The following is a 41652-nucleotide window of genomic DNA, read 5'->3' as shown; positions in this document are numbered from 1 at the left end:
GTCCTACCGCGTCCGCCATGCCCTCATGCAGGAGGGCTAGCCGCTCAGAAAGCGTGCGCACTTCCGATGCTCAGGCTGCTCAATTTCCGATGCTCTTTTTGCTCAAATCCTCTTGACGAAACACATTAGATTTTGGCTCGGATTGGACCGGGCCGATGCGGGCTGCTGTGGGTCGGTATTCGTGCCTTCGCCTCGAGTGACGCACGCTTCTTGGTGGCTTGCTGCTTTGCGGTTTGTTACCTGGCCCCTGTTGTTTGTGACTTGGATTTTGTCGCTTGTCGCGCTTCGTCTGCGTCTTGTGCTGCGCGCTGCGTGCTGTCTGCGGGCACACAGCGCGTCTCTTCCCCGCTGTACTTTCCCGATCGCCTTCTTCTTTGCGTCTTCGTCGAAATCGTGTCCCGATTTCGACTTTTCTGGCAGAGAATTGCGGTTGTGAACGATTTAAAAGAGGTTTGAAGGGCCTTTAACAAGAGCCTATTGTATTGATTTACTTCTGAGCTGGTGTTTTACGAATCGCTTCTTTTAAGGAGGCAATCCATATCGTTCACAACCGCAATTTTCTGCCAAAATCTGCGGAAATCGGACATGCTTGGAATGCTGCGCCGTTTTTAACGGGCATCACAAGTCGGATCGGCTTTGAGTTCGGCATGTTTAGAAAAGCGATAGGCATTCGAGGCCGTGATCGAAAGGAACCCTGCCCTATGTTGGAAATCGACATCCCCGGACGTGGCACGTTCGGGATTCGCCACGTGGTGTGCGACTACAACGGAACCATTGCCGCCGACGGACATCTTATTGAAGGGGTTGCGAGCCGCATTCGAGAAATCACGGAGTTCGCCCAGGTCAGCGTACTTACTGCCGACACATTTGGCACGGTGCGTGCGGAATGCGATGGCCTTCCGGTTGACGTGCGCGTGTTCGCCCGCGACGATGCGAGCGCCTGTAAGGCCTCGATTGTGCGCGAGCTTGGCGCCGAAGGTTGCGTGTGTATCGGCAATGGCTTCAACGACATTACTATGTTTAGTGAAGCCGCGCTTTCGATTGCGATTATGGGAAAAGAAGGCGCATGCGGAAAGCTTTTGACGTGCGCCGATGTCGTGATAACAAACGTGCTTGATGCGTTTGACCTGCTGCTTCGCACCGATCGCCTGCGCGCCACGCTGCGCGGGTGATGCTGCGTGGCGCGCGGCTTAAACCTAATCGCGCGCCGGGGCGTTGCTGCTTCAGATGGACTTCCCTTCTACAGGCATTGCTCGCTTTCTACAAACATGCTCACCTTCTATAAACACTGTTTCAAAACGTTGCGCACGTCTTCCTTGGTGAGTGTTTTGTAACCGCCGTTCATAATGAATGTGGCGGCAACGATGTCGTCCAGGTCGGCCTCAGTCACGCCCAGCTCCGCGAGATTCATCGCAACACCCAGTTCACGCATCCATGCTTCCATTGCCGAAAGGCCCGCTTCGGCGAGCTCGCGTTCGCTTTTGCCCGTAGGGTTGATTCCCCACACGTGCGTCGCGAAACGTGCGAATTTCGGCAACCCGGCATCCATGATGAAGTGATAGTACGGAAGGCTCACGGCGGAAAGCGTCATGCCGTGGGTCGCGTCGGTCACGGCCCCACGCCCTGTCCGAGCATGTGGACCATCCAATCGGTGGGTTTTCCTTTGGCGATGAGCGTGTTTAGCGCCCAGGTCGCCGCCCACATGATGTTGCTGCGCGCTTCGTAATTCTGGTCGTCGTTCGCGGCGATGCGGCCGTTCTCGACTACACTGCGCATAAGGCCCTCGGCGATGCTGTCGCTCACGTTGTCGTCGCTGCCGCTGAAATACTGCTCGCAAATATGGTTGAATGCGTCGTAGATACCGGCCACGACCTGCCTATGCGGCAGGCTCAAAGTGAATTCGGGGTTGAGGATTGAAAACTTAGGCATCACGTCGCTGTTCGCGAAAACGTGGCCCACCTTAAGCTTGGCGGCATGGTCGGTGATCACGGCGCCCGCGTTCATTTCCGAACCCGTGCCGGCCATGGTGAGCACGCATCCCACGGGAACAACGGGGCAGCTCGGCTCCTCGAAGCGAACGAAGTATTTCTCCCAGGGGTCCTCGTCGCAGTTCGCTGAAACCGACACCGCTTTGGAATAGTCGCACACCGAGCCGCCGCCTACTGCCAAAATCAGATCGGCGCTGGCCGCCTTCGCCACGGCAACGCCCTCGCGAAGCTTCTCGACGGTAGGGTTCGGCATAACGCCGGCAATCTCGGTCACGTTTTTACCAGTGGCGTTCAAAACGGCGGCTACCTGGTCATATACGCCGTTTTTCTTGATGGAACCGCCACCGTAGACAAGCACGACGTTCGGGCCGTATTTTGTGAGCTCGTTCGCGAGCCCCTCAAGCGCATTGGGGCCGAAGTAAATCTTGGTTGGATTGTGGTACGTGAAGGTTCCAAGCATATGGTTGTCCCTCTCATCCTATGGGCTTGTTTGTAGAGTGAACCAACCGTAAAACCTAAACCTGGCTTTAGGTCAAGGACTTTTTGAAGGGAATCGACATATTTACGACCGGACAAGTGTCTGAAATGTTCGCCATTCCGGTTTCCACGCTTCGTTACTACAACAAAGAAGGGCTCTTTCCTAATCTGAAGCGCGCGGGAAATTCGTTCTTCCCTGCCAGCGGCCTCGCTGCTTGGGCAGCGCCGTTGGGTTGTGCCTGTTAAACGCTACGAGCATTTAACAGGTTTCGATTGTCGCTACGCCGGGTCGTTCGGGAGTGACGGCTGGGGAAACAGCTTGGCATATGCCTCTACGGCGAACGGTTTGAGCCATGGCGCACGCCGGTGGCCCATACTATAGACCTATGTCGGTGAGCGCCATGCGCGCAACGTGCGAAAGGCGTGCGCGCTGCGCATGAAGCAGGAAAACAAAGCCGCTCGAACGAATCTCTCTACCCTTGATTTGACGAATCAACCCTAAAGCGTCAAACCAACGAAAAATCCCCTTGTTACACTGCGGCCAAGAAAGCGAACTGCAGCAATTGGGGCCATCGGGGAAATGGGCCATTCGAACAGGTTCGCAAGTACGCAAGAGGGAAAGGGGAACCGTCATGTTCTTTTACGAGCCACTCTCGGCGACGGCGATTGTGAGCGTTCTGCTCTATTTGGTATTTCTGATTGGCATGAACGAGCTTTCTCGCCTCAACAAATGGGTCGGCGCCGCAATCTTCATCGCTTTGCCGCTCGCCTTGACCATTTTCGTTTGGCCCCACACCGCTGTCGAAGGCACGGGCGCGGGCACGTGGTTTCAATGGGTGAAAACGTATTCGTGCCTCGCGGGTGCGATTCTCGGATGGCTCATCGTGTACTTCCCCGCCTTCCAGAAGAAATATATCGTGTGCATTCCACCGATTATTTTCGCTATCAATATTCTTGAGGCGTGCATTCGTGACTTCCAGCTCACGGGCGTCAACGGCATCGTGGATGGTTACATGGTGGTTGGCGGCCCGTGGAATGTGATGAACGGCGTCGCCGGCATTCTGAATGCGCTGTGCATCTGCGGTTTCTTTGGCATCATCGTTGGCCGCGGCAAGAAGAAAGACTACGTCTGGCCTGATCAGCTGTGGTTCTGGATCATTGGCTATGACCTGTGGAACTTCGCTTACACCTACAACAGCGTTTCCGACCGCTCTATGTACTGCGGCCTGGTGCTTCTGGCGGCGTGCACGATTCCTGCGTTCTTCATTAAGCGCGGCGCCTATGCTCAGCACCGCGTTCGTACGCTTGCCGTGAACATGATTGTGACCATGACGGTGCCGTGGTTCTTCTTGCACCCGGCGTGCGTGGTACATTCCACGAACGATCCCGCGGCTCATATGACGATTTCGGCTATTGCGCTCATTTTCAACGTGTGCGTGTTCGTCTACCAGGCTTACACGATTTTCGGCAAGAAGCGCAACCCCTTCAAGCAGGAGCTTTATATCGACAACCCGGGCTTCCGCAAGGTGTACCTCGAAAGCATCGACCTTCCCGAAGACCAGCGCGAGGCCGCTTTGGCAAACCTGGAGGAGTTCGGCTACGCCGCCGCGTGGGATGAAAAGGGCCGCGTGAAAACGATGGTGGAGCGTTCCTAGCGCAGATGGCCGACGCGCCGCCGTGCGTCCCAAAAGGCTGCGGCGGCGCGCGCTCGATTCAAGGAGGAAGACCATGGGTATTCTGTATCAAGCATCCGATCCTATGGTGTGGGCGATTTGGCTGTTCGTCGTGTTCGCCCTTATGGCATTCAACGAATTTGGACGCACGAGCGTATGGGGTGGCGTTGCGCTGTTCGTGGTCGCCCCCGTCGTGTTCACGATTTTCGTATGGCCCCACACTGCTGCGCCCGGCAACGAGTATGGCACGGGCAACTGGTTCAATTGGGCGAAAACGTATTCTGCGCTGGCGGGCTGCGTTGGATTTATGGCGTTGCGATTCGTGAAATGGCGCGGTGCCGATGGCCGCGAGCATCATTTGTATGAGAAGCGATGGGCGCTGTGCTTTCCGCCGCTTATTTTGGCGATCAATATTTGCGAAGCCGTGGTGCGCGACATCCAGATGTATACCTACGGCCTGTGGGACGGCGCCGTCGTCGACCACGTGTGGATGATTTCCGGCCCGTGGAACATCATGAACGCGATTGCTGGCATCTTGAACATCATCACCATTTGCGGCTGGTTCGGCATCTTTATCTCGAAAGACAAATCGCGCGACATGATTTGGCCCGATATGCTCTGGATGTGAATTATCGCCTACGATCTGTGGAATTTCGCGTACACGTATAACTGCATGTCCGACCATTCCACGTACACGGGCCTGGCTCTGCTCATTGCCTGCACCGTCCCCACGTTCTTCACGAAGCGTGGTGCATGGTTGCAGCATCGCGCGCAAACCCTGGCGCTCTATGCGATGTTCGCCATGGCGCTCCCGCAGTTCTATACGTTTGCGGAAATTCCCACGACGCATAACCCCACTGCGTTCTTTGTCGTAAGTCTGATTGCGTTGATTTCCAACGTGGCGCTTGCCGCCTACCAGCTCCATCGAATTCGCGCGCGTAAGCTCAACCCGCTGAAAGATGAGCTCTATAATGACACCAAGAATTATCGAGAGGTCGTTGAAGAGAATCGCTAACCGGCGCATTTCGTTTTCGTGCATCGCGTTTGGCACGACGGCCCCATGCTAGACGAAGGAGCCGTCGTGCCGGCACGAAAGAGTGCTTCCATTTCCGAATTCGCTTCCGACCTGCCGCATCATGTGACTCGCCAGCTGAGGCAGAGCGTGCGGTTGAATGGCGTGGCCGGGGATATCATGCAGGCGGCGCGCGAGCTGTTCGAGACTGAAGGCGTGGCCGCCACGAGCATGGCGGCCATTGCGCGCAAGGCTGGTGTGGCACGCAGCCTTGTGTATTACTACTTCCCCGATAAACAGGCCGTGATCGATGCTGTGCTCGACGATTTCCTTGAAGATATCGTCGAAAGTGTGTCGACATGGAACGAGCTGCGTGCGTTCGGCGACACGCCTTCAGAGCTAAAGAACTGCGTTGCCGCGTTCAGGCGCACTTTGTATACGAGTTCGGGGCAGCCGCGCCCCATGTTCGCTGTGCTTGAAGAGCTGGGGGTGCGCGACCGATTCGCTACGCGGGCCGTTCGTGAAAGCGTCGCCTGCATTCAGAACTACATCGTGTCGGAATATATGGCGTATCGAACCATTGACATTCAGCTGATTCCCGAGACGTTCGGCCTGGTGCTTTTCGGTATCGTGGGTATGATGAAGGCGAAGCCCGACATCACCGACGAAGAGCTTGCGACGCTCATTGCACAAACGCTTCGTCTTGATATGACGGTGATGGCTCCCCCGCCGTGGCCCGAGCATCCCGATGCACCCACCCTTCAAACGGAAACTCAGATGCGGTAATACCTTGGGCCCGATTGGGTCGTCAAACCTGCTAAATGCTCGTAGCGTTTAGCAGGTTTCTGCGATTGGCTTGCGACTATTCGGGGGTTTAACGACCTGCTAAACGCTACGAGCATTTAGCAGATTCATTTTCCTCATCCATTTTGGCGAAGTGTTCCATGAGCAGCGTGCGCACGGTGGAAATCACGGGCACGCCCAAAAGCACGCCTAGAAGGCCGAACAGCGAGCCGCCGGCGATAACCGCGACAAATACCCAGATGCTCGGCAGGCCCACCGACTGCCCCACGACGTTCGGGTAAATCAAGTGGCCCTCGATTTGCTGCAGAATAATCAGGAAGATGATGAACTGTACCGCTTGCAAGGGGTCTTGCGACAGAATCATCGCAGCGCCCATGATGCCGCCGATCCATGCGCCGGCGAACGGAATGAGTGAGGTCACACCCACAATAAGGCCAATTGAGGCTGCGTAGGGAAAATGCAGGATGGTGCCGCCGATAGCGCACAGCGTACCCAAGATGACTGCCTCGATGCATTGGCCGCGAATAAAGCGTGAGAAGCAATCGTTGGTAATGGCGCATGCGTGGAGCACGCGCTCGCGCACTTCGTCGCTGGGAATGAGAGTCGCAAGGCGCATGGCGCCGGCATGCACGCGGTCTTTGTCGAGCAGCAGGTACAGCGCGAAAATCATGCCCAGCAGAATGGACAGCGTCACGTGTGCGACCTCGCCGCTCGTTTGGGCCACGATGCGCAGCGCTTGGTCGGTTCCGCCTATGGCTGCCAGGGCTTTCTCGCCCAGGGAGCTCCATGTGGCATCGTTGAGGATCATGCTCTTTTCGGCGCCGGGAAGGTTCGCGATTGCTTGCGAAGCCATGGTCGCGCCTTCGGAAACGCCATTGATGATAGCCGAGCCGACCGATTTGAACTCGCTGCCCACGAATGTGGTGAGCGCAACGAGCGCGAGTGTGACAGCGGCAATTGCCAAAATGACGCAAATCGGGCGGCGGCTCTTAGTGACAAAGACGTTGGTCGAGCGGGGGAACCATCGCGATTCCAGGCTCGCGGCGATGAAGTTGAGCAGGTATGCCATAACGGCGCCCACCGCCAGCGGTTGCAATGCTTGGCATACGCTTGAGAGGATTTCGCACACGCCGTCGAAGCGAACGACGATGAGTGCTGCCGCTGCGATGGCCGCTACAAGAATAAGAACGTATCGAATGCTGTGCTTGTTCATGGGGTCCTGTCGGTTGGTGGGACGAGGCGCCGTGCGCCGCTGCTTGCTTTTCGCACCAGTATAAACGCGCGTGGCAAGGAAGCGGCGCGATTGCCTACTTGTCGGCCTTTCGTGAAGAGGTCTTCACGTGGTCGACATGTGGAGCTCACGGTCGATGGATCGGCATAAAGGAATGAACCTTCAAAATATGGAATATGCCAAAGATTGAGCCGAGCGCCACGCCGTAAATTCAGCGCTCTTCCAGCGCCTCCACTTTGCGCTTTTCGTCTACAAGAAACGCATCGAGTCGAGCGTCTCCTGTTTCGTTGACCCAGAAGGGCCATTTCACGCGTGTTGGATATGTCACGCCATCGAATCGTGCGTGCAGCTGCGCCAGGCTTACGGGGCGATATTCGTTCGCATCGACGCCCGCATCAAAACGCAAAAGCCCCTGTGCAAGGTTTGCATCGTTATAGGCGGACCCTTGGCTGTGAATATGCCCGTGAATGTGCCAGCTGCCGTGTCCCATCGATTGCCAATCGGCCATGGGGTAATGGCTCATCACGATTTTCACGCCGTCGACTTTCAATACCTTGATTGGCGGTTCTACGATAAACGCGTCGGCGACTTCGGGCTGGCGCCAATCTTTGTCGTGATTGCCGTGCACGAGGTGGATTTTCTTGCAGCGAATGAGTTTCCGCAGCTCATAAGCTTGCTGCACGGTGAGCTTGAATGAAAAGTCACCCAGGATGTAAAGCTCGTCGCTCGGTTCGACGCATGCATTGATATTCTCGATGAGCGCATAGTTCATATCATCGATATCATCCCATGGCCGCTCGCTGAATTTCAGCACGTTGGCGTGTCCGAAATGGGTGTCGGAAGTAAACCATATCATTGCGATTCGCCTGTCCCCCTCCGCATTTCCGCGCGGCGCATGATGCACTCCGCCGCGACGCTCACGGCGATTTCCTCGGGCGTTTCTGCGGCGATGTCAAGGCCGATGGGCATATGTACGGCGTCAATCGCCTCTTGCGGTATTCCCGCATTCAGCATGAGTTCTCGCCCGGTTGCGATTTTTCGCCGTGACCCCATGAGTCCGACGTATGCCAAAGGCCGGCGAAGCACCTGTTCAAGAAGGGCGTAATCGCTGCGATGGGTGTGTGTCATGATGATGACGAAATCGTGCTTGTCCAAGGTCAGCGACGCTGCGATGTTGTCGTAATCGCCCAAGATGACATCATGCGCTTCGGGCACGCGCGAGTGCTGGGCGAATTCGGGGCGGCAATCGAACAGTGTGCAGCAGAACCCGACGCGCGAGAGGGCCGATACGGTCGCGCGGCCCACGTGCCCGCCGCCGAAAACGATGGCTCGCGTGGGCAGCGAGACGGGCATCACGAAACGGCCGTCAATGACGGCTCTGTGCTCAAGGCCTGCGATGAGGCTCGCCTGCATGCCGTGCTCTCCTGCCAAAGGCGCACCGTTGGCATCGAGCAGGGCGACAGTGCTTTCGTTCGATTGTCCGCCTTCGGAACATTTCACGACGAGATAGGAAGGAATGCGCTGGTCAATGCAGCGAAGCATTTCGCGTGCGGCATCGCGCCAATGCGTATCGCTGGCATTCACGGGTGTGTACAGAAGGGTCGCATCCCCGCCGCAGGCCATATCGAGGCCTTTTTTGGAGGCGAACTTCAGCTCCATGTTTTCGACGAGGCTCAGATTGCCGCCCAGCATGCCATGCGCTTTCTTGATGGCGTGGGCCTCGACGGCGCCGCCGCCAATGGTGCCGCACACAAGCCCTTTTTCGTCGACGAGCATTTGCGAGCCCGCGTGGCGTGGCGTGGAGCCTTTACTTTCCATTATGGTAACCAGCACCAAATCGCGTGCCTCGCGCGAGGCACGCGCGATATGTTCTGCAATCGTTCGCATGTTTTATTCCGCCTATGCTTTCGTGAGCGTGTCGCTCAAATGAAGAATGGCTTCCAGCACGCCGCCTGCGACTGCCAGGCCTTTGTCCGATACCGTTTCGCAGTGGCTCACTTCGTCGCGCGGATCGATATCGCCGCACTTCAAGCCCTTGGTAACATGCGTTCCGCCAGCAAGCAGGCCTCGTAGCGTGCCGGTGAGGGTGGCAATAACAGGGGCGTCGTCCACGTATGCGACGGCCTGTCCCGCCTCGACGTGGTCGCGAATTGAAGCGACTTCGCGGAAAGTTCCATCGCTTGGCGCGCGCAGCACGCGCTCGCCTGCGAAGCCGCCTACAAGCCCCGGCACTGCGGTGTTTGGAAGTGCCGAACCCTCGTAATACACGCGACCGAGCGTGTGGCCGCGCATGGTTTCGACCACGGCGTGGCAGTCGTCGCCCGCCGTGAATCCAGGGCCAATGCCAATTACGATAGGTGCCATGCCGATGGTGGTTCCCACGTTGCGCTTGGCCAAAATGGCGTCGACCAGCACGTCAGGTTCAAGCCAAATGCATGAGCATTTCGGGTCGACGAGCACGGGAACGACCCCTTCGAGCGTTCGTCGCAGCGCATCATCGACGCTTTCAGCACGCATGCCAACGACGCCTTCCACCTGGGTTTTCCCTGAATGAATAGCTTCGCTGAAGGCGACTGTGCGACGGACCGTCAAGGGATGTTCGACCTCCGTCATAATGACGGAGGCGCCGCATTTGTGCAGGCGCAATGCAATCGCGCTGGCAATATCGCCAGCTCCGCGAATTATCGCAAGCATCGAAATTCTTTCCTCCAAAGGCTTCCCGCAACCACGGGGGTTGTGCAGAGCGCCGCTATGCGCTCGGCGACTCGCCAGTCGTTGTCGGATTCAACCTTGTTGATCAAAACCATATCGTGCAGGCCTTCTGCTTCAAGCACGTGCGCTACCATTTCGGTCGTTACGGCATCGGTGCTCGAGGCATCTGCCAGCTGCGCAAAGCGTTCCGCTCGATGGCAGGCCTGCGAAATAGGGCTGCCCACGCCATCGATCCCCACGACCCAGACCGTTCGCTTCGCGCATTCGGGAATCACGGGCTCGTGCTCCGCATGCGCTTTCAGGGGCAGCATTTTTGCTCCGTCGGCTTCAACGAGCAGGTAGTCGGCCGCGGCTTCCAGTTCCGAAAACGCCATGCTCGGCGCGTCGATCTTGCCCGTTGGCCCATGGATGCGTCCCACGCAGACGATAGGGTGCGTCGATAGCGCTAATCTCACTTCGTCTATTGTGGGGTCGAGCAGAACCGGACACCAATCGGGTACGAACATTTTGGTGCTCGTGGCCACGATTACGTGTGCGCGGCGGGGCGCTTTGACGATGGCGTTCTCTTTTGCGGCGGGGCGCCTGGTTGACGGCTCGCCGCCATCAACCGACGGCTTATCGCCTGCGGCCTCCTCGGTCGGGCAGTCTTCGTTCGGCGATGTTCCGACCTGGGGTTTGCCGGTTGCGGTTTCAGCGGCTACGAACTCCGCGCTCGCGGCCCGTCCGGTTGCCAGTTCTTCAGCCAGGGCGCGCAAAAGCGTCGATTTCCCGCCGCTTCCGATGATGGCCGTGGTTTTCCGCGGTATGTGCAAAAACTCGCTTAGAATGCCTACTCCTCGGGTTTCGCGAGCACGATATGCTCGGGCAGAATGGGCAGCTCGCGATGCCACACGCCTGTCGCGCGGTAAATTGCCTGCGTAATCGCGGGGGCCGGTGTATTAATGACGATTTCGCCGATCGACTTCGCGCCGAACGGACCCGTGGGTTCGTAGGAATTCTCAAACTCGACGTGAATGTGGCCCGTGTCAAGACGAGTGGGCAAACGGTACGTGAACAGGTTTGATTCGCGAATGCGACCCTTGGGCGTGCGCGTCACGTCTTCCATGAGCGTGTGGCCGATGCCCTGCACGATGCCGCCTTCGGCCTGAATGCGCGCAAGTGCCGGATTGATGGGAATACCGCAGTCGACGACGCTCGCGTAATTGAGCACTTCAACTACGCCGGTTTCGCGGTCAAGTTCAATCTCGGCCATGCCTACCATGAACGGCGGCGGTGAGACAGGGGAAGAATGCATGGCGGTGGCTTCGGGTGCCAGGCAATTGCTTACCTGGCTTTTCGTGGCCACATCGACGAGTGACATTTCCTCGCCCGTCGCTTCGCGCACCACGCGCCCGTCTTCGAAGCTCAGCTCGTTCGCGTCGCACTCCAGCGCTTCGGCGGCGATGGCACATAAGCGTTCTTTCAGCTGTGTACACGCCTTTTGCACGGCCATGCCGGTGACATACGTGGTGGAAGAGGCGTATGAGCCCGAATCGTAGGGCGACGCATCGGTGTCGGCGCCAAACACGGAAACGTCGTCGACCGAGCAATCCATATGCTCGGCGACCATCTGCGCCAAAATGGTGTCGCAGCCTGTGCCCATGTCCGCCGCGCCGATGATCAGCATGTACGTGCCGTCGTCGTTGAGCTTGATGGTGACCGAGCCCACGTCAATGCCGGAAATGCCTGAGCCTTGCATCGACATGCCCACGCCTGCCGCGCGAACCTTGCCGTTGCCCATGTCGCGCACGGGGTATTTCGCTTTCCAGTCGAACATGTCGGCGCAATGCTTCAAGCAGCGGTCGAGCGCGCACGCATTGGCGATTTCGCCGAAGTATGCGGGCATCTCCATGCCTTCGCGCACCATGTTCTGTTCGCGCAGCTCAACGGGGTCGCGGCCGAGCTTTTCGGCCAGCTCGTTCACGGTGGTTTCAACGGCGAATTGGCCCTGCGTGGCGCCGAAGCCTCGGTAGGCACCCGAAGGCTGCATGTTCGTGTACACCACGTTTGCGGTAAATTTGAATGCTTCGAGCGACCCAGTATACAGCGGAATGGACTTATGGCCAGTAAGGCCGACCGTCGCCCAACCGTGCTCGCCATAGGCGCCCGAATTCGACAGCGTGGTCACGCCGAGCGCGCGAATGCGGCCGTCGTTGTTCGCGCCCAAGCGCACGGTGATTTCCATCTCGTGGCGCGGAGAGCCGCAGGTCTGCGATTCTTCGCGCGTGTATACGCACATGGCGGCACGGCCCGTCTTCATCGTGACGAATGCGGGGTACACCTCGCACACTGCGGTCTGCTTTGCGCCGAAGCCTCCGCCAATGCGGGGCTTTTCGACGCGAATGCGGCCTTTCGGAATGCCGAGCGCGTTCGATAAGATGCGGCGCACATGAAAGACGACCTGCGTGGATGAAATCACGTGCAAGCGCCCGTAGCGGTCGAGCTCGGTGTAGGTGCGGAAGGTCTCCATCATTGCCTGGTTGTAGGCCTTGGTGTGGTAGGTGCGTTCCAAAACCACATCGCAATCGGCCAGCACGGCCTCGATGTCGCCGCCTTCGTCGGCCGTGGTGCCCACGAGGTTGCGCGTGTTGTCGCCGCCCAAATCGCACAGCATGCGCCAGTTGTCTTCGGGATGCACGAGCACCGGGTTGTCTTTGGCGGTGCGGAAATCCAAAACGGGTTCGAGTACGTCGTAGGTAACCTTGATGCGCTCGAGCGCCTTATTGGCGGCTGCTTCATTTTCGGCAGCGACGATTGCCACCACGTCGCCTACGAAGCGAACGTGGCGATCGATGATGAGGCGGTCGTAGGGGCTCGTTTCGGGGTAGGTTTGGCCCGCGTTCGAAAAGCGCTCGTTCGGCACGTCTTCCCATGTGAATACGTCAACCACGCCGGCGACCTTTTTCGCCTTCGAGGTGTCGATAGTCTCGACGATGGCATTGGCGTGCGGGCTTCGCAGCAGCTTCACCACGAGCGCGTCGCGCACGATATCTTCGGTATACAGGGGCTTGCCCAGCAGTTGCTGCATCGCGTCTTTCTTGCGGACCGACTTGCCCACCGATTGGTACTCGGGTCTATTCATGGTTGGCCCCTTCCTCATGCCTGCTGTTCAGGAAGGCGCGGATGCCGCGCAGCTGGCCTTCATAGCCCGAGCAGCGGCACAGGTTGCCGCTCAGGTACGCGAGAATTTCCCCGTCAGACGGGTCGGGGTTTTCGCGAAGCAGCGCGATGGTATTCATGACGAAGCCGGGATTGCAAAAGCCGCATTGCTCGGCGCCTTGGTCGGCAATGAAGCCGACGAATTCCGACGCTTCTTCTTGCAGGCCTTCGAGCGTGTGCACGCTGCGGCCGTTGGCGCGCGCCGCGAGCGTTGAGCACGAAAGCACGGGTTCGTCGTCCATGAGCACGGTACACAAACCGCAGCTCGAGGTTTCGCAGCCGCGCTTCACGCTCAAGCAGCCATGCGCGCGCACGAAATCGATGAGGAGCGTGTCGGCGGGAACGTCGTCGGAAACCATGGTTCCGTTCAGCTTGATTTTGATTTCCATTACTGCACCTCTTTCAGGGCCAGAAGCGCGCGACGCGTGAGCACGGGCACGAGTGCGCGTCGGTATTCGACGCTGCCCCACATGTTGCCCGAGACGGTCACGGCGCCGGCGGCGTAGTCGGCGAACGCGGCAGCGCTTTCCTCGGTAATGCCGCCGGCGAGGAGCCCCTGCTCATCGCGAAGCACCACGGCACGCGCGGGACGCGAACCCACGACGACGCGCCACTCACCCGCCACCTGGGCCGCAGCGCAGTTCAGTGAAGGGATGTCAGTGCGCTGCTTGCGCACGGCTTGGTATGAGAACGCGCCCGGCTGCTTCTTCACGACGAGGCGCACCAAAACGTCTTTGTCGTAAGGCATGCGCGCGAATTCTTCCAGGGGCACGATGCCGCCCTTGTAGAGTTCGACGTAACTATCCATAGCAAGGAAAACCGTGAGAATGTCGGAAAAGCCCATGCGGCGCCACAGGCTTCCGCCGAGCGTTGCGCCGTTGCGGAACTGCACGCCCACGATGTCTTTGAAGGCGGCTTCCACCGCGCCGCAGGAATAGGCGGCGAGGCCTGGATGCTTCTCCATTTGGCGCAGGGTGACCATGGCGCCAATGCGAAATTCCTCGTCGGTTTCTTCGATTTGGTTGAGACCCAGATCGCACAAATCGATGGCGGTGCCGAAGGAGTGGGTGCCCATTTTCATCCACATGGTGCCGGCCACGATGCGGTTGCGCTTTTTCTGGTTGAGCTCCCAGGCTTCGTCGAGGGTTTGCGGGCGCTCGTATTTTTGGAAGGTAATAATGTTTCTCGCCCCATTACTTGAGGTTGGCATAGTCGCTCATATTATACTGTGGCCTGCGATTAATTCTCAAATTCAGCCCGTCCAACCATCGAATTTGCAAAGGCGAATGCTGCTATGCCACACGCTGCCGACAACCGCACATTGAAGCACGGATGCATCGTTATGGCATCGGGCGTGGGAGTGCGTTTCGGGGGCAATAAACTCATGGCCGAGCTTTGCGGCGCGCCGCTGATCGGCCATGTTGTGCGAGCAACCGATGATTTGTTCAGCCGGCGCGTGGTGGTCACGCGCCATGCTGACGTGGCTGCGTTGTGCGAGACGCTGGGCGCGCAGGTGATTTTGCACGACAAACCTTGTCGGAATGACACGGTGCGCCTGGGCATGGAGGCCATGGACGGGTGCGATACGGTCACGTTCGTCCAGGGCGACCAGCCGCTTATTCGTCCAGCGAGCATTGCCGCGCTTCTTCGCGCCGCCGAGCGCGATGCTGCTGGTGCCGCGAGACGCGATGCTGCGGGGCGCGGCGTTGCGGATGTTGCGGGATGCGATGCTGTCAGTGCAGCGCTGGCCGATACTGCGGAAGGCGGCGTTGCGGAGGACTACGCCATGGAGCTCGATGCTGTGAAGTGCGACGTTGATGCTGCTGCTGGGTGTGATGCTGCGGAATCCGATGTCGCCGCTGCCGCGAAACATGACGCCGTGGAGTGCAATGCTGCGGAGAGTGGCGTTGCGCGCATTTGGCGCACCAGCTTCGATGGCGTGCCGGGCGCGCCCGTGCTTTTTCCTTCATGGGCGTTCGACGAGCTTCGTTCTCTTCCCCGTGGTAAGGGCGGCGGATTCGTGGCGAAAACGCATGCGGAATGCGTTCGAACCATTGAGGTTTCAAGCGAATGGGAGCTGTTCGACGTGGATACGCGCGACGATTTGGAGCAGCTGCAGACGCATGTTGCGCGCTGCGGCAGTGCAGGTTTGCCGCGCTGACGCTTTTCGTCGCGCCGATTTTGCCTGCGCGTTCCATCCGGTGTTCTAGGCATGTGCCCCAGCTGGGTGTTCTGCTGCGCCCCTTGGCTAGATATCCCAGCAGGGCGCCCTGTTGTGCTTTCTGGCCCGATAATGGGCATCCATTACATTCAGTCCATTGCGTTCGTAACCGAGTGCCGCCGATTCGGTTTGATTCAATTTCCTAGTTTGCAGCTTCTGTTCTTTATTCTGGCACTTCGCTTATTCCACCACTCCCGATCGCTTCTTTCTGCTGGTTGCAAATTTGGTTTTTGCTGCAACGCGAATGCTGTATTGCATGGGCCGCGTGTAGCATTGCTCGGCATGCGCGAAATTACCGTTAATTTTTACTCTTTCCCTTCCCTCTTTTCTCGGTTTCTTTCATCTTCTCTTCGTGCTTGCTCCGGGCTTGCTTCGAGTCTACTGTTGGTGCCTTCTTGAACAATTTGCTCTTGCTTGATATTTGGTCCGAATTGTCAACTTTTTGGCACAAATTTGCGGTTGTGCACGATTGGGAACGCATTGTTCCTGCCTCCGGTAAATCGTGACCTGGGGTTTTGCAAAAACGAAGCATCTTTGGGGCCTTTTCTGAGTGCTAAGACCGTTCACAACCGCAAATTTCTGCCATTTTTTGCAGAATCGGGACATGATTTGGGCCGCGTCGGCCCGTTCGGGCTTGCCGTGGAGGGATTTATGGGAGGTGCTGTGGGAATGGACGCGGAAAAGCTTGTTAGGCAAGCGCTGCGATAGTCCGATTGGGCGTGCGTTGCGAAAGTTCGCATGCAACAGTGCGCGCAGAAAGCGCGTGCGGAAAACCCGACCACGCAAGTGCGATAGGAATGTACTCGGAAGAGCCTGATCAGATAAATGCAATAAGGATGGATGCGGAAAGGGTGAACAATCAAGCAGAATGGGGATGGGGAATGAAGAGCCCGATTGGCCAGAGACAATGAGATTGGGTGCGAAAAGACTGCTCGGACAGATGTGGAGACCCTGGACGCGTGGACGTACATTTTATCCGAGCTCTTAAATGCGTCCGACGAATTTAAGGGTGCAAAAAGGGGCATCGGCCTGTGCCGATGCCCCTAGGCCAGACATGTCTTTTACCTTATGAGCCGGAGACGATGTTGCGGTTGAAGATGGACTGTTTCATCGTTCGCATTTCGGACAGGCAACAAAGAACGGCGCCCTGTCTCTCGCGAAAGAAACAGGGCGCCGTTCGCTTGGATGTATAAGAACGATTTGGGCCAAAAGTTCGAATGCCAACCTTGAGCCGCTCGTTTAGCTCGTTAAGCGTTCGCGTCCTTCTCGGGCGTTTTCTCGTTTTCGTCTTTGGGAAGCACGATGTTCAAAATGATGGCGACCGCGGCTGCGGCGACAATGCCAGAGCCGCCGAAAATCAGGCCGACGAACTCGGGCGAACCAGCCAGCACGGCGGGGTTCGCGCCAATGCCGTAGCCTAGGCCAAGTGCGACGGAAACGATGCTCAAGTTGCGCGGCGTAAGGGGTTCGCGTGTGATCAACTGAATGCCGCTCACCACGATGGAGGCGAACATCATAACGGCCGCGCCGCCGAGGACCGACTGGGGCATGATGGAGACCACGGCGCCGAGCTTCGGGCACAAGCCGCACAGAATCAGGAATACGGCGCCGCAGGCCAGGGCCTTGCGGTTGACCATTTTGGTCATGGTGACCAGGCCGACGTTCTGGCTGAACGAGGTGTTGGGCAGCACGCCGAACATGGCTGCGAGCGACGAGCCCAAGCCGTCGCACACAACGCCGCCGGAAAGCTCTTTGTCGGTAGCCTCGCGATTCATGCCGCCTTGCGTGACGCCCGAAATGTCGCCAACAGTCTCGACGGCCGTGACGATGAACATCACCAGCACAGGCGCAATGGCTCGCATGTCGAAGACAGGCATGACGGGCAGAAGGTTCGGAATGGCGAACCATGACGCCGCAGCGACCTTATCCCAGTTCAGAACCCATGCTTTTGTGTATTCCACGCCATCGGCGGTCACACCAGTCGTAGGAAGCACCAGGCCCATGATGCCGGCGACGACATATCCCATGATAATGCCAGCCAAAATGGAAGAGGCGCTTACAAAGCCCGTGGTCGCATGCTTCACGGCGAGAATGACGATGAGCACGATGAGCGCCAAGCACAGATTCTCGAACGAGCCGAAGTCGGGTGCGGTGTTGCCGCCGCCGAAGGCGTTCACGCCGACGCTGATAAGGCTTAAGCCGATGGAAAGCACGACGGTGCCCGTAACGACCGCCGGGAAGAAGCGGCGCAGGGGTTTTAGGAAGAAGCCCAGAACGGCCTCGAACAAACCGCCGATGAGCGATGCGCCCATGATGGCGCCATAGGCGATAAGGCCGCCGCCCATCGATGCGGCCACCGAGTTAAACACGCCGATGAAGCCCGAAGACGTGCCCATAATGATGGGCACCTTGCCGCCGACGGGGCCAATGCCGAAAAGCTGGATGAGAGTTACGACACCCGCGATCCACATGGCATTTTGCAACAGGGAAAGCTGCACGTCGGCGAATTCGGCGCCGGCCAATCCGCATGCGCTCGTCACAATAAGCAGCGGAGTCAAATTTCCCACGAACATTGCCAGAACATGCTGCAAGCCCAAGGGGATTGCTTGCGCGAGCGGCATGTCGCCCTCGAACGAGAATACGCCGAGCGACCTCGTTTTCTCGGGGGTCCCTTTCGAAGATTCACCCGCAGGTTCTTCTACTTGAGCCTGCGCTGTGACCTCCTGTTTTTCATCTGTCATTGGCATCCCTTTCTGAAAGCACATTAAGAGAAAAAATAGCACTCCACCACGCTATTTTGAAGAAGCCAAAATAAGAAATTTGGCCAGCAAACATATTCTTTTTCGAGAACACTTGGGCCATAGTCTGAATTCTTTTTTGCTGGCTTGAGATCGCAATGAAAAAGGGGCTGTATCAAAAGCAATTTTGGTGCAGCCCCTTCTTTGCGCCCAAAATCCTAAGACGTCACGGCTTGCCGCGAAGGGGCAGGAAGAAGAGGCGTTCCTGCGCCGCAGCCCCCGCCATCGCCTTTCTCTTTTTGGATTCCGCGAGAAAGAGCTTCCGTATGTTGTGTCCCGTGGCGACCAGCCTCCACTCGAGCGTCACCTTCTCGAGGCCCCTGAGCGTGAACCTCGTGAACCCGAGATTTCTCTTGATGTCGCCGAACACGGTCTCCACATCGACGGAGCGCTTCTTCCTCAAAGCGGACCCGATCTCGGTGTGCAGCATCTCGCTGGCGCGCCTTCTGAATGCGTTCAGGGCCGGGTTCACCTGGATCCGCTTGGGCGTGTCGGGGCTTGCCGACTTCGAGCACTTCGCCTTGCGCGGGCAGCCGGAGCAGCTCTCGCACTCGTAGACCCGCACCACGCTCTCGTAGCCCAGCTCCGACACCCGCGACGATTCCTTGAGGAAGACGAGCGTTTTGCCCTCCGGGCAGGTATGCTCGTCGGACTCTTCGTCGTATTCCCAGTTGGCGACCCTCATCTCGTCCTCGCGCCACTTCCTGTTGTGGCATTCGCGGAAGAACTCGCCGTGCTTGACGTAGGCGTCGACGCCCTCGGCTTCGAGGTAGGCGTAGTTCTCCTCGCTGCCGTAGCCGGCGTCGGCCACGAAGTTCAGGGGCAGGCGGCCAATCCTTTCCTTGACGTGCTCGCAGTGCGGGATGGCGCACGCGGTGTCGCCGGGGCGCTGGTGTCGACGATGAACTGGTTCTCGGTGCCGGCCTGCACGTTGTAGCCCGCCTTGAGCTGGCCGTTTCCCATGGCGTCGTCCTTCATCCGCATGAACGTGGCGTCCGGGTCCGTTTTCGAGAAGCTCTTGTGGCCGGCGAAGGTGGCCTGCTGCCGCTCGTACTTCTCCATCCTGGGGAGATAGTCGCGGCCGATGGCGGCGGAGGCCCTTTTCAGCTCCTTGGCCTCGGCGTCTTTGCCTTCGCCCGCCTCTCGCTTGGCCTTGAGCCTCGCGTTGATCCTGTCCGCGGCGCCGCGGATCGCGTCGACGTCGACCTCGGAGGGGTCGGCGGGGGCCAGCGCGTCCTCCTCGTCGTTCATCTCGTCGATGGCCTCGAGATGGGCGTGCACCTTGCGGCGGAGCGCCTCCTGGTACCTGTCGGCGGACTTCTTCCACACGAACGTGAACTTGTTGGCGTTGGCCTCGATCTTGGTGCCGTCGAGGAAGTAGGTGTCGAGCGTGATGTATCCTGCCTCGGCAAGCACGGCGATGACCTCGGAGAACACGTCTTCGAACACGGGCCGGATGCGCTCGGAGCGGAAGCGGTTGACCGTGTTGTGGTCGAGCGGCCGCATGCCGGTGAGCCACATGAGGTTCACCGGCATGCGGGTGGCCGCCGCGATCTTGCGGCTCGAGTAGATTCCGCTGGCGTAGCAGAACAAGACGACCTTCAGCATCATCGACGGGTCGTGGGCCGAAGCGCCGCCGCCGGGGTAGGCGGACTCGAGAGCCGAGCGGTCCATGCCTTCGACGATGGAGTCGACCACGCGCACAAGGGCGTTTTCGGGGATGAGCTCTCCGACGGAGGGCGGGAAGAGCATGGGCTGGTGCTGCGTGCAGGGCTGAGCTTCGGAGTCGCTATTTTGTCTCCTGGCCTGGGGAAAGAATGGCTTCATTATAGCATATTCGCAGGTCAGAAGCCTTTTTAGTAAAACTTGATGCGATATATGCAGCAACGATATGGCCATCTGGGAGGCCGGAAATAGGAAGACCCGCCAAAACCCTTCGATTTTGACGGGTCGTGCTGTAGCAATAGTTTTGATACAGCCCCTTGAGGCAGCTGTAAGGCTGCGTTGAATGTGTTTGCCTTACTCGGCGATTTCCTTCTTTTTGTTGCCGAAAATCACGCGGGCGCCTTTAACAGCAAGTACCACCGCGAGCACGGCGAGCAGTACCGCGAGCACAAGCTGCAGGCCGTTGGCCAGCGTGAGTGCGCCGCCGGCGATGGCCAGGAACTTCGCCTGCATGGTAAGCACGAGCGAAGTCAGCGTCACGATGAGCATGAACACCATGGGAACATAGAACATCTTGTTGTTGCGGCCGGCATTGCCGAGCCATGCGCACACGGCCAGCAGGCCGAGCGCGGCGAGCAGCTGGTTGGCGGAGCCGAACAACGGCCACACGAGTTGGTAGCCGGTGAGGCCGAGCGCAACGCCGAGCGTCACGGTGATGAGCGTTGCCACAACGGGGTTCGAGAAGAACTTGCGCCAGCCGGAAAGCTCTTCGCGGGTCTTGCCTGCGGGAATGAAGAGCTCTTGGAACATGTAGCGGCCAAGGCGGGTCGCGGTGTCAAGCGAAGTCAGGCAGAACACCGAAACGGCCAGAATCAACAGCGAGTATGCAATGTCCTCGGCGCCGGAAAGGCCGGGGATGCAGCCGAGCATCTGAGAGAGGCCGCCTGCGAAAACCTGCGTGGGCGACGCGTAGGTGCCGTCCATATAGCCGTCGAACACGAACGCCACGGCGCACAGCGAAATAATGGCGACCAGGCACTCGAGCAGCATGCCGCCATAGGCGATGGGCTGCGCTTCGCTTTCATGGTCGAGCTGTTTGGACGTCGTGCCCGAAGCCACCAGGCTATGGAAGCCCGAAATCGCGCCGCATGCGATGGTAATGAACAGCGCCGGGAACAAGAAGCCCGTGGTCGCGACTTTGCTGTCGCCCTTCACGGCGGTGAAACCGGTAAACGCCGGAATGTCCAGATTGGTGGCAGCGCCGGTAACGCCCGCGCCCACGATGCCCACCAGAGCGAGCGCGATCATGCCGTAGAGCAGGTAGCTCGAAAGGTAGTCACGCGGCTGCAGCAGAATCCACACCGGGGCGATCGAGGCAACCAAAATGTAGGCACCCACGATCCACATCCAGGTGAAGTTATTGAGCTCGAAAATCGGGAAGTTGTAGCCGATGGCAACCACGGCGACAATGACCACGATCGCCAGAGCGATGTTCACGGGGCCGGGAATGGAGCGGCCGCGAAGCGCTACGCCCCAAATGACGGCGGCGACGATGAACAGAACGGAAATCATGGCAGTCCGGCTGTTCGCAAGGTTCGTGCCCGTCATTTCCACAACGCCATCGGTGTTGGGAACTACGGCGAACGTGCCGGCAACGATGGACGCGAAAGCGGCGACGACTAAAATCAGCGTGAGGTACGCGAAGATGCAGAACAATTTTTTCGCAGTGTCGTCGATGTTTTCCTGAATAACGCTCGCGAGCGTTTGGCCTTTATGGCGCAGCGATGCGAACAGGGCGCCGAAGTCATGCATAGCGCCGAAGAAAATACCGCCGATGAGCACCCACAAAAGCACCGGAACCCAGCCGAACACGGCTGCCTGAATGGGGCCGTTAATGGGGCCTGCGCCCGCGATGGACGAGAAATGGTGGCCCAAAACGACGTAAGGCTTGGCGGGAACGTAGTCGACGCCGTCTTCGAACTCGTGGGCAGGCGTTACGCGGTCGGCGTTAACGCCCCATTGCTTGGCAAGCCAACCGCCGTAGAAGATATAACCCACGACGAGGACAGCCGCGCCGATGAGCAGAACCAGCATGGCATTCATGTAAAACTCCTCTATATATAGCAACGTTGGGCGATAACGCCCAGGGGTAGCCGCAGCGTCGTGGCAACCTGACGAGCGGCCTGCGCCATAGAGAGCTTGAAACGGCTAGCCGCGAAGCGTGTCGGTGGCATTCGCCTCAAGCGATTTGCGAATGCGCTTGGCAGCGCCGTTGCACACGACGCGAGAGCCTTGTGGCTTCGACAAATCGATGAGCGCGAGTCGCACGTCGCTCCATCCGCGTATGCCCCACATGAAATTCTTGCGGTGGCTCGTTTTGCGGAACAGGGTGCATGCTTCATCGCTCGCCGAATTGGCGATTACGACTAGCGTTCTAAACGAGGACATATGGTTTGGTTCGGGCTTCACGAGTTCGAGCGCCTCGTTCTTCATGAACTCGACGTAGGAACGCGCTGCCTCGGCATCGATGTGGTCGCGCACGTCGAACAGCATGTACTCGTGCTCTTCGGCCTCCCACAGCTTCACGCGCTTCACGAGTACGTATTGCTCGCCGAAGGAATGGAACTGCGCGAGCGCGCGGAAAGCACGGCCAGCAACGCTAACGTCTCGCGACACATCGAACCATGCCCCATGCGCGGCGAGCAAACGTTCAAGGACGAGTTCGCTTTTGGCGGTAGTCTCGTTTCCGGGCTTCGGCCTGTGGGCCGCCTGCTCCTGCTCTTCCGTGTGCTTGTCGTACATGCGGTATGTTTCTCCTCGCCTCTCAATGGCTGGCGAAATTGTAACGAACGTGTTGCGTGCGGGTTACAGAAAGCCGCTTTAGTGGACTAAAGCGGCGGTAAGCGGCACGCTCGCGCGGCAAGCGGCGGTGAATTTATAAGCCCGGGCGATAAATCAGGACGAATGGCATTAAAACGTACGCGAACGGGGCCTGAGCCACTGGAGGCTCCAAGGCTATTCGAGCTCGCTTTCCACCATGTCGATAAGCTCCTGCTGCGAATGCACGTCAAGCTTGGAATAGATATGCTTGATATGGCTTTTTACCGTGTTGCGTGAGATAACATAGTGCTCCATGATGAAGCGTCCGTTGCGCCCTTTGGCAAGCATGGCAAAAATCTCGCGCTCGCGAGGCGTAAGGCCATGTTGCTCCCCTACTTGTTCGCAGCACTCGTCGATCGACTTGATGGGGCCGTCTCCAAACGGCGTGCTGGGTTCTGTGGAACTGTTGGGCGCTTTAGAATCTAGGGAGTCATTGAGGCTGGATCGACCGTCGGTTTCGCTACGTGCGCCTGCGTTTAAGTCTGCACCCCGCTCTTCTTTGCTCGCGCTCATTCGACTCTGTCGAATTTCTTTCGATGCATCCATTTTTGCCGCATGCTCCGTCTCGACGCATTCGATGCCTGAAATGATATTCAAACAGGCGCACATGCTAAAAATGGCAGCATGATGGCCGCCATTTTTAGCATCTATCTTATTGCCACTGTTCGTCAGAGCGCTCTGACGAACTACTTCGATTCAATCATAGGAATTTCGTCTTCGCACACTTCATCAAGATTGCCATCGTAGATATAGTGCTGAGTCTCGCGTGCGATAAGACCGGAAAGCGCGAGCACCATGATGATGTTTGGAATGGCCATAAGCGCATTGCCAATGTCGGAAACGAGCCAGATGGCATCGCCAATGCCCACAGCGCCCAAAAAGCCGATGATAACGTAGAACACCTGGTAAGGAAGCTGGGCTTTCGCGCCGAATAGATAAGTCACGCAGCGGTTTCCGTAGTAGCTCCAGCCCAAAATGGTGGAGTACGCGAAGCTCACCATGCCGAGCACCAGAATTGGGGTGCCAATGTAAGGTATGGTTGCGAACGCCGCCGAAGCGAGCGCGGCGCCTTCCTTAATGCCGCCATTTTCGATGAGGCCGGGATTGGCAATGCCAACGGCAACGAGCACGATGCCCGTAACGGCGCAAATCACGACAGTCGACCAGAACGTGCCCGTCATGGCGACGAGCGCCTGACGTGCGGGGTTCTTCGTTGCAGCAGCAGCCGCAACGATAGGAGCCGAGCCCAAGCCCGATTCGTTCGAGAACAAGCCGCGCGCACAGCCGAACTGCAAGGCAACCATGATGCCCGAACCCACGGCACCGCCGAATGCGGCTTTCGACGTGAACGCGCATTCGAAAATCATCGCGAGCGCGGGGCCGACGTATTGCCAGTTGATAGCGAGAATAACCATGCAGCCGCCGAAATATGCTACGGCCATGAACGGCACGAGCTTCTCGGCAACGCTCGAGATGGATTTCACGCCGCCAAAAATAACGAGCGCCACGGCAATGGCAATCACGAGCGCGATAGCCCAATCGGGAACGCCCGGAAAGCTCGACTCGATGATGCCGGTAATGGCGGCCGACTGCACTGCGGAGCCCGTGCCGATGGTGGCGATAACGGCGAAGGCGGCAAACGCAACCGCTCCAAGCTTGGCCCACCAGGGCACGCTGCCGTCGGAGTGCTTGAACGCGCGCTCCCATGCGTACATCGCGCCACCGAGCATTTCGCCCTTGTGGTCTTTCACGCGGTATTTGACCGACGCGAATACCTCGCAGTATTTGGTGGCGATGCCGAATACGCCGGTGAGCCACATCCAGAAGACGGCGCCCGGGCCGCCGGCGATAATGGCGGTCGCGACGCCGACGATGGATCCCGTGCCGATGGTGCCGGCGAGAGCCGTGACAAGTGCGCCAAATTGACTTACGTCGCCTTCGGCGTCTTCGTCTTTAGCGAGGGACATTTTGATGGCTGTCGGCAGCTTGCGCTGGATGAACCCTGTACGAATCGTCAGAAAGATATGCGAGCCTAAGAGCAGGCAGATCATCGCCGGGCCCCATACAACAGCATCGATTTGAGTGAGAGCATTAATTATTGTATCCATGAGGCCACATGATACCAATCGCGTAATTTAATCTGGACTTTACAAAGATGAACGACACCAAATCGAAAGAAAAATGATGCAGCGGTGAAGTGGTTGCTCGCGGAACGAACCAATCACCTCCGCGAGCAATTGGCAGAAGCGGTTGGTTCACGTGAGGTTGCGGACTCGTGTGAGGAGGGCGAGCGGGCTGCGATCGAGCAAAACATCGGGTTGGCGTGCGGCCTAGAACTGAAACTTTCGCTCGCTGCCGTCGATGTCGCAAATGCGGCACGTGCCGTTCTTCACGCTGAAAAACGCAAGACGGCCATCGTTGGGCGAATCGTGGTGCTCGCCGATGCCTACCATGTGCTCGAAGCCCGCTTGACGAACTTCATCGGGGCATACCTCGTCGTCGGCGAGTTCGGCTTCGCCTTCCACGACAATCCAGCATTCGCCCGGCTTCCACCCGGAAAGCTCGAACTTGGCATTCGCCTCAAGCTCGCGCCAAACGTCTTTGTCGCGTGACGTGGAAAACCACAGCTTGCCGTCGGCCTGCGCGGCGAACGAGAACGGGCGCACGCGAGGCTGCGTGGGGTCGGCCGCGTCGATGGTGGCCAAATACCATGCGGGAATGCCCGTGAGATACTGTACGATTTCGTCCATGCGTACTCCTTATATATATGTTGTCTACACGCTGTGTCGTGCGGGCTCTGTGCATCGCCTCTTACGGCGAAGCCGTGCTGTGCGGGGTGCGGAAGCTTACAGTTCCACAGGCACCCACTCTTCGTGGTCGCAAATCCATGCTTGGGGCTCATCGGCGCTGAAGAATACGAGCGTCTCATCGTTTGGTCCGTCGTAGTGCTCGCCGAGGCCTTCGAGGTGTTGCCATCCGGCTTCGCGCATTTCGGGAGACGCCTCGTCGATCAACCCCGCCTTGCCGCGCAAAATGAGCCAGCCATGCCCCGGCCACCATGAGGTAGCTTCGAAGAGCTGATTTTGCAGAAGCTCCTGCCACACGTCTTTCGTGGTGGCGGTTACGAACCACAGCTTGCCATCTTGGATTTGGGCGAATGAGAACGGACGCACGTGGGGCTGTCCGTCAACGCTCGTCGCCAAATACCAGGCGGGCACCGAGGTCATATATTGCAGAACCTTTTCGAGCCCTTCGGCGGGCATTTCGTTTTCAGACATAGCTTTTCCTTTCTAGAGCAGCACGTTCACGGCGACAACGCCGCACACGAGCACGGCGAACGCGGCAATGGCGAATGCGTCGAATTTCGAATAGCACAGCGGGTGGAGCCTCGTGCGGCCCTCCTCGCCGTGGTAGCAGCGCGCATCCATGGCGGCCGACAGCGTTTCTGCATGGCGGAAGACGCTCGCGAACAGCGGAATCGTCACGCTTGAAAGCATGCGCAGGCCCTTCACGGGGCTGCCGTCGAGCGCGGCGCCTCGGCTGATTTGCGCGTGGTAGACGTTCGCGAGCTCGGTTGCGAATTGAGGCATGAAACGCAGGGCAATGCCCAAGATCATGCCCAGCTCGTGCGCGGGCACGCCGAAGCGGGCGAAGGGATGCAGCATTTGCTCAACGGCCGCAGTAAGGTCGAGCGTCGTGGTCGTCATGGTGATGAGGCTCATGCCCATCATCATTAAAATGATACGGCAACCGACGAACAGGCACGAATGCACGCTGCCGGTGCTGATTTCGATGATGCCCCACTTGAACAGCGTTTCGCCGCTTTGGTCGACGAAGAGGTTCAGCAGTGCGCAAATAAGCGCGATTGCCATGAGCGGCGCGAGCGAGCGCATGGCCTTGCCGAATGGGATGCGCGATACCACATAGAGGAATGCCACGAACACCGCGATCACGCCCAGGCCAGCAAACCCCTGTGCCATAAGCGCAACGATCAAGAACACGAATCCAAGCGTGAGCTTCGTGCGCGCGTCGCATTTGTGCAAGGGGCTATCCCCGGGGTAATAACTTCCGAAAGAGAACACTTCGTTCATCGCGCACCGCCTTCCGCGATGGAGGCGATTTCGGCAGCGAGCGAGTCGATTGAATAGAGCTCATCGGCGCTCAGCGGTGCGCCCGCATCGATGAGCGCATAGGCCATGCGCTGCGGGGCGGGAAGGCCCAGGCCAATCTCGTTGAGCTTGGCGGCGTGCATGAACACGTGCGCAGGCGTGCCCTGGCGCACGATTTCGCCTTCTTTGAGCACGACCACGCGGTCGCACATCGCGGCCAAGTCGTCCATGCTGTGCGACACCATGACGATCGTCGTGCCCTGCTTGTGCAGCTGGGCAATGAGCTCCAAGAATTCGCGGCGCGCCACGGGGTCGAGCCCCGCTACGGGCTCGTCGAGCACGAGCGCCTCGGGGTTCATGGCGAGCACGCCGGCGAAAGCGACGCGGCGCTGCTGGCCGCCCGAAAGCTCAAAGGGGCTCATGTCGCGCAGGCTGTCGATGGAAAGGCCCACGCGGGAAAGCGACTCGCGAACGCGCGCTTCAACCTCATCGCCTGAAAGGCCCAGGTTGCGTGGGCCAAACGCGACATCGTCGAACACGGTGGTAGCGAACAGCTGGCGCTCGGGGTATTGAAATACGATGCCGATGCGCGCCTTTGCCGCCGCCGCGGCTTTTTTGTCGGCCAAATCTTCGCCGCCCACGAGCACGCGCCCACGGCTCGGCTGAAGCAAGCCGTTCATATGCTGAAGAAGGGTCGATTTGCCCGATCCCGTGTGACCTGCGATGCCCAAGAATTCGCCGCGGCGCAGCTCGAACGAGATATCTTTGAGAGCCCACACTTCATTGGGGTCATTGCCCCAGGCCGCGCGTTCTTCGGGTTTCGAGCCGAGCTTCTTGCGCTTGCGCTCTTTCTTCGATTTCGTATAGGTGAAGAAAACGTCCTCGAAGCGCAGCAACGCGTCTTCTGAAGGCGCGGGAGCAGTCGCATGGAAGGCGGGGTCGATATCTTTCGCATGGCCCGCTTCGCCAAGTTTGCCCACTTCAGAGAGCTTCGCGACGATTTCTGCGACCATCTGCGTTTCATTCACGTGCGGCACAACGTGCATGCCCGCCTTTTGGAGCGCCAAGCCCAGCTGGCAGGAATACGGCACGTCCAGGTTGAGCGCCGCCAGCTCGTCAGCCTGCGTGAGCACCTCTTCGGGCGTGCCTTCGCACGCGATGCGGCCTTCGTTCATGACCACAACGCGATCGGCCGCCGCGGCTTCTTCCATGTAATGGGTGATCATGATAATGGTCATGCCTCGGTCGTTGAGCTCGTGGCATACGCGCATGAGGCCTTTGCGGCCGCGGGGGTCGAGCATCGAAGAGGCTTCGTCCAAAATGAGCGCGCGCGGCTCCATGGCGAGCACGCCGGCAATGGCGACGCGCTGCTTCTGGCCGCCTGAAAGCGCGTGGGTTTCGTGACGCTCGAAGCCAACGAGGCCCACTTCTTTAAGCGCTTGCTTTACGCGCTCGGCGATGTGTGCGCTTTCGACGCCGAGGTTTTCAGGACCGAATGCCACGTCGTCTTCCACGAGCGATGCGACGAGCTGGTCGTCGGGGTTCTGGAACACCATGCCTGCGGTGGAGCGAATGTCGTAGACGTATTCTTCGTCTTGCGTATCGCGGCCCGCAACGCGCACGCAGCCCTCGTCGGGCACGAGCAAGGCATTCATGTGCTTCGCGAGCGTCGATTTGCCGGAGCCGTTGCCGCCCAGGATACAAACGAATTCGCCGTCGGCGATATGCAAATCGATGCCTCGCAGCACGAAGCGCTCGCCATCGTAGGTGAATCGAACGTTGGAGCAATCGATCATAATCGGGTCCTTCATAAACACGTCTGGCCGCTGCACATGCAACGGCCAGCTTGGGGAGGAGGCGCGTTATTCGGAAACGCGGCCCTTAACTTGCTTCTTCTTCGGGGTGATAAGGTTCGAGACGGCCTTATACACAACGAGCGTGAGCACGGAGTTCAAAATAGTCTTCAAAAGGTTGAACGGAATAACCGCGGGAATCATGAGCGGCAAAATCACGTCGGCGGAACCGTACCAGAACCACACGCCGATGGTGAGGTTCGCCACGATGGAGCCGAGCGTTGCGAGTACGACGCCCAGAACCAAGCCGATGATCGCGCCTTTGTAGGTGTGCATCTTCTTGTACAGAATGGCAGCGGGCAAAATGAACAGCAGCGCCGCAACGAGGTTCATGAGCGCGCCAACCCAATCGCCGGTGATGAGCGCGTGAATCACGATTGCGAGTGCGCCAACTGCCGCACCGGGGCCGGCGCCGTATGCGAAGCCGACGACCATTGCGGGAACGAACGACGGGTCATACGTCAGAAACGGTGCTGCCGGAAGCAGCGGAATTTGCACGAACATGAAAAGTGTGGCAATAGCGCACATAAGCGCCATGGTCACGAGTTGCTTCGTGTCCCACTTATTCGTGTTCTTGAATTGGATATGCGTAGACTGTTCAGACATAAGATCACCTGCCTCTTTCATCCGGACTTTAACCGTTGGTCTTGGACTCTCACCAAATCAGCCTTGCCAACGCGCCAGCATTGGAAGGGTCGCGGACTGCCGGTTCGCGAACGGCCCAGATACCGAACGCCTGCGTGCCCTTTGCCCGCAGCCGGTTCACCGCCAGTGGGGAATTTCACCCCGCCCTGAAACAGCGACACGAATGTTAGCACTGCTGCCTTGTCTTGTGAACCACTTTATTTAACGAAAGCAAATGGCAATGGATCGTGTCGAATTCCATAGGCTCGCCGTGTTGTTTTCTGGCGGGCTGATTGAACGCGAAATGCGGGCGGTCTTTCCGGGCGTACCACAACGAAGAAGGCGCGCGTTGATTGCGGCAATAGAGCATTTTGGCGAAAGAACATGTTCCCTGCCCTGTTTTGGTGGGTCAATCGCTGGGAGGGTATGTCGCTCAGGCCTTCCCGCGACGCCATTTTGCTCGCAAACGGCGGCGAAGCCTCTCGTGCGAAAAGAAGAACGCCGACGCATTCACGCCGGCGTTCTAGGCTCGAAACGTCAATTTACTTCGCGCGCTTCGCGTAAATGTACCAGTAGGCCATGCCGACAAGCACGCCGCCGACAATATTGCCGAGCGTGGCAGCGCTCAGGTTGAACAGAATGCCGCCCATCGTAATTGCGCCTTCGGCGCCGATGCCCATGGAGTTGAGCAAAAGGCCGGTGGGCAGGAAGAACATGTTGGCAACACAGTGTTCGAAGCCGCAGGCGACGAAGGCGGAAATCGGGAGGATGATGCCGATAACCTTGTCGGTCACCGTGCGTCCCGCAAAGCCGATCCATACCGCCAGGCACACGAGGATGTTGCACATAATGCCCTTCGCGAACAGCGTGAACCAATCGGGCGAAACCTTGCCGGCCGCAACACTGACCATCGCTTGGCCAACGGCGCCACCGTTCATGGCGTAGACCTGAGCGAAGTAGATCAGAGCAACGGCGACAAGCGCGCCAGCGAGGTTGCCGAACCACACAATGACCCAGTTCTTCAGCATGCCGGCCCAGCCGATTTTGCCCGATGCCTTCGCGCAACACATAAGCGAGTTGCCCGTGAACAGCTCAGCACCGCAGCACAGCACAAGCACGAGGCCGAGGCAGAAGCAAATGCCGCCGACCATGCGTTGCGCCGCGAACGGAATTGTTGGGTCGCCTAAGAACACGCAGAAATACATGCCGCCGAACGCGATGAACGCGCCTGCGAGCATCGCCGACACGAAGCATTTGCCCGTGGCCATTCCTGCTTTCGTTACGCCGATGCCTTCGGTTTTGGCCTCAGTTTCCGCAGGTGAAAGCGCATCGGGCTTCATCGTTGCGATGCATTTCTCATCGAGCGTGACGGAGTCTTTCGCTTCCATACCAACCTCCATCCATTTTGGGGTGCCATGCCCCATTTTTTACGAAGCGCTCGCGGGTGAAATTGCTTCCCGCTTTCAGCATTCCGTAAATTTTTTCAACCGCCTCGCGCACCGCAGGTGTCAGCGGGCTCATAAACTCGAGCTGCGCTGGCTGGATGCCGAGGAACACGACACTACCACAACGGCTTTTGAGCTCCTTGAGCAGAAAAGAAATTGGGAGTGAGTGGGTGGTAAAAAGCATGTTTGTGGCGACGTCGGCCTCGACCGTGACGGCCACCTGGTCTTTCGCCTGCCATTCAGAAGCATCGAGAACACGAATTCGAGATGCACGACTAAAACTCCGCAAATCGCTTCTGGTGAGGTCTTTTTTTCTGCATTGAAAGCAAGTAAGGCTCGCTGGTGCTTTGACCTGCGAGCCTTACCTATATATGCTTGAGCTTCATGACTTTTATGAACATCGTTTCACCACATTTGCCAGAACTGAACATGACCCCTTTGATGTTCATATCGAACTCCAGCACAATAGGAACCCATAAAGAGAGGTCTCAAGGCGTCGGCCTTGCATCTGGAAGGAAGTTCCTATGCTGAAAGTTTCGAAAACCGCGTTGCTTTTCATTGCCGGCATTGTGTGGCTCGCAGCAGGCGTGAACATCGCTCGACTTGGTATTCTCTCGTTCGGCCAAATGAGTCAGAGCATGTGGTGGATGCTCGTCATCGGAGCGATCGCTGTATTCACCGTGTTTCACATCAAGGTCTTCTCGAAGATGGTCGGAAAGCACGCGAATCGTATCGCTGGCTACGTTGAGGATAAAATCGCCTTCTGGCGTTTCTTCGACGCTTCCGCTTACATCATGATGGTCATTATGATGACGGGTGGCATCAGCCTTCGTGCCTTCGGTCTGGTGCCGAACTGGTTCATCGCCTTCTTCTATACTGGCCTCGGCATTGCCTTGGCGCTTTCGGGCATGAGCTTCCTGGGCCGCTTCGTTCGCCGCGGCAATCTGCCCGTCCCCTGTCCCGCCCTCTTTCGCTTCTTCTCTCACGATTAATCCTTCGATTTGGAACCTGCTAAACGCTCGTAGCGTTTAGCAGGTCGCGATATGCGAGTTCGATCTTGGGACCATCGTTGTATGTCTCTCCCCTGCTTCTTAAAATCATGATTGGTTTCGGAAGCGGGTTTTGCCTGGAACCTGCTAAATGCTCGTAGCGTTTAACAGGTTCCAAGCTTTTTCGCCCAACATAAAAGGCCCCGACATATGTCGGGGCCTTATCTGCGGGCTTAAAGCCTTTTTTACGCTTTGGTGGCTTCCGCATCATCTCCGTCGTATTCGCGGTGGTCGGGAATCAGGAAGATAAAGACTAACGAGCTGATGAGCAGCATGAAGGGGTAGAACAAGCACGGAATAATCTGGAATGCCGTTATCGCATAGCCCGCGCTCGCGGTCGTTGCAATGGCGATGAGCATTTGGGCGCCATAGGGGATGATGCCTTGGAAAACGCACGAGAACGTATCGAGAATAGATGCGGTCTTGCGGCGCGAGATATTGTAGGTTTTCGCCATGTCCGCCGCGATGGGATTTGCCATAACAATCGCCACGGTGTTGTTCGCGGTTGCGATATCCATGCATCCAACCAAGATGCCCATGCCGAGCTGGCCGCCTTTGCGGTTCTTGAACGTGTTCTTGATGGCGTTGAGCAGCCATACGAAGCCGCCATATTCGCGAATGAGCGCGCAGATGGCGGAGACCAGAATGGCAACCATCGTTGTTTCGAACATGCCTGCGGCGCCGGTACCCATGCTCGTAAGCAAATCGGTTGCGGCGGTGGCTCCCGTTGCGACCATGATAATGGCGCCGGAAAGAATGCCCAGAAGCAAAACGATGAAGACGTTGATGCCAATAATGCCGCCTACCAAAACTATCAGGTACGGAATGAGCTCGATAAGTTCGTATTCATGAATCACCGCGCCTGTGATGTTCGCGTTGAACGACAGCACCAAAATAATCACGAGCGATGCCAACGCGGCGGGCATTGCAATCTTGAAGTTCTCGCGGAACTTGTCTTTCATGGCGCATCCTTGACCTTGGCACGCCGCGATTGTCGTGTCCGAGATGAATGACAGGTTGTCGCCAAACATCGCGCCACCCATGACCGACGCCACGCAGAGCGGTAAATCGAAGCCGGAGGCGGCGGACACGGCAACGGAAATGGGCGTGATGAGCGTAATGGTTCCCACCGAGGTTCCCATGGCGAGCGAAACGAAGCAGCTCACGACGAACAAAACGGCCACCGCAAACTCAGGTGGGATGAAAGAAAGCATGAGGTACGCGACGCTTTCGGCGCTGTTGCGGCCTACGGTGCCTACGAATATACCGGCTGCCATGAAGATGAGAATCATGGTGACGATTGTCCTGTCGCCAATGCCGCGCCCCATGATGGCCAGCTTGTCATCGAAGCTGAGCTTGCGATTCTGGAAGCATGCCACTAGAAGCGCCACCAAGAAGATTACGACGATGGGAATGTTGTAGAAGCCCATCTCAATCTTCAGGATGTACTCGAAGAGAATTCCCAGGCCCAGGTAAAGCACAAGGAACACTCCGATCGGAGCAAGCGCCCGAAGGTTACCTTTTTCCATTTTTGACTATTCCTCTCTGTTTGCAAAACGTTTTCTATTGTAGCGAGGAATGCGAACGTTCCAGATGACAACAACGGTTATTGCTCGTCTAATGAGGCGTTTGGTGTTGATGTGCGCTTTGGCGAGCATGTATGCGCCAACTCTATGTGCGCCGCGCCTTGGTCTATCTTTCAATTGTTGTGGCGCTCTTGTTCGGTGATTCCGACCTTCTCATTGCTCGATATCAAAAGGAATGCTTCTTTCTGACAGTTGGCTTTGAACCGGTGTCCTATCATAGAGACAATTAATGCATTTTACGGTTTCCAGCCACCATTTGCCTTGGCTCGCTTTCTTTAATGAGCGTCCTTTGATGCTTCGGTGGCTACAGCAAAACGTTATCGATTCGACGGGCGGTGTGTTGTGGGCAATTCAGACTCTTCTTTTGCTCCGCTTGATGAAGAGGTTGTTGCGCAGTGGCTCGATTCTCTCGATCTTTCCTCATCGACGAAGAACACGTATAAACGAGCCTTTAAATCATTCTGCGCCTTCGTGAAAGACACGTCTCTTGATTTCGATACCCTTACGAAGCGCGATATCATTTCATTTCGCGAATACCTCTCTGTTGATAAACGTTTAAAGCCTACGACCGTTTCTAATTATCTTGGCGCCGTGAGATCGTTTTTCTCTTACGCGGAAGAAAATGGCATACCTAATATCGCACGTGGCGTTCGAGGTGAAAGAGCTTCGCGGGATTTCAAGAAAGCATCTCTTTCGGTTGATCAGGCCCGCCGTTTGCTTTCGGCCGTTGATCTCGAAACAGAAGCAGGCATGCGTGATTTTGCACTGTTGAATCTCATGCTTCGTACCGGATTGCGCGATATCGAAGTGGTCCGCGCCGATTGCGGCGATATTCGAACGGTATCGGGCGTTGATGTGCTCTATATCCAGGGCAAGGGTCGACCCGGTAAAGACAACTATGTTGTGCTAACCGAAAGTGCTTTAGCGCCTATTCGCGATTACCTTGGAATGCGCGATGATTCAAGTAACAGCTCCCCCCTTTTTACCTCGGTTGCTCGAAGGAATTCTGGCGAGAGGCTTACGACGCGCTCTGTATCTCGCATTGTTAAAGAAGCGATGCGGAAAATAGGTATCGACGACCCTCGCTATACAGCTCATTCTTTGCGCCATACTGCCATTACGTTTTCCCTTCTTGGCGGCGCGAGTGAGCGCGAGGCTCAGCAAATGGCCCGTCATGCCGACATCAGCACTACGATGATTTACGCTCACAACATCGATCGCATTAAGAATGCTGCCGAGAATAATATCTCACGCCTTTTAGATTAGACGCTTTGGGGAAACGAATCCGCCTCTCTATTTGTTATTTCCGATGCGATTCCTTTGTACTTGATATAAGCGATATACATCTATAGCTACTTATAAGGTTTTCATCGGATATTACTCCTACTATTTAGTCGCCTTCTATCTCTGTTTTCCTCGAGGTAGGAGGCGATTTTTATATTAAGGGGTTTCCTATGGCGTGATACCTGCCGGCCTTTGCTCCATCTTGGGTTTCGAGCCTGCCATTTTTACCAGCGGCGAGAGCATCCTGAATTCCTTTTCAAGTGGTTTCAGTGCTCTCTAGCTTTCTTTTATTCGTTTTCATCGTTCTAGACAACGACTTGTAAAACCATCGGTACGAACTGGTGTTATAAGAAAGTATACTTTGTATAGCACGCGACATCTTTACTTATTAGATTTTATAACCTTAGTCTAAAATATGAAGAAATTCGCCCGAAACCAGCTTGCCCGACAATTGTTCGATCTTCCTAACTGTGGTGCAGCGCTCTTTGAAGGCGTCGAGGATTTCTTCCTCCAGAACCTGCGCCGACTCCATAAGACGGCGCAGGTTGAGCCGCTTCACGAGCCCATAGGGGCCGCTCTCGCGGTTTCTAACGCCCGAATTTATGCGGGTAGATGCCAATACTCGCTTTTTGGTACCTAAGACCTTTAAACCCCCTTAAATTCGATGCGGAACTTGCTGTTGTTCTGCTTGCGGCCCATTCTCAACTTCCGCGCTCTTGTTTACTCGCAATGGACTTTTAGGCTTTCACGTTATAAAATCTTATCGTTCTTAGTGTCACCCTTATGGGCTTGGAAGATCGATGTTTGGAGTTACTCGTTTTGACTCAACCCTCCCCTCTCTCTACGTTCAATCTTGATGAGGCTATTGCTGAAAGCCTTCGTGCTGAAGCTGAGTTTCGTCGTTACAACGCATCTGCTACGGCACTTACTGACTGTCTTGAATCAAACGGATTTGTTGAACTGTCCGTTGACTTAACGCGCGATGAGCTTCTTCAGGGTTATGAGGCTTTGACCTACGTTGAGCCGGCTTTGGCTTCATCGGGTACTTCGCATTTCGATTCGAGCATCGGTTCTTTTGCAATTCGTCCGATTGCTCCGGTAATGACCGTTCCGCCTACTGCTTTGCAGTTTTACTTTGACTTGTTTGGTTTGGGTGATCCTGAGAAACACGCCTATAACGAAGTGCTCGTAAGCTATCTACACCTTCACGACGATCGCGAGCAGACGTATAAGCTTTACGCATGCGATTCTCTTGCCGACATCGAATTCCTTCTTTCTTCGATTCGCAATGAGCCCGCACTCATTTTCACGGGGCGGTTCCAGACTCGTAATGGCGCATATCGTATGCCCCTTAACACTCAGCGCGCTCAGCAGCGAACGCTCAATGCGATTTGTGTCGATATCGATCCGTCGCATAACGGCGTCGAAGATGAAGATGGTCCAATTGATCCCGTTGTTTTGGAAAGAATTTTCGAGCGTATTGATGGACGGCTTTTGCCGTCGTATGTCTGCCTTACTGGTCGAGGTATTCACCTCTGGTACATTTTCGATGAGCCCTTGCAAACGTTCCGAATCCATAACCCCCGACGTACGAAATACAAGGCTTTGGCCGATGCGCTCTATGCGTATTATGGCCTTATCTGCTTCGATCTTCCTTGCGTGCTTGATACGCATTGCACCTCGCTTAATCACGGGTTTCGCGCTCCGGGTTCGCTTACGAAGCGCGGTGAAGTTGTTCGCTGCTTTTGTCCCGTTGACCGCGTTTTCAAGCATTCAACGGTGAATCCGCTTTCGCTTTCTCATGTTTTGGCTTCTTTCGATCGCTTGCCATATGATTCCGAACTGGTTCTTTGCGAAGATGATGTGCGGTGGAAGTCGTTCGAGGATATCGCCGATGAGATTGAAGCTCGCCAGAAGGCCTTTGAAGAAAAGCCCGCAAGTGAAGATCAGCTCGTATTTATTCGCGATTTATACGAGAAAGGTAATTTGACTCAGGCCGAGTTCGATACCGCTGCCTCGTTGAACGCTCCTGGTGCGAGCATCCTTATTCAAAAGGGCGTGCGTCGCCGTGGACAAAAACAGGAATCTGGGAATAGGCGTCCCGTCCGATCCCGTTGGAAGACGCGCCCCCATCCCTTGATTGCAGGCGAAACGGGAGGCGTGTACCAAACAATTTATGAGAATCTGCCAAAAGTACCTTTGGGCAGGCGTTATTTGTCGCTTTATATGCTCGCTGGAGTTGCGTACATGATGGTTCAGCCTGTTAAAACGCGTAAAGAATTGCAACGCGATTATTTAGACTTGTTGAATACCCCATGGGCGAAAATGGGCACTCCCCTCACCCGCCGAGATATCGATAACGCTTTGATGGGCTACAAGAAGGATAACTGGCAGACGAGGAATTCCGAAGTTCGCACTCTTGGTTTTGATCCATTTGGCGAGCCGGAGAAGCGTAATGGTCGTACGCGTGTCGCTCACCTCGAGGAGGTCGCTCGTCCTGCATATTCTCAAAAATCTCGCGATGAGAAAACGGCGGCAATTGCGAGTGTTTTGATTGAAAATCCTGGTGCGTCGAAGAACTTTGTTTCCAAGGTTACGGGTATTTCCTACCCTACCGTCTTGAAATATTGGGTTGCTGCATGCGATTTGGCAAATGTCGATGATACGCGATCGGGCAACCATTCTATATAGTTTATTACTACGGATACTTCGCTTTTTCTAAGACTAGCTCGCTATTGATGTATAAAACTAGCCTGCTATCTAACTATTCTATTAAGTAGATAGCAGGCTAGTAATCTATTTAGCTATTAAACTGTTATGGAAAAGCGTGCAACCATTCCAGGTCCATCGTTTGTGACCTGGGGCTTTGCTATTGCAAGCTCAATTTGTGACCCAGAGGGAAAGTTGCTGAACGTCACGATTTCTTTTACACATTCAATAAATTCGTAGTCTTGTTGATATGCGCTTGTAAGAAAACGCTCATCGTCACTCAGCCATGCAAAAATAGGAATAGTTTCGTCATTCGTTATATCAGAAAGTATGCCTTTATTACTCCCCTCCCCTATTGTGGCCCATAGAAGATAGAGCTGCGTAGCTTCCCCCTTAAGCGCTGGATTGAGAATTGTTGTTCGTGCGGGAACGAACTGGTACGCGTCTCCATAGAGCGGGACGCGTACCGGGAGGCGACTAGCCATTCTTGCGCAGCTCCTTCTTGACGCTTTCCTGAATCCATTGGCTTACAAGGCTCTTGATATTCACATCTTCGCCTGCGTACTTCTTTTCGAAGACGATCCTGTCAATGTCACGCTTAAGGCTTACAGGAATACGAATGTTCATTTGAGTAAGCTCTTCTTCAACGGGAGCTGCTTCGACTTTCTTTTCCTGTTTGGCTCTTTTCTTGGCAACGGGGACCGATGCCTCTTTGGCCTGCTTTGCAGGAGCCTGTGCGGCTGGCTCCTCGGTCTCTACTGCGCGTCTAGGTTTTGGCGCAAATTTGCTCGAGAGCATGTCAGCCTTTGCGGCCAGTTCAGGTTTCAGGTCTCCCATCAGGATCTTGTTGGGGTCGGTTCCGGTCCTGCTCATTTACTTCTCGCTCTCTTGCTCTTTGGCGCTTTCATTATGAAGGAATTCTGCGACAAATGCGCGATAGTCGGCAATGGCTGCCGATTGCTTCGGTGCGTCGAAGAGGTCAACCGATTCCATTTGGCATTCCATAACGGCTACCGATTGTCGAATGAAGGTGTCATAAACAGGCGCTTCGAAGTATGCGCTGAACTTCTCAGTAACTTCACGCATGACTTTCATTGCATTGAAGCGTGGGTTGAAACGCGTAAGCAGAATGCCAATTACCTTTGCTTGAGGGTTTAATTTCTTGCTCACCATAGCAAGGGTTTCAGCAAGATCGTTCATGCCCTTTGTTGAAAATGCACCAGTATCGGTCGTGACAATGATACCGCCATCGGATGCCACGAAAGCATTGATTGACAGCGTCGACAGATTTGGCGGCGTATCGATAAGAATGAAATCGTAATCATCTTTAACCGATTTCAAAGCATCCCGCATATGTTCATAACGATCGATTGCGTTAGCAAGCTCGGTTTCCGATGCAAACAAGTCGTTATCTGCAGGCATTAAATCGTAATGTTTTGTTTCGTAAATCGCCTCAGAAGCTTCGCAGCGGTTCGTGATTACTTCGTAGGTAGTGTTTTGACCATCGGTGTTAAAGCCAGCCCAATCAGAAATATTTCCTTGGGGGTCCATGTCTATAACAAGGACTTTGCAGCCAAGCTCATTCAAGCCAGATGCAAGTGCGCCTACTGTTGTCGTTTTTGAGCAACCACCTTTTCGGTTTGCCACTGAGTATGTTTTGCCCATTTTTACCTTCTACCTGGGATTACTAAATTCGTATCAATCTATCTGAATTGCATTTTATCACGATATTCAGCTAACACCTTATCGTACTAACAAAATATCCCCCTATTTAGATAATTAAATAGCCGCATATCTAGCTATTGAGCTAATAAACTAGTCAGATAGCGAAGTAGATAACTCGCAAGCTAGCGAACTAGAAGAGTCGCTAGTTAGTAAGATAAGGAGCTAGCTAGATAATAGAATAGCGAAATAGGAAACTAACAAGATAACAGACTACTAAAATAGATGGTTAGGAAACTCCCAAGATATGCAGCTATTCCGCTAATCAGATAGTCAGCTAATAATATAACCAGTTAACAAGATAGTGGGATATGAAAATAATAAGCTAGAAAGCGATTAGACTAGCCAGCTACACAGATAGCAGAATAGTCCAATAACTCGCTATCATACTAACGAGATAGCTTGCTTATTAGCTACTCTGATACCTAGCTAGCAAGGTAGCTAAGTAGAAAAATAGGCTCATAACAGAAAATGAAGTAGTGGAATATTTAGCTAGATTGATAGTATTGCTGTTTCGCTCAATCGGTTGTAAGCGGATTCGAAAGCTATGCTTGTGTAGTCGAAAGATAGCAAAATAGCAAGCTACCCTAATAGCATCTATTAGGGTAGCTATACCCGAATTGGCTGAGCTTTGGCGCAACGGAGCAATGGATCTGGTTGTTCCGCTGCGCATGTCTCGTGTTTTGCCAACTCCCCTACCCTATGCCGGAAGTGTCATTCGAGGGTATGCGCTTGTGGGGTTAAGAATGCGGGATACCACTCCCCTTCTTCCTGCCGCTGTAAGAAAATCGCTCGTATGCCTTGCTTAGTTTACGAGAGAGGATCTAGCACCCTTTCATTCACGAGGAATGTCGAACGAAACACTCTCCCGCCCTCTTTCGCACGTTTCCGAACAGCGTATGAACGTCCCTAATTTCTGAAGAAGTGCATTTGTTTGGTCGGTTGTCTGCGGAGCGACGTGTAACAAAGGCATATGCAGAGCGGCTGAGGATTGTTGCGGGTCGAAATGCGATCGAGCGTGGGTTTGATTCTCAAGAATTTGGGGGCTGTTTGGAGTCTTGCTTTAATCAAAATCCTTAACTTAAGCCGCTGCGTAGAGTGGCCATTTGGAGTTAGTGAGATATCAGAGTAGCAAACTAGCAAGGTAGCCTGCTACTAACATTCCTTTTGGATGAACGCGAATTGTTATGCAAAGAAAGTCTACCACTAAGCGTATGAAGTGCTTTATGAGCAGACAAAATATGAGGTAAGAATAGCTAGATAGCTAGGAAGATAGCAGAATAGCAAAATATTGATCATAATTAATTTAGTGATGACCCCATGATAAGAAGTCAAAAAACAACTAAGAAGAGGCAGGGATGGCTAGGGAACGCACGAGGAAGCGGCGGGGAGGCGGCAAAGGCGCGTCATAAGATGCGGCGCGTTAAAAAGCTGGTGCAAAAAAAGTGGGAAAGCCAAGCTTCCATGGTGATCTTTAAGTGAAGGACGCATTTCTGCTGGAGTCGATGTTGTGAGTCGGGTAGCCATAGAGCATTCTCCCAGAAAAGACGAGGACCTAGGAGAAAGTACGCACGTGGTCGAAATCGGCCTTGAGAGCGAAAATAAGACCCTATTTTGAGAAAAAAGGTACGAGTACACGTTTTGATTGGATATCTTGTCGCAGGAGGCGTCTCAGACGGGGTCTTTTTTGGTCACATCTGTCTCTTTTCGCGCTATGGGAGGTTCTTCGTTCGATTCTTAAGCCGGTTTAGCTCACGCCATCCTTCCGTGTTGGTATTGAGGACGAATCGGGGTGATGGCGAGCCGCGGGCGCATGCAAGCAAGGTCGAGAGGTGCGACTCGTTGAAGGACAGATCTGATGAACTTTCGCTCGCTCCCTAAGGTGCGTTGTTTGGCGGCAATACTACATTTTGGTTTTCCTTCTTGTTGAATGGCGCATAAATAGCGAAGTATCGTTTATCTGCTTGTTATTGACAGGGGATTGTTCAAGAAATTCGAAATCATATCGATGGTATTTGGAATCGCGGCAGGGATTTGAAAACCGCGGCATATCGAATGCAGTGAAAATAGAGAGGCCGCATTCGCGAAGCGAGTGAGCGATTGGTCGTTGGGGCCATGTCCTCATAAGAATTCTTGGCGTTTTCTTCCGGAGTTCAGGGGACGGAGCTGCGATGCGCGCTTGTTTAGCAATCGACGCCTCATTATTTGTTGCTTGTTAAAGCAATGGTTCCAGAAGGGGCATTGCGGATTATAAAACGATTCCAATAAGACTTTGAGGGGGCGGTTGCAATTTGGTCTTAAAATGTCTGAAATAAGGCAGACAAGGAGACCAGGGAAACTGGTTAATCATCAGATTCAATTGAAAAAATCACCCTTTGATTCGTTCTTTGCGCGCAGTGGTGAAAGGCGTTTCGAAGGTTAATGCACGCATGGGTCAAGGCCGAAAATCAGGTGGAAAAGCCTGCACTCAATTCTCGCCAAAGAAAATGTGTTTCGTCAAGAGGATTTGAGCAAAAAGAGCATCGGAAATTGAGCAGCCTGAGCATCGGAAGTGCGCACGCTTTCTGAGCGGCTAGCCCTCCTGCATGAGGGCATGGCGGACGCGGTAGGAC

At 55.8% G+C, this 41652-nt stretch carries 35 protein-coding genes, 2 pseudogenes and 1 riboswitch; of the genes and pseudogenes, 9 read left to right on the top strand and 28 right to left on the bottom strand.

Translation table 11 applies throughout. The annotated features are described in order from the left end of the window. Nucleotides 1-701: 701 nt before the first annotated feature. The gene (locus tag DMP05_RS08765; RefSeq protein WP_123220087.1) at nt 702-1172 is read left to right on the top strand and encodes an HAD family hydrolase; all 471 of its coding nucleotides are present in this window, start codon (nt 702-704) and stop codon (nt 1170-1172) included. Between the two features lie 107 nt (nt 1173-1279). Here DMP05_RS08765 and DMP05_RS08760 read toward each other — a convergent pair. After that, a pseudogene (locus DMP05_RS08760) lies at nt 1280-2448 on the bottom strand (iron-containing alcohol dehydrogenase). Nucleotides 2449-2531: 83 nt separating this feature from the next. Between DMP05_RS08760 and DMP05_RS10015 the strand changes: the two are divergent. From DMP05_RS10015 to DMP05_RS08740, 4 genes and pseudogenes are all read left to right on the top strand, one after another. Then, nucleotides 2532-2711, top strand: coding sequence for a MerR family DNA-binding transcriptional regulator (locus tag DMP05_RS10015; protein ID WP_260162788.1), 180 nt, complete (start codon nt 2532-2534; stop codon nt 2709-2711). Between the two features lie 386 nt (nt 2712-3097). Beyond that, nucleotides 3098-4120, top strand: coding sequence for a DUF5692 family protein (locus DMP05_RS08750; RefSeq protein ID WP_123220086.1), 1023 nt, complete (start codon nt 3098-3100; stop codon nt 4118-4120). Between the two features lie 73 nt (nt 4121-4193). After that, nucleotides 4194-5153 (top strand): annotated as a pseudogene (locus DMP05_RS08745) (DUF5692 family protein). Between the two features lie 45 nt (nt 5154-5198). Next, the gene (locus tag DMP05_RS08740) at nt 5199-5936 is read left to right on the top strand and encodes a TetR/AcrR family transcriptional regulator (RefSeq protein ID WP_123220091.1); all 738 of its coding nucleotides are present in this window, start codon (nt 5199-5201) and stop codon (nt 5934-5936) included. Between the two features lie 106 nt (nt 5937-6042). On the opposite strand, the gene DMP05_RS08735 is transcribed toward DMP05_RS08740, so the two are convergent. The 8 genes from DMP05_RS08735 to DMP05_RS08700 all read right to left on the bottom strand — a co-directional run bounded on the left by DMP05_RS08735 (nt 6043) and on the right by DMP05_RS08700 (nt 14305). Then, nucleotides 6043-7167, bottom strand: a complete 1125-nt coding sequence (locus DMP05_RS08735) for an AI-2E family transporter (protein ID WP_123220085.1) — start codon at nt 7165-7167, stop codon at nt 6043-6045. A gap of 229 nt (nt 7168-7396) precedes the next feature. Beyond that, nucleotides 7397-8041, bottom strand: a complete 645-nt coding sequence (locus tag DMP05_RS08730) for a metallophosphoesterase family protein (protein WP_123220084.1) — start codon at nt 8039-8041, stop codon at nt 7397-7399. Next, entirely contained in the window at nt 8038-9072 is a 1035-nt protein-coding gene (locus DMP05_RS08725; RefSeq protein WP_123220083.1) for an XdhC family protein, read from the bottom strand. Before DMP05_RS08725 ends, DMP05_RS08730 begins: the two co-directional genes overlap by 4 nt. A 12-nt stretch (nt 9073-9084) precedes the next feature. Further along, complete coding sequence (gene yqeB, locus DMP05_RS08720; protein ID WP_123220082.1) at nt 9085-9879, bottom strand: selenium-dependent molybdenum cofactor biosynthesis protein YqeB; 795 nt, start codon at nt 9877-9879, stop codon at nt 9085-9087. After that, nucleotides 9867-10709, bottom strand: coding sequence for a selenium cofactor biosynthesis protein YqeC (gene yqeC / locus DMP05_RS08715; RefSeq protein WP_148039722.1), 843 nt, complete (start codon nt 10707-10709; stop codon nt 9867-9869). Before yqeC ends, yqeB begins: the two co-directional genes overlap by 13 nt. A 17-nt stretch (nt 10710-10726) precedes the next feature. Continuing rightward, complete coding sequence (locus DMP05_RS08710; RefSeq protein ID WP_123220080.1) at nt 10727-13018, bottom strand: xanthine dehydrogenase family protein molybdopterin-binding subunit; 2292 nt, start codon at nt 13016-13018, stop codon at nt 10727-10729. Next, complete coding sequence (locus DMP05_RS08705) at nt 13011-13484, bottom strand: (2Fe-2S)-binding protein (protein ID WP_123220079.1); 474 nt, start codon at nt 13482-13484, stop codon at nt 13011-13013. The genes DMP05_RS08710 and DMP05_RS08705 overlap by 8 nt, the downstream gene beginning before the upstream one ends. Continuing rightward, on the bottom strand, nt 13484-14305 hold the full coding sequence (locus tag DMP05_RS08700; protein WP_211326875.1) for an FAD binding domain-containing protein: 822 nt from the start codon (nt 14303-14305) through the stop codon (nt 13484-13486). Before DMP05_RS08700 ends, DMP05_RS08705 begins: the two co-directional genes overlap by 1 nt. An 84-nt stretch (nt 14306-14389) precedes the next feature. On the opposite strand from DMP05_RS08700, the gene DMP05_RS08695 reads away from it, so the two are divergent. Continuing rightward, nucleotides 14390-15256: a nucleotidyltransferase family protein gene (locus DMP05_RS08695; protein ID WP_123220078.1), complete on the top strand. Its 867-nt coding sequence runs from the start codon at nt 14390-14392 to the stop codon at nt 15254-15256. 1307 nt (nt 15257-16563) lie between these two features. Here the strand turns inward: DMP05_RS08695 and DMP05_RS08685 are convergent. The 14 genes from DMP05_RS08685 to DMP05_RS08620 all read right to left on the bottom strand — a co-directional run bounded on the left by DMP05_RS08685 (nt 16564) and on the right by DMP05_RS08620 (nt 30979). Beyond that, nucleotides 16564-18057: a uracil-xanthine permease family protein gene (locus DMP05_RS08685; protein ID WP_123220076.1), complete on the bottom strand. Its 1494-nt coding sequence runs from the start codon at nt 18055-18057 to the stop codon at nt 16564-16566. A 223-nt stretch (nt 18058-18280) separates the two neighbouring features. Then, entirely contained in the window at nt 18281-18934 is a 654-nt protein-coding gene (locus DMP05_RS09930; protein WP_244595114.1) for a transposase, read from the bottom strand. Then, nucleotides 18931-19866: a transposase gene (locus tag DMP05_RS08675; protein WP_483259529.1), complete on the bottom strand. Its 936-nt coding sequence runs from the start codon at nt 19864-19866 to the stop codon at nt 18931-18933. The genes DMP05_RS09930 and DMP05_RS08675 overlap by 4 nt, the downstream gene beginning before the upstream one ends. A 267-nt stretch (nt 19867-20133) precedes the next feature. Continuing rightward, nucleotides 20134-21882 (bottom strand): carbon starvation CstA family protein, encoded by a 1749-nt coding sequence (locus DMP05_RS08670; protein ID WP_123220074.1) that lies wholly within the window; start codon nt 21880-21882, stop codon nt 20134-20136. A 105-nt stretch (nt 21883-21987) separates the two neighbouring features. Further along, the gene (locus DMP05_RS08665) at nt 21988-22581 is read right to left on the bottom strand and encodes a DUF8052 family protein (RefSeq protein WP_123220073.1); all 594 of its coding nucleotides are present in this window, start codon (nt 22579-22581) and stop codon (nt 21988-21990) included. Between the two features lie 213 nt (nt 22582-22794). Further along, nucleotides 22795-23172 carry a helix-turn-helix transcriptional regulator gene (locus DMP05_RS08660; protein WP_244595113.1) on the bottom strand — a complete coding sequence of 126 codons (378 nt, stop codon included), beginning with the start codon at nt 23170-23172 and terminating at the stop codon, nt 22795-22797. Nucleotides 23173-23345: 173 nt separating this feature from the next. Continuing rightward, nucleotides 23346-24767 carry an alanine/glycine:cation symporter family protein gene (locus tag DMP05_RS08655; protein ID WP_123220071.1) on the bottom strand — a complete coding sequence of 474 codons (1422 nt, stop codon included), beginning with the start codon at nt 24765-24767 and terminating at the stop codon, nt 23346-23348. A gap of 222 nt (nt 24768-24989) precedes the next feature. Then, a complete protein-coding gene (locus DMP05_RS08650; RefSeq protein ID WP_123220070.1) occupies nt 24990-25409 on the bottom strand; it encodes a pyridoxamine 5'-phosphate oxidase family protein in 420 nt (139 codons plus the stop codon). 96 nt (nt 25410-25505) lie between these two features. Next, entirely contained in the window at nt 25506-25937 is a 432-nt protein-coding gene (locus DMP05_RS08645; protein WP_244595112.1) for a pyridoxamine 5'-phosphate oxidase family protein, read from the bottom strand. A gap of 12 nt (nt 25938-25949) precedes the next feature. Beyond that, nucleotides 25950-26750, bottom strand: a complete 801-nt coding sequence (locus tag DMP05_RS08640) for an energy-coupling factor transporter transmembrane component T family protein (RefSeq protein ID WP_123220069.1) — start codon at nt 26748-26750, stop codon at nt 25950-25952. After that, nucleotides 26747-28564, bottom strand: a complete 1818-nt coding sequence (locus tag DMP05_RS08635) for an energy-coupling factor transporter ATPase (protein ID WP_123220068.1) — start codon at nt 28562-28564, stop codon at nt 26747-26749. The genes DMP05_RS08640 and DMP05_RS08635 overlap by 4 nt, the downstream gene beginning before the upstream one ends. 66 nt (nt 28565-28630) lie before the next feature. Next, nucleotides 28631-29227: an ECF transporter S component gene (locus DMP05_RS08630; RefSeq protein ID WP_123220067.1), complete on the bottom strand. Its 597-nt coding sequence runs from the start codon at nt 29225-29227 to the stop codon at nt 28631-28633. Between the two features lie 5 nt (nt 29228-29232). Then, nucleotides 29233-29424: riboswitch (FMN riboswitch) on the bottom strand. Nucleotides 29425-29787: 363 nt separating this feature from the next. Further along, nucleotides 29788-30633, bottom strand: coding sequence for a formate/nitrite transporter family protein (locus tag DMP05_RS08625; RefSeq protein ID WP_123220066.1), 846 nt, complete (start codon nt 30631-30633; stop codon nt 29788-29790). Then, nucleotides 30602-30979, bottom strand: a complete 378-nt coding sequence (locus tag DMP05_RS08620; RefSeq protein WP_123220065.1) for a hypothetical protein — start codon at nt 30977-30979, stop codon at nt 30602-30604. The genes DMP05_RS08625 and DMP05_RS08620 overlap by 32 nt, the downstream gene beginning before the upstream one ends. 235 nt (nt 30980-31214) lie before the next feature. Here DMP05_RS08620 and DMP05_RS08615 point away from each other — a divergent pair, with 235 nt between their 5' ends. Continuing rightward, nucleotides 31215-31682 carry a hypothetical protein gene (locus tag DMP05_RS08615; RefSeq protein WP_123220064.1) on the top strand — a complete coding sequence of 156 codons (468 nt, stop codon included), beginning with the start codon at nt 31215-31217 and terminating at the stop codon, nt 31680-31682. A gap of 242 nt (nt 31683-31924) precedes the next feature. Here the strand turns inward: DMP05_RS08615 and DMP05_RS08610 are convergent, their stop codons facing one another. Then, nucleotides 31925-33268, bottom strand: a complete 1344-nt coding sequence (locus DMP05_RS08610) for a Na+/H+ antiporter NhaC family protein (RefSeq protein ID WP_123220063.1) — start codon at nt 33266-33268, stop codon at nt 31925-31927. A 399-nt stretch (nt 33269-33667) separates the two neighbouring features. Between DMP05_RS08610 and DMP05_RS08605 the strand changes: the two genes are divergently transcribed. Then, nucleotides 33668-34591, top strand: a complete 924-nt coding sequence (locus DMP05_RS08605) for a site-specific integrase (RefSeq protein ID WP_161957516.1) — start codon at nt 33668-33670, stop codon at nt 34589-34591. Nucleotides 34592-35012: 421 nt separating this feature from the next. Here DMP05_RS08605 and DMP05_RS08600 read toward each other — a convergent pair whose 3' ends face one another. Continuing rightward, complete coding sequence (locus DMP05_RS08600) at nt 35013-35228, bottom strand: hypothetical protein (RefSeq protein ID WP_123220061.1); 216 nt, start codon at nt 35226-35228, stop codon at nt 35013-35015. A 185-nt stretch (nt 35229-35413) separates the two neighbouring features. Here DMP05_RS08600 and DMP05_RS08595 point away from each other — a divergent pair, with 185 nt between their 5' ends. Further along, on the top strand, nt 35414-37300 hold the full coding sequence (locus tag DMP05_RS08595; RefSeq protein WP_123220060.1) for a hypothetical protein: 1887 nt from the start codon (nt 35414-35416) through the stop codon (nt 37298-37300). A gap of 116 nt (nt 37301-37416) precedes the next feature. Here DMP05_RS08595 and DMP05_RS08590 read toward each other — a convergent pair whose 3' ends face one another. The 3 genes from DMP05_RS08590 to DMP05_RS08580 are packed head-to-tail and all read right to left on the bottom strand — an operon-like array spanning nt 37417 to nt 38983. Then, entirely contained in the window at nt 37417-37803 is a 387-nt protein-coding gene (locus DMP05_RS08590) for a hypothetical protein (RefSeq protein WP_114616365.1), read from the bottom strand. Further along, nucleotides 37796-38191 carry a hypothetical protein gene (locus DMP05_RS08585; RefSeq protein ID WP_123220059.1) on the bottom strand — a complete coding sequence of 132 codons (396 nt, stop codon included), beginning with the start codon at nt 38189-38191 and terminating at the stop codon, nt 37796-37798. Before DMP05_RS08585 ends, DMP05_RS08590 begins: the two co-directional genes overlap by 8 nt. Then, nucleotides 38192-38983: a ParA family protein gene (locus DMP05_RS08580; RefSeq protein ID WP_114616363.1), complete on the bottom strand. Its 792-nt coding sequence runs from the start codon at nt 38981-38983 to the stop codon at nt 38192-38194. It abuts the gene before it with no gap. Nucleotides 38984-41652: the final 2669 nt, after the last annotated feature.

It is taken from the genome of Slackia isoflavoniconvertens, from assembly GCF_003725955.1.
Taxonomy (GTDB): Bacteria; Actinomycetota; Coriobacteriia; order Coriobacteriales; family Eggerthellaceae; genus Slackia; species Slackia isoflavoniconvertens.
Note: the sequence above shows the minus strand (reverse complement) of the source record. Positions and strands in the feature narration are given on the sequence as shown.

Bases quoted from the DNA above. Each gene is read 5' to 3' on its own strand.
- DMP05_RS08765 (WP_123220087.1), top strand. From the start codon at position 702: ATGTTGGAAATCGACATCCCCGGACGTGGCACGTTCGGGATTCGCCAC.
- DMP05_RS08750 (WP_123220086.1), top strand. From the start codon at position 3,098: ATGTTCTTTTACGAGCCACTCTCGGCGACGGCGATTGTGAGCGTTCTG.
- DMP05_RS08740 (WP_123220091.1), top strand. From the start codon at position 5,199: ATGCTAGACGAAGGAGCCGTCGTGCCGGCACGAAAGAGTGCTTCCATT.
- DMP05_RS08735 (WP_123220085.1), bottom strand. From the start codon at position 7,167: ATGAACAAGCACAGCATTCGATACGTTCTTATTCTTGTAGCGGCCATC.
- DMP05_RS08730 (WP_123220084.1), bottom strand. From the start codon at position 8,041: ATGATATGGTTTACTTCCGACACCCATTTCGGACACGCCAACGTGCTG.
- DMP05_RS08725 (WP_123220083.1), bottom strand. From the start codon at position 9,072: ATGCGAACGATTGCAGAACATATCGCGCGTGCCTCGCGCGAGGCACGC.
- yqeB (WP_123220082.1), bottom strand. From the start codon at position 9,879: ATGCTTGCGATAATTCGCGGAGCTGGCGATATTGCCAGCGCGATTGCA.
- DMP05_RS08710 (WP_123220080.1), bottom strand. From the start codon at position 13,018: ATGAATAGACCCGAGTACCAATCGGTGGGCAAGTCGGTCCGCAAGAAA.
- DMP05_RS08705 (WP_123220079.1), bottom strand. From the start codon at position 13,484: ATGGAAATCAAAATCAAGCTGAACGGAACCATGGTTTCCGACGACGTT.
- DMP05_RS08700 (WP_211326875.1), bottom strand. From the start codon at position 14,305: ATGCCAACCTCAAGTAATGGGGCGAGAAACATTATTACCTTCCAAAAA.
- DMP05_RS08695 (WP_123220078.1), top strand. From the start codon at position 14,390: ATGCCACACGCTGCCGACAACCGCACATTGAAGCACGGATGCATCGTT.
- DMP05_RS08685 (WP_123220076.1), bottom strand. From the start codon at position 18,057: ATGACAGATGAAAAACAGGAGGTCACAGCGCAGGCTCAAGTAGAAGAA.
- DMP05_RS08675 (WP_483259529.1), bottom strand. From the start codon at position 19,866: ATGCTCTTCCCGCCCTCCGTCGGAGAGCTCATCCCCGAAAACGCCCTT.
- DMP05_RS08670 (WP_123220074.1), bottom strand. From the start codon at position 21,882: ATGAATGCCATGCTGGTTCTGCTCATCGGCGCGGCTGTCCTCGTCGTG.
- DMP05_RS08665 (WP_123220073.1), bottom strand. From the start codon at position 22,581: ATGTACGACAAGCACACGGAAGAGCAGGAGCAGGCGGCCCACAGGCCG.
- DMP05_RS08660 (WP_244595113.1), bottom strand. From the start codon at position 23,172: ATGAGCGCGAGCAAAGAAGAGCGGGGTGCAGACTTAAACGCAGGCGCA.
- DMP05_RS08655 (WP_123220071.1), bottom strand. From the start codon at position 24,767: ATGGATACAATAATTAATGCTCTCACTCAAATCGATGCTGTTGTATGG.
- DMP05_RS08650 (WP_123220070.1), bottom strand. From the start codon at position 25,409: ATGGACGAAATCGTACAGTATCTCACGGGCATTCCCGCATGGTATTTG.
- DMP05_RS08645 (WP_244595112.1), bottom strand. From the start codon at position 25,937: ATGTCTGAAAACGAAATGCCCGCCGAAGGGCTCGAAAAGGTTCTGCAA.
- DMP05_RS08640 (WP_123220069.1), bottom strand. From the start codon at position 26,750: ATGAACGAAGTGTTCTCTTTCGGAAGTTATTACCCCGGGGATAGCCCC.
- DMP05_RS08635 (WP_123220068.1), bottom strand. From the start codon at position 28,564: ATGATCGATTGCTCCAACGTTCGATTCACCTACGATGGCGAGCGCTTC.
- DMP05_RS08630 (WP_123220067.1), bottom strand. From the start codon at position 29,227: ATGTCTGAACAGTCTACGCATATCCAATTCAAGAACACGAATAAGTGG.
- DMP05_RS08625 (WP_123220066.1), bottom strand. From the start codon at position 30,633: ATGGAAGCGAAAGACTCCGTCACGCTCGATGAGAAATGCATCGCAACG.
- DMP05_RS08615 (WP_123220064.1), top strand. From the start codon at position 31,215: ATGCTGAAAGTTTCGAAAACCGCGTTGCTTTTCATTGCCGGCATTGTG.
- DMP05_RS08610 (WP_123220063.1), bottom strand. From the start codon at position 33,268: ATGGAAAAAGGTAACCTTCGGGCGCTTGCTCCGATCGGAGTGTTCCTT.
- DMP05_RS08590 (WP_114616365.1), bottom strand. From the start codon at position 37,803: ATGGCTAGTCGCCTCCCGGTACGCGTCCCGCTCTATGGAGACGCGTAC.
- DMP05_RS08585 (WP_123220059.1), bottom strand. From the start codon at position 38,191: ATGAGCAGGACCGGAACCGACCCCAACAAGATCCTGATGGGAGACCTG.
- DMP05_RS08580 (WP_114616363.1), bottom strand. From the start codon at position 38,983: ATGGGCAAAACATACTCAGTGGCAAACCGAAAAGGTGGTTGCTCAAAA.